A 54,266-nucleotide genomic window follows, 5' to 3' on the forward strand; every position below is an offset into this window, starting at 1 on the left:
AACGACCCTACTTTCCGACGGTTCTTGGAACCCAACACGAAACGGTCCGAATCCTTCCGTCGTGACTGGGGTGGCTGCCCCGGTCACGACCGTTCATGTCTAGCCAAAATGAACACACAAACCATGAGACAAGCACGGAAAACACAGACATTCGGCGAAGCCGGATTCTATGGGTCGCCTCCAAATGCATGCGTTTCTCATGCATTCTTTTCCGTGTTTTCCGTGCTTTCCGTGGTTAAAAACCTAACCCTCCACCTCATTGGCGGTCAGACGCGCCAGGGCGCAGACAAACAAGGCCCAGATCAGCGAATTCTGTGACAGGATGAAGCTTTCCGACATGATCAGGAAGGTGAAAAGAAGCAGGATCAGCACGGAAAAGAAGCCGTCCTTGACGCGCGCGAAGCGGAACAGGGCGCAGAAATAACCGACCGCCAGCGTGGCGCCGAACAGGATCACGCCCAGCCAGCCGATCTGGATCAGCAGGTCCAGCCAGCCATTGTGCGCCGACGGCACGTCCCAGCCGGTTTCTTTGCGCACCACGGCGGCGGGGATTGAGGTCGGCGTCCAGAACGCCTTATAGCCATAGCCGAGCCAGGGATGCTTGTCAGACAGGCGCATCAGCGACGCCCAGATTTCGGTGCGGCCCGTCAGGGTCGGATCCTTGCCCAGCGCCTTGAAGATCAGGTCAGGCGCGGCATAGAACAGCGTCCCGCCGATCAGGGCGACGGTCGCCGCCAGCCAGACGAAAACGATGGACAGCACCCCGCCGCGTTGCAGGGCCAGCAGCACCGGATAGGCGCCCGCCGCCAGCAGGCAACAGAGCAGCGAGGTCTTGGACTTCGACATCACCACCAGCCCGAAAATGGCGATGGCCAGTCCGATCCAGTAGCGGCGACGCTCCGGCGCGATATAGGCCGAGGCGCACGACGCGATGAAGCCCAGCGTCATGATGGCGGCCATCTGGTTCTTTTCGTACCATAACCCCTTCCAGTCCCCGGCGTTAATGTCGTGATGCACGCCCAGAGAAGGGACGCAGATGCAGACCAGATAGGAGCCAAAGGTCAGCAGGGCGAAGGCGAGGGCGATAATCTGCACGAGGTCGCGGCCCTTCCAGCGCGCGCCCAGATAGAGACCGAATATCGTCGTCATGACGACGGCGATGGTGCGGCGGATGGTGGTGGCGGAGTCAATCGACCAGAAGTGTGAGGCGAAGCACAGGCCGACCAGAAGACCCGTCATGAACAGGGCCGGAATGACGCGCAGAAAGGCGGTGACGCGAAAGCCCGCCAGCAACAGGGTCATCGCATAGACCGGCGGCCAGACCAGCCGCAGAATGGCCGAGTTCTCCTCCGCCGCGGCCAGATCGGCGGTCTGCGGCGCGAATAACGGGCCGATCAGCGCATTGGAGAATAACAGGATGCACAGCAGGGTCAGCCCGACCTCGGCGCGGAAAATCCATGCGGCCAGTCTTTCGGATGTCATGGACGGGCTGGCGGTGGCGGCGGGCATGGATGGCGAAGGCGGCGCCCTGTGCGGGCTGGGATGACCGCCACCTTACGCGGGAAATCTCAAAATATGGTCAAGAGACGCGCTGGCCGTCGGCGTCGATCATCAGACCGCCATCCTCTTTGAAGAACGGCCCCTGCGGCCATGTATCGAGCAGGTCGAGAACGACCTCGCTGGGGCGGCACAGTTTGACGCCCTTATCGGTGACGACGAAGGGGCGGTTGACCAGAATCGGCGTCGTCAGCATGGCGGCGAAGATGGCGGCGTCGCTGACGCCGTCCTCTAACAGGCCCATCTCTCTGGCGGGGGATTTGCTTTGCCGCAGCGCCTGACGCGGCGTCAGCCCGGCGGCGCCCAGCAGGCCCTGCAAGAGCTCGCGCGTCCAGCCGGTCTTCAGATATTCGACGACCTGCGGCCTATAGCCTGCCGCCTCAATGACGGCCAGGACGTTGCGCGAGGTGCCGCAGTCGGGATTGTGATAGATGGTCGGGGTCATATAACGGCCTCTTGCGGTTTGAGCAGCCAGTCGCAGAAGACGAGCGCAAGCAAGGCCCCGACGATTTGCGCGGTGATAAAGATGGGCGCGTCGGCGGGACGGATGCCGGAAAAGGTGTCGGTCAGGCTGCGCGCCACCGTTACGGCGGGATTGGCGAACGAGGTCGAGGCGGTGAACCAGTAGGCGGCGGTGATGTAGAGGCCGACCGCAACCGGGACGAAGTCGCGGCGCGCCTGATGGGTGGCGAAAATCGTCAGGATCAGGCCGAAGGTGGCGACGCCTTCGGACAGGGCCTGCGCCGGGCCGGAGCGCAGCTTGTGCGAGACCTGTATGATCGCCTCGCCGAACATGGCGTGGGCCAGCCACACGCCGACGACAGCGCCGATCACCTGCGCGGCGACATAGGCGATCCCCTCCACAGGCGATAATTGCCGTTTGATCACGAACAGCAGGCTCACTGCCGGGTTGAAATGCGCGCCGGACAGCGGCGCCAGCATGGTGATCAGCACGACCAGCATGGCGCCGGTCGCCAAGGTGTTGCCGAGCAGGGCGATGGCGACATTGCCGCCCGCCAGCCTTTCGGCCATAATGCCGGAGCCGACCACTGTGGCCAGCAGCACCAGGGTTCCGGCCGTTTCCGCTGCAAGGCGTCGGATCAGCATGCGCATGATAGCCGCTCGAAGACCGGTTGGCATAGGTCCGGGTGTCCGCCGCAACAATCCTGCATCAGGTAAAGCACCAGCGCCTGAATCGCGCTGTAGTCGGCGGCGTAGCGGATCACCCGTCCTTCGCGCTGACCTTTGATCAATCCGGCCTGAGCCAGCGCCTTGAGATGCACGGACATGGTGTTCTGGCGCACGTCGAGCCGCTCGCCGATCTCTCCGGCGGGCAGGCCGTCCGCGCCCGCCTGCACCAGCAGGCGCAGGGCGTCGAGCCGGGTGGATTGGCTCAGGGCGTCAAAGGCGATCAGGGCGCGTTCTTTATCCATATATCATGATGTATTGATATTCAGGAGGTGAGTCAAGCCGGACGCGCGCGGTCCGGCCTTCTCCTCAGAACGGCGAAAACTTCTCCATCAGCGCCTGCGAGGCGGGCGGCTTCTGCATATTGGTCATGTCGCCGCGACCGCCATAGGAGATGCGCGCTTCGGCCAGTTGCGAGGAGTTGATGGTATTGGTGGCGGTGATGTCTTCAGGGCGGGCGATGCCGGAGACGGTCAGGACGCGCACCTCGCGGTCGGTGCGCACCTCCTGCGTGCCCTGCACGATCAGATTGCCATTGGGCAGCACGCCCTGCACGATGGCGGCCATGGTGATCGAGATTTTTTCCGAACGCTTGATGGCGCCGGCGCCGGAATCTGTGGCTGATGAGGTATTGCCCAGAGCCTTGGTTGGGTCGTAGCCGCTGGGCAGGATTTTCCCAAGGCTCGATTCCAGCCCGAAGAAGGTCGGGGTTGCGGCGCTGTAGCTGTTGCTGCGTGAACCGCTGGTCGTGTTGCTGGTCTGGGCGCTGTCGTCGATGGTGACCTGGACGGTCAGAATGTCGCCCACCGTGCGGGCGCGCTGGTCATTGAAGAAGGCGCGGGCGCCGACGCGCCACAGCGAGTTTGGCGAGGCGGGGGTCGGCGTGGGCGTCGGGTTCAGAATCGCCTGCTGCTGCGGCACCAGCGCCGCCGGATACCCCATGGGCGACATTTCCGGGCCGTTAATGGCTTCGTGAACCGAGGCGCAACCGCCCAAAGCGGCGGCGAAGGCGGCGGCCAGGATCAGGGCGGGCGCGATACGGGCGGGCAGGATACGGGACATGCGGGAGCTTTCTCTTTAACGCGAGGACAGCAGCATTTGCGAACGGTAACGGTCGGCGGCGGGACCGGCGACGGCTGTGCCGGGACCGGTGATGACGGCGGCGATCATCTGTTTGGAGGACGGGTTCATGATCTCGATCTGCTCTCCAAGAGCGGCGTCCTTCTGCGCCTGACCGTTGAGCGTCAGGCTGAGGCCGCCGGACCGCCAGGTGACGGCGACCATGTCGTCACGCTTGACGATGACCGGGCCTGAAGCGGCGGCGTAGGCGGGCCAGCCTATCGGCGTCGGCGCACTGGCGATATTGGCGCTTTGCGGCGCAGAGCCGTCGCCGTCCGGTCCTTGCGTGACAATGATGCGGCGCAGGCCGCGCGGATTATCCCAGTACAGTCCGGCGCGCGCCGCCAGCGACTGCACGATGGCGGCGTCCAGCACGGCGGACGGGCCGGAGCGCGTGCCGACCTGTACATTGGCGGCGGCCCCGGCATTGACGAACAGGTCGCCCAGCGTGATGCGCCCGTCGGCGTCGGTCGTGACGGCGCGTAAGGCGGCGGTTCCCTGCGCGCAGGCGGCGGCGGGGATCAGCAGCAGAGCGGCGGCAAGAAGGGTGGATTTCATGGCCATCCGCCTTATCCGCGCGCCAGTTGGCTGGTGGTCTGCAGCATGGAATCGGCGGTGGTGATCACCTTGGAGTTCATCTCATAGGCGCGCTGCGCCACGATCAGGGCGGTGATTTCCGACACGGCGTCCACGTTTGAGGATTCTGTGTAGTGCTGCAACAAAGTGCCGGAGCCATCGACGCCGGGCGTAGAGACATTGGGCGCGCCCGACGCGGCGCTTTCCAGAAACAGATTGTCGCCTTGCGCGTCGAGCCCCGCCTCATTGGCGAAGGTCGCGATCTGGAGCTGGCCGACATTGGTGGTCTGGGTGCTGCCCTGAGTCGTGACCTGCACCTGTCCGTCCTTGGAGATGGTCACGCTGGTCGTGCCCTGCGGGATGGAGATCTGCGGCTGGACCAGATAGCCGTCCTGGGTGACCAGGCGGCCCTGATCATCGACCGAGAAATTGCCGGCGCGCGTATAGGCGGTCTCGCCGGACGGCAGCAGCACCTGAAAATAGCCCTTGCCCTGAATGTCGAGATCGTAGTCGTTGCCGGTCAGGGTGGCGCTGCCCTGCTCCATGATGCGATAGACGCTGCCGGTCTTCACACCCGAACCGATCTGGATGCCGGTCGGCACGACGGTGCCGGAATCGGAGGACTGGGCGCCCATGCGTTCGACATTCTGATAGACCAAATCCTGAAACTCGGCCCGCTGTTTCTTGAAGCCGATCGTGTTCATGTTGGCGATGTTGTTCGAGATGACCTCGACATTCATCTGCTGGGCGGCCATGCCGGTGGTGGCGGTGCGCAAGGCTCTCATGACGGCTTACTCCTACGCCACCTTGCCCAGCCGCTGGATGGCGGACTGCGACAGGGAGGCGTTCTGTTCGATGATATTGGCCAGGTTCTGATAGGCGCGGTTGATCTGGATCAGGTGGGTGACCTCCTTCATCGGATTGACGTTGGAGGCTTCGACAAAGCCCTGTTCGATCTGGGCGTCGGTCGCGGGCACCGGCTGGGCGTTGCTGGTCAGCGAATAGGTGCCGTCGCCGTTCTTTTTCAGATCGCTCATATTGGCGATGCGCATCAGATTGATCTTGCCGACGCGCTGCGCCTGACCGTTGACCATCTGGGTGACGATGCCGTCCTTGGAGATGACCGGCTCGCCGTATTTGGGGTCCAGCACGATCGGGCCGCCGTCGCCCTGCAAGGCGTCGCCATTCTGATCGACGATCGTTCCCGACGCATCGAGCGTAAAGGCGCCGTTGCGCGTATAGACATTTCCGGACGCTGTCGCGACCTGAAAAAAAGCGCCTTCGCCATTGATGGCCAGGTCGAGCGGCGCGCCGGTCTGGTTCATCGCGCCTTGCGAAAAGTCGCGACCCACGCCGTTGTCATAGGCAAAATTGGCCGGGGTGCGGATCGGGGAATCATAGGCGGGCGCGCCGGGCGTGGCGCTGACCAGCAGTTCCTCGAACTTGTAGCCGGTGGTGTTCATATTCGCCAGGTTGTTGGCGGAAATGTCCAGCTCGCGTTGCAGCGTAATCTGGCGCGACAGGGCGATATAGCTGGTATTGTCCATGCCGGGCTCCTTTCCGATCTGCGGCGTTAACCATGTTGCCTGTGAGGATGCAAAGCCCGTGCCAGACAGGGTTAATGAACGCAAAGCCCTGCGCTCTAAGGAAAAGATGGCGGAGCTTTGCGAATCTGCTCAAATCTGAAGGCGGCAAAAACTGCCGCGCGCAACACGACGTCCCAACGGATCGTTAACCATGTTGGGCGATGATGGCGTCAGGAACGGCGAACGCCGTTTTAAGGTTTGTTTAAGCTTCGGGTTCAGGATGCCGTCCTGAACGATTTTCAGGCGGTGAGCGCATTGGCCAAGAAGGAAAAAACGAAGGACGCCGAAGCGCCCCCCGTGGACGGCGAAGGCGCGGAGGGCGGCGAAGAGACGCCCAAGAAGAAGTTCCCGATGCTGATCGTCATCATCGCGGCGGTCGCGGTGCTGGTCCTGGGTGGCGGCGGAGCGGCGGCCTATTTTCTGTTTCTGGCGCCCAAGCATCCGCCTGCGGCTGACGCCGCCAAGGACGCGCACGGCAAGAAGTCTGAAAAAAAGGACGATAAGAAGGGCGGTCACGGCGCCAAGAAGGAAGGCGGCGACGCCAAGGTTGATCCCAAGACCCAGCCGACCCAGTCCGAAGGGCCGAACGGCACGATCTACTACACCTTGCCCGACACCATCGCCAATATCCAGTCGCCGAACGGCAATCCGGCCTATCTGCAGCTCAAGTTGACCTTCGAATGCCCGGATCAGGACACTGCGGACACGCTGGACGCCAATCTGCCGCGCATCAACGACCTGTTGCAGGGCTTCATGCGCGAACTTCGCCCTGAAGACCTGGCCGGATCCGAAGGCAATATCGAGCTGCGCCAGGAAATCCTGCGTCGCGTCAATCTCGTGCTGGCGCCGCAGAAGATCAACGCTGTGCTGATTGAAAAAATGGTGGTGACCTGATGGCTGGAGACGTCGATCAGGAAGCCATGATGGCCGCCTGGGAGGCGGAGCTGGCTGCGGAGGCGGAGGCCGCGACAGGCGCGCCTGCGGCGGGCGGCGGCGGCGCAGGCGGCGACGACACCGGCGATCTGGCCGCCGAATGGGAGGCCATGGTCGGCGGCGCGGCGGGCGGCGAGCGCTTCAACATGGCGGCGGGCGCCGAGCGCATCCTCAATCAGGATGAAATCGACAGCCTGCTCGGCTTCGACCTGTCCGACGACGACTATAATGAGCGTTCCGGCATCCGGGCGATCATCAATTCGGCCATGGTGTCCTATGAACGCCTGCCGATGCTGGAAATCGTCTTCGACCGGCTGGTGCGCCTGATGACGACAAGCTTGCGCAACTTCACCTCCGATAACGTCGAAGTGTCGCTGGACAACATCTCGTCGATCCGTTTCGGCGACTATCTGAATTCGATCCCTCTGCCCGCGATTCTGGCCGTATTCCGCGCTGAGGAGCTGGACAATTACGGCCTGCTGACCGTCGATTCCAACCTGATCTATTCGATCGTCGATGTGCTGCTGGGCGGGCGTCGCGGCACAGCGGCGCTGCGCATCGAAGGCCGTCCCTACACCACGATCGAGCGCGTGCTGGTGCAACGCATGGTCGAGGTGGTGCTGAACGATGCGCGTCAAGCCTTCGAGCCGCTGACGGCGGTGAATTTCAACCTCGACCGGCTGGAGACCAATCCGCGCTTCGCCGCGATTGCGCGCCCGGCCAACGCCGCCATTCTCGTCAAGCTGCGCATCGACATGGAGGATCGCGGCGGGCGCATCGAGCTATTGCTGCCCTACGCCACGCTGGAGCCGATCCGCAAGATGCTGCTGCAGCAGTTCATGGGCGAGAAGTTCGGCCGCGACAATATCTGGGAAAGCCACCTGGCCACCGAGCTTTGGACCACGCAGATGGAGGTGCGCGCCGTGCTGGATGAGCAGCAATTGCCGCTGTCGCAGGTGCTGAATCTCAAGCTTGGCGAAACGATTGTGCTGAACGCGACCGGCGATTCTGCGGTACAGTTGCGTTGCGGGGCGATTCCCCTGACCACAGGACGCATGGGACGCAAGGGTCACAATATCGCTGTCCGGGTCGATGCGCCGCTGGCCTCATCGACCAAGCGGCGGCTGACCCAGTTGCAGAAGAAGTAGAGGGTTGACGGCGCGTGAACATGGCCAACGCCATTATGGACCTGATCTTGATGGGGCTGCTGCTGGCCGCCCTTGGGTTCGGCGTGCGTCTCGACAAGCGGTTAAAGGCCCTGCGCGCCGGTCAGGAGGCCTTCGCTCAGGCCGTGCGCGATCTCGATGACGCGGCGATCCGCGCCCACGCCAGCCTGAAAGAGCTGCGCGCCGACGCCGACGAGACGCAGGACCTGCTGCATGGCCGCGTCATCGCCGCGCGCGAGGCGCTGAACAAGCTGGAAAGCCAGATTGCGCGCGCCGAACGCGCCGGGAGCGATATCGATAAGAGCCTGGCCAATTGGGAAACCGCCAGCGCGTTGCGCGCGGCGCCGCCCAGGCCGCAACCGACGCTCGCGTCCGCCGCAGAGCCGGAGACGCCGCGCGCCTTCCGCCGCGACGTGGTCAGACCCGCCGCCCCCGTCATGCCGACGCCGCGTCGCTCGCAACTCCCGCCGGTCGCCAGGCCCGACGACAGCGACATGCTCGACAAGGTGCAGATGTCCGAACTGGTGGTCGCCAATCTCAACGAGATGATCCGCACCTTAAGCCATCCGTCCGCGCAAAGACGGCGGATGCCGACAGCGCTCGACGACGACCTGTTCGGCGAAAGTGAAAAGAGATAAGCCGCTATGGCGAATTTGCCGCGTTTCCTGCCCCTCGTCTTTGTCGCCATTGGCGGTGTGGTCGCCATGAAGGCGATCACCAGCCTTGATCTGGCGCCCAACGCTTTTCACGCCGCCGAGGCCTTCGCTGCGGACGTGACGAAAAAGGCGCCGGTGAAAAAGCCCGCGCCCAAAGCGGCGAAGGCTGCTGGCGTTGAAACCAACAGCGGCGACGACCCGACCGAAAGCTATGCGGTCAGCCCGGCCCTGATGGCGGCGGACGCCAATTCGGCGGCCAGCGACGCGGCGGCGGTGGCGCCGACCGCGCCGATCTGCGCCACCTCGATCGACGATCTGGCCAAACAGGCGGGCATGTCGCCCAATGAGTTGCAGATTTTGCAAAATCTCGGTCAGCGCCGCCAGCAGCTCGATCAGCGCGAACAGTCGCTCAATTCGCGTCAGGCCCTGATCGACGCCGCCGACTCCAAGCTCGATTCGCGCATCAAGCAGCTTTCCGACCTCAAGACGCAGATTCAGGCCTTGCTCGATCAGGCCAATAAGACGCAGGACGACGACACCAACCGCCTTGTCGCCGTCTATACGGCGATGAAGCCCAAGGATGCGGCGGTGGTGATGGCCTCTATGAAAGATGAGGTGCGCCTGCCTATCGCCGCCAAGATGAAGGACCGTGCTTTGGCGGCGATTCTCGGCGCCATGGACCCGGCTTCAGCGCGCGAACTGACCGAAAAACTGGCGACGCGCATGCAGAGCGCCAACGGCCTGCAACAACAACTCGATAAGGCGACGGCAGGCGGCGCGGCGTCCGGCGGAGCCGGGGCTAAGACGGCGGCGCAACCGAAGAAGAGTTAGTCGCGCCCGCATTCGACGCCGCAAGGGCGTCGGCGAGTTCGCCATAGGCGTCCTGAGCTTCGGCGCGCGTCAACACCGGCGCCGCCGTCTCGACAGGGGCGTTAGGGTCGTAAACCTCATCATACGCCGTCGGCGTCACCGGCAGCACAGTGTAATCGGGCGCGTAGGGCTCGACATACACCGGCGGCGTTGGCGCGATGTCGATATCGGCGGGCGATGCGGCGACACTGGCCAGCACCACCATAGGCTTGGCGGCAGCGACCCTGACGGGCGCGGGCTGCACGATCTGCGGCTCGAACAGGGTGTCGATATTCGGCAGGTCCGAGATGTGGGAGACAATCACCGCGCCGCTGATCAGGCAGGTGACAAACGCCGCCGCCAGGCTGAGGCTCAAGACGCCCGGACGCCAGCCGCCCGGATCGCGCGCTTCGCCGTAACGCGTATAGATCAGGGGATCGGCGGCCATATCGGACATGGTGGAGTCTCCTCAACGCGGACGCCGCACTGTGGCAGGCGCGGCGCAAAGGCGCAGCATGGGGTTTCGCCTGCGTCATAAAGGCGCGATAGGCGCGATTCCTTACCGGCTATTAACTTCGATGAAACGCCCGTCAGGCGAAATTAAGCGGCAATGATTCGTGCGCCAACGCCTTCGCCTGACGAAGCGCCTGACGACGCCGCCGACAAGGCCGCGCGTCAGGACGAGATTGCGCGCCTCAAATTTCAGCTACAGCCCAGGCCGGTCGTGAAGGCGAAAAACCCGTGGCGCACGACGGCTCTGGTTATGGCCACGGTCGGGCTGGGCATGGCGCACATGGCGCTGGGCGATTCCATGGCCCTGCCGCAGATCGCCTCGCGCGCCGACATCGACATCCGCGTCGGGCGCAATCAGCAATCGGGCCGCATTGAAATCTACGGCGCCATCGGATCGCGCGCCTCGGTGCGCCGCGATCAGGATCAGGTCGTCATTCGTCTGCCGGGCCAGCAAAAGCCCGATCTTGGCGATATCCGCTCCAATCCGCCGCTCGGCGTCGCCGCAGTGGACGTCAAGGCGGACGCGCGCGCCAATGAGCTGTGGCTGAAGGTCAAGCCCGGCTATGACGCCCATTTCGGTCGCGCCGACGGCGCCGTTTTCGTACAGATCGACCCGAAGGCCGAGGACAAGGAAAACGCCGTCGCCGATAATGGTAAGGACGGCAAGCCGCTGGCCGTCAATCTGCAGAATCTGCTGGCGCCCAGGACCGCCGCGCCTGCGTCCGGCGCCGAGCATGTCAATCGCGCCGCCAAGGTTCCCGTCGTCGCGGTGCAGGTCGATGACGCCAATGGCGGTCGGCAGATATCCTTCCCGTTCGACGGTCCCGCGGCGGCGGCGGTCTTCCGCCGCGGCGATTCGGTATGGATCGTCTTCGATCAGGAGGTCGATCTGCGCCTGCCGCCCGACCTCAAGGACGGTCTGATCGTGCAGGACGCGCAATGGACGCGCAATGACGGCTTTACGGCGCTCAGGTTGAGAGCGCCCACGGCGGGCAGTCTGTCGGCAGTCAATGACGGTCTGGTGTGGCGCGTGCAGCTCGGCGGCCAGCCTGCCGATAACAAAGCGGCGCGTATCGGTCTGGTGCGCGACGATTCCAGCGGCGTCCCGGCCCTGAATATCAATCTGGCGGGCGCCAGCAAGGTCGCCTGGATTCGCGACCCTTCCGTCGGGGACCGCATGGCGGTGATCCCGGCGCGCGGCCCGATCAAGAACCTGCCTGCGGCGCGCACCCTGGTGGAGGCCACCATCGCCTCGACCGCGCAAGGCGCCGTGGTCATGCACATGACGCCAGACGTCAAGGTCGCGGTCGATGGCGACCTGATTTCGGTGTCGCGCCCCGACGGGCTGACCCTGTCCAATATCGACCCCAACGCCAATACCAGCGATGCGCGGCTCGACTATAAGAACGGTCTTTACCCCAGCCTGCCCAATCCAGACTGGTCCGCCGCCCCAACCGAGGGCTTTCTAGCGCGTTACAACGCCTTGCAGGCCGCCGCCGCTGACGAAGGGGCGGGCGGTCCTACGGGGCCGACTAAGGCGCGCCTGTCGCTGGCGCGCTTTCTGGTCGGGCAGGGGCTGGCTTTTGAGGCGCAGGGCGCGCTCGACCTGCTGGCCAAACAGAATCCGCACGCTCTGGACGATCCGCAGGTGCGCGGCCTGCGCGTGGCGGCCAAGATGCTGTCGGGCCGCTACGGCGACGCCATGGGCGACCTGTCCGCAGGGGTCTTGGCCTCCGATCCGGCCTCGCGTCTGTGGGAAGGCTACGCCGAGGCCAAGGCCGGTCACTATGCCGACGCGGTTAAGGACTTCAAGGCGGGCTTGAAGGCGCTAGACCAGTTTCCGGTGGCGTGGCGCATGAAGATCGGCGCCGCCTACGCCTACGCCGCTTTGCAGACCCAGGATCTCACCACCGCGCAGGCCATGATTGGCTACGCGGTTTCGCAGGACGGAACGCCGCTCGACAAGCTGGGCGCCTATCTGATTGACGCGCAGATTATCGAGGCGACGGGCGACAAGGCGCGCGCCCTGGCCGTCTATACCGCCTGCGCCAAGGCGTCGGACGATTCCATCGCCACGCCGGCCCTGATGCACGTCGCCATCCTGCGCAACCAGCTTGGCAAGGCCAATATCGACCAGACCCTGAAGGCGCTCGATCAGCTACGCTACCGCTGGCGCGGCGACGACACCGAGCTGCAACTGATCAGCTATATGGGCCAGACCTATCTCAACGCCGGACGTTACCGCGAAGCGCTCGACATTCTCAGAAGCGGCGGCCAGTCCTTCCTCAACGATCCGCGCGAGGCGCAGATTCAGACCACGCTGACCCAGGCGTTCCGCAGCCTGTTCCTTGGCGGCATGGCCGACGGGCTGCAGCCGGTCGAGGCTTTGGGTCTGTTCAACGATTTCCGCGACCTGACGCCGATCGGCGCCGACGGCGACGAAATGGTGCGCCGCATTGTGCGCCGCCTCGTCGATGTCGATCTGCTCGATCAGGCCGCCAGCCTTTTGCAGTACCAAATTGACAATCGCCTGCAGGGCCCGGCCAAGTCGTCGGTGGCCGCCGACCTGGCCGCCATCTACCTGATGGATCACGATCCGCAGAAGGCGCTGCAAGCCTTGTGGGATACGCGCACCACCCTGTTGCCGAAAGCCGTTTTGTCCGAACGGCGGGTGCTGGAGGCGCGCGCGCTCAACGAACTGAACGAACCGGACAAGGCGCTGGACGCCCTGGGCGGCGATACGTCGCCTGACGCCGATGACGCGCGCGCCGACGCCTATTGGCGCCAGCAGGACTGGGCCAGGGCCGCCGCTGTGCTGGAGCGCCGTCTCGGCGATCGCTGGAAGTCGGACAAGCCGCTCGATCAGGGCGACGAAAGCCGGGTGATCCGCGCCGGCGTCGCCTACAGCCTGCTCAAGGACCAGAAGGCCCTGACCCGCCTGTCCGACCGCTTTGGCAAGTTCGAGGCGAATGCGTCCTCGCCCGACGCCATGCGCGTGGCGCTGGCGCCGCTCGACGGCGGCGATATTTCCGTGCGCGACTTCGCCACCGCCGCCGCCGACACCGACGCCTTTGCGGGCTGGGTCACGGATATGAAAAAGAAGTTCCGCGCCCGTGACGATGCGACCTCTCAGAACGGGGCGAAGCCGGCTGAGCAGACCGCCGACGCGGCCAAAGGCGGCGGCAAGGCGTAATCTTCGCTGCGGTAACATCGGCGTGATCTCTGTCCGGTTTTGCTTTTCCGCCATTTCGCAAGCGCGTAATATAGCGACGTTCGCAGATGAGGCTGTTCCAAGTCGTTGCGAATGGAAAACAAAGGCTATGAAAGCTTAAAGACAAGAAAAACCATAACCGCGCTGTTTAAAGACCGCGGCGTCACGGATCGCAAAATCTTAGATTTGGTCCGTATTCGGCTTATGCCGGGGGATATAAACCCACCCATAGGCAAATTCCGAAAAATCTGACGTCAAGATCCGCTTCAATACAGGAGCGGCGGCGCATTGACATGCTCTCAACTTCAAAAAAATCAGAGGAAAGGTTGCTGATCTGCGGTTCTGAATAGGTAATATAAGACCGCATACGCAAGATAAGTCATGATGACACCCCCCAAATTTTCCACATCAGGCCGCACCATGCTGCTGCTGACAACGGGCGCCGTCGCGCTTTTGCTGCTCGGCGGTCTGGTCTCCTGCGGTCAGACGGTGCAGCCCGGCAATGTCGGGGTCAAGATCCGCACGCTCGGCCCCAATGCCGGTGTGGACGCCGCCCCCGTGACGTCCGGCTGGCATCTGAATCTGCTGGGCGAGCGCATCGTCGAATTCCCGGTGATTCAGCGCACCTACACCTATACCCGCGAAGCCGATGAACGCGGGCCGGAGAATGAGGAGATCACCTTCTCGGACAACAACGCCCTGCCGATGACGGCGGATGTGCAACTGGTCATGCGCATCGACCCGTCCAAGGCGCCTGCGCTCTATAAGCGCTATCGCCTGAGCTTCGATCAGATTTTCGAAGGCCCGCTGCGCAACGACGTGCGCTCGGCCATCGCGGCGGAGACCGAACTGGTCAGCGTCGAATATCTGTACAAGGGCGGCCGTCAGCGGGTGATCCAGCAGGCGCTCAACCGCGTCAACCACAAATGGGCGGCGCAGGGCGTCGAGGTCAGCCAGCTCGACTGGATCGGGACCATCCGCTACCCGCAGGTGATCCTCGACTCGATCCAGGCCAAGACCAAGGCCGACGCGGACGCCGCCGCCGCTCAGGCGCAGGTGGCGGTCGCCAAGGCGCAGGCTGACGCCCAGATCGAACAGGCGCGCGGTCAGGCCGAATCGAACCGCCTGCTGGCCATGTCGATCGCCTCGAACCCGGAGGTGGTGCAGCTACGCGCCATCGAAAAGTGGGACGGCCATCTGCCGACCACGACCGGCGGCGCTGTGCCCTTCATCAATGTGAAGTAGGCGCTGCGGGGTCTGACTCGCGCCGGGGGGCGCTTGAGTCGCCGCCTGCGGACGAAAGGTCAGGGGGGTATTCGTCCGCAATCCGGGCGGAGGAGGGCGGTCGTATCGGGGGATGCGGTCGCCCTCAAAGTTTATCCGCTTCCGCCGGTCAGGGCTGGATGGAAACTCTGCACCAGCGATCCGGCGACCAGATGCCAGCCATCGACCAGCACGAAGAAGATCAACTTGAACGGCAAACTGACCACAGCGGGCGGCAGCATCATCATGCCCATGCTCATCAGCACGCTGGCGACGACAAGGTCGATGACCAGAAACGGCACGAACAGCATGAAGCCGATCTCGAAGGACTTTTTCAACTCGGAGATCATGAAGGCGGGCGTCACGACGCGCACCGGCAGGTCCATCTTGTCCTTGGGCATGTCAAGCTTGGACAGGCCGACGAACAATTTGAGGTCGCTGGCGTCCACCTGGGCCAGCATGAAACCCTTGAGCGGCTGGGATGCGGCGTCGAACGCTTGCGACATCTCGATCTGCTGATCCATCAGCGGCTTGATGCCGTCCGTATAGGCCGCCTCCCAGGTCGGCGCCATGACCACGGCGGACAGGAACAGGGCCAGCGAAATCAGCACCGCATTGGGCGGGCTTTGCTGCAAGCCCATGGCCGTGCGCAGCAGGGACAGCACCACGATGATGCGCACGAACGAGGTGGTCATGATGACGATGGACGGCGCCAGAGACAGCACGGTCATCAGCGCGATCAACTGGATCACGCGCGCGCTCAGCGTGCCGCCCTTGCCCAGATCGACATTCACCGACTGCGCCAGCGCATGATAGGGCAGGATCATCAGGGCGAAGGCGAGGATGAAGACGCCGAGGATGATGAGGTTCATCATCCTCGGACTGAGGCGACGTTTCGATGCTGACGCTGCGGGCATATCAGAACAACTCATCGGCGGGGTCCGTCCTGACAGGTTTTACGGGCGCCGCGTCGGGTGCGCCCAGCTCGCGGCCTTCGCCGAGCAGCAAAAGGCGCTCCTCGCTATCGACGCGCACCAATACCAGCCGCCTTGCGGGATCGAGCACCAGCGTCTCGACCACCGACAGGCGCTTCTTGCCGCGCTGCGCGGTCATCTGCGCCATAAATTGCGGTCCGTAGCGCCGCAACAGGGCGGCCAGGCCCAGGATCAGGCCCAGCACAATCGCCAGCGCGAACACCGCCTTGAGAGTCTGAGTCCAGTCCATATCCGCTCTTGCGCCTACCCTTCATCCATATGGCCTGCATGGTTAACGCGGCGTTTACTTAAAGGCTTCGTTAACCAAAAGATGGGCATTCTTTGCCTAACACTCCGATGCGCCGATTCCCGGCTTAGATCGAGTCGCGCGCAAACAGAAAGGCGGATGGGCAGATGAGCGACCAGATGGCCAGCCAGGGCATTTCCTTCCTGTCGGCGCTGCAAAACCGCATGGGTTGGCTGAGCGACCGTCAGAAGGTGGTGGCGGAAAACGTCGCCAACGCCTCGACGCCGGGATTCAAGCCCAGAGATCTCAAGGCGCAGGACTTTACGGCTATGGTGCAGGGGCAGGCGCCCGAAGGCGGCGGTCTGGCTTTGAGCGAAACCAACGCCATGCATATGGACCTGCCCAATGCCGGTCCGACTCATGCGCAGGATGTCGTCAGCCCCGATTCGGAAACCACGCTCGACGGCAACAGCGTCGTGCTGGAGGAGCAGATGCTCAAAATGTCGGACAGCCGCATGCAGTTTCAGGCGGCGGTCGGCTTCTACGAAAAGTCGCTGGCCATGATCAAGATGGCCGCCAAGCAGCCGGGTAAGTAAGGCTTAGACGATGTTGAAACCCCTGAATTCCGATCAGACCATGGCCGTCGCCGCCAGCGCGCTCAAGGCGCAGCAGGCGCGCATGCGCATCATCGCTGAAAACATCGCCAACGCCGATTCGACCGGCCGCACGCCGGGCTCCGACCCGTATCGCCGCCAGATCCCGGTGTTCAGCTCGTCCAATGTGGACGGCGCCACCGGCGTCGAGCTGGCGCGCGTCGCCCAGGACACGTCGGACTTCACGCAGGAATACGACCCGTCCAATCCCGCCGCCAACGCCAAGGGCTATGTCAAGAAGCCGAATGTCGATCCGCTGATCGAGACCATGGATATGCGCGAGGCGCAGCGCGCCTACGAGGCGAACATGAACGTCATCGAGACGGCGCGCGATATGAACAGCCGCATCCTCGACATTCTGCAAAAATAGGAGCTGAGCCATGACCCCTCTGGTCGCCGCCCGCGCCTATGGCGCCGCGCTGAAACAGGCGCAAAACCTGACAGGTAAAGACGACGCCGACGGTCCGGCCAAGCCCGATTTCGGGCATATGGTGCAGACCGCGCTGCAAAGCACGATCCAGAGCACGCAGAACGCCGAGCATATGATGATCCAGCAACAGGCGGGCAAGGCCGAGCTGATCGACGCCGTCACCGCCGTCGCCAATGCCGAAACCAGCCTGCAAAGCGTCATCGCTATCCGCGATCAGGTGATCAGCGCGTATCAGCAGATTATGAGTATGCCCATTTAAGCAATTTTAGGGGGAGGAAGAAGTGGAGGCTTGGGCAACAGTTTTATCCGCAATTATTGCCGCTATCAGTCTTTTAGCGGGGTGGGCTCGATGGAGAGAGGCTCAGTTGCGGCGAGAGGACGTGCTGAATTGGTCAAATCGCGCCATTAGAGCTTTGCAAACAACGCAATTAATATGCTTTTTTTCGAAATACCATAGTGGCCGTCTCACACCAGAAAAGGAGGCGGATGAAATGCTAAAACTTGCATTTGAGACTTCAATTTTGGTTGAGCAAGGGCGTCTATTTTTTAAAAACAAAATTGTAGATGATTATGGCAGCAAAAAGCCAGAAGCCTATAGAGGCTATAGAGCGAGAATATTAGACTATATAGTTGTATGCCATCAAATTGCTTGCGAATGGGGTGAGGCAAGTGATGAGGATAAGGGAATTATGCACAAAATTTCTGAGGCATGTGAACGTCAGTTCGTCTCACTCGTCCAAAAGGAAGTTGGACGAGGGCAAACAGCATCAGTGGTAACTAAACAGGCGGGTGATGGCGTACATCTGCAAACGCTGATTAATGAAGCAAGGCGAGGTCACTTAGATTTAGGGTGATATGTAATCATTCTTGACGTGAAAGGCTGGCAAGGGCAGACGAGGCGTAAACAGGAGCCGCATCATGATTTTTGAACTCGCCCGCCTGACGATCGACCCGGCCAGGGCCGCCGATTTCGAGGCCGCCGTCGCCAAGGCCGCGCCCTTCTTCCAGTCCGCCGAAGGCTGTCACGGTATGGCGCTGGAGCGCATCATCGAAACGCCGGGCGATTATCTGCTGCGCGTGACCTGGGAAAGCGTCGAGCACCATATGGTCACCTTCCGCAATTCTGACAACTTCCAGTCATGGCGCGCCCTGGCCGGGCCGTTCTTCCTTAGCCCGCCGCAGGTCACGCACTCGGAAACCACGACCTATTTCTGATTGGAAATCGCGTCCAGAGTGGTCGCGGGCGTAATCGCCTGCGGATCGAGGAAACAGTGCAGGATGGTGGGTTTGTTTGACGCTCGCGCGCGCTCAAACGCAGGCAAAAAATCCGCCGTCGTGCGCACCGTCTCGCCATGCCCGCCAAAGGCGCGCGCATAGGCCGCGAAATCGGGATTCTTCAGATCGGTGCCGACGACGCGGCGCGGATAATTGCGCTCCTGGTGCATGCGGATGGTGCCATACATGCTATTGTCGATGACGATGACAATCACCGGAATATCGTACTGCACGGCGGTAGCGAACTCATTGCCGTGCATCAGGAAGCAGCCGTCGCCAGCAAACACCACCACGGTTTTATCCGGGCATTGCCGCTTGGCCATCACCCCTGCCGGGACGGAATAGCCGACGCTGCCGGAGGTCGGCGCCAGTTGCGTGCGCGGCAGACGGTGACGCCAGTAGCGATGCACCCAGATGGCGTAATTGCCCGCGCCATTGCAGATGATCGCATCGGCGGGCAGCAGGTTGCGCAGGCTCACCATCGCCTCGCCGTACTGGAACTCACCCGGTATAATGGCGGGCTGGCCGGTCCAGGCCAGATAGTCCATATGGGCGTTTTCGGTCGCCTCCGCCCACGGGAGGTCGAACGGCGCCTTCAGCCAGCTCAGTGAACGCGCAAACGCATCGGGCGCGCACACGACGCCCAGCGCCGGCTGATAGACCTTGCCGATCTCGGCAGCGTCCGGGAAGACCTGGATGAGGGTCTGTTGCGGCGTCGGGATGTCGATCAGCGTATAGCTGCTCGACGGAACCTCGGCCATGCGCGCGCCGATCAGGATCAACAGGTCGGCGTCCCTGACGCGCTGGCTGAGTTTCGGATTCTGGCCGAAGCCGAGATCGCCCGCATAGGACGGATGCAGCGCGTCGAACAGCCCCGCGCGGCGAAACTCGGTCGCCACCGGCAGCTTCCAGCGCGCGGCGAAGTCCTGCATCGCCGCCACGCCGTCATCGCTCCAGCACGAACCGCCAAGGATGATCAGAGGGCGTTTGGCGGTCTTCAGATGCGCCTCGACCTGCTGGAACATCTCCATCGACAATTCCGGCCTGGCGGGCGCGACATAAGGCGCGTCCGCGACCTCTGCCAGATCGGTCAGCACGTCTTCGGGCAGGGACACGACGACCGGACCGGGGCGGCCCTGCATGGCTTCGCGAAAGGCGCGCGCCACGATTTCCGGGATGCGGCGGACGTCGTCGATCTCGACCACCCACTTGGCGACCGAGCCGAACACGGCCTCGTACTCCATTTCCTGAAAGGCGCCGCGCCCGCGCATGGCGCGTTCGACCTGACCGATGAACAGAATCATCGGCGTGGAATCATGCTGCGCAATATGCACGCCGTGCGCGGCGTTCATCGCGCCGGGGCCGCGCGTGACGAAACAGACGCCGGGCCGGTTCGTCAGCTTGCCATAAGCCTCGGCCATCATCGCCGCGCCGCCCTCATGGCGGCAGATCAGTACGTCGATGTCGGCGTCGTACATCGCATCCAGCGCCGCCAGATAGCTCTCCCCCGGCACACAGGTCACGCGCTCGACGCCCTGCGCCCGCAATTGATCGACAAGAATCTGTCCGCCTGTTCTCATATCTTTTCCTCCCCTGCGATAGCGGGGGAGGGGGACACCGAAGGGGTGGAGGGGGCATTCCACGCCGCTATTCCACTGCCCAACATAGGCGAAGGCCCTTCCGCCGCCATGCGCTGGCCATTGATCACGATGGGCGAGGCGACGCCCGCCACCTTTGAGCCGTCCGGCGCAGTCAGGTCCAGCTTCAGGCCGCGATGCACGATCTGAGGATCGTTGAACACGTCCTCGATGCGGTTGATCGGCCCGGCGGGCACGCCCGCCTGCTCCAGCATGGCCAGCAATTCCTTGCGGCCATAGCGTTCGAGATAGGGCTCCAGTTGCGCCTGCAACTGCGCGCGCGTAGCGACGCGATCGGCATTGCTGGCATAGTCGGCCTTGCAGGCGACCTCATCCGCGCCGATGGCGTTGCAGAACTTGTGAAACTGCGCGTCATTGCCGACGGCGACGATGACGTGGCCGTCCTTAACCGGAAAAACCTGATAAGGCGCGATGTTCGGATGCGCATTGCCAAGTCGTGACGGCGATTGACCCGACGCCAGATAATTGCCCGCCTGATTGGCCAGCATGGCGGTGGCCGTGTCGAACAAAGACATGTCGATATGGCAGCCTTCGTGCGTCCGCTCGCGCCCATGCAGCGCCGCCAGCACCGCCGTCGCCGTATAGACGCCGGTGAACAGATCGACCACGGCGACCCCGACCTTTTGCGGCTCGCGCTCCGGCTCGCCGGTAATCTCCATCAGGCCGCTCATGCCCTGAATGATGTAGTCGTAACCGGCGCGCTGCGCATAGGGTCCGTCCTGGCCGAAACCGGTGATCGAGGCGTAGATCAGGCGCGGATTGATCGTTTTCAGGCTGGCGTAATCGAGGCCGTACTTGCTCAGCCCGCCGACCTTGAAATTCTCGATCAGCACATCGGCCTCGGCGGCCAGTGCGCGGATGGCGGCCTGACCTTCACTCGAATCAATATTGACTGCCACCGACGCCTTGCCGCGATTGCAGGCGTGAAAATAGGCCGCGCCCCAGCTTTGACCGTCCCTGTCTTTAACAAACGGCGGCCCCCATTGCCGCGTATCATCGCCGACGCCGGGCCGCTCGATCTTGATCACCTCAGCGCCCAGATCGGCCAGCAACTGCCCGCACCACGGCCCGGCGAGGATGCGCGCCAGTTCGAGGACTTTGAGACCGGAAAGGGGTTTGGACATATCATCCTCCCCCGTTTACGGGGGAGGGGGACCGCGAAGCGGTGGAGGGGGGATGAACGTCAGGCTTCCCCCTTCCGTCTTTCGACGGACCTTGCCCGCCGAAATCCACCTTCACCGTAAACAGGGAAGGATGTGGTAGTCGCATTGTCGTCTCTACCTGCATCAAAAAAACGCCTGCAAGCCGGTCTGCGCGCGCCCAAGGATCAGCGCATGCACATCATGCGTGCCCTCATAGGTGTTGACGGTCTCCAGATTCTGCGCGTGACGCATGACATGGTATTCCTCGTGGATGCCGTTGCCGCCGTGCATGTCGCGGGCGTGGCGCGCGATCTCCAGCGCCTTACCGCAATTGTTGCGCTTGATCAGGCTGATCATTTCCGGCTGCATCTGTCCGGCGTCGAACAATTGCCCGACGCGCAGGGCCGCTTGCAGGCCCAGCGCGATCTCGGTCTGCATGTCGGCCAGCTTCTTCTGGAATAGCTGCATCTGCGCTAACGGCTTGCCAAATTGCTTGCGGTCAAGGCCATATTGCCGCGCGCGATGCCAGCAATCTTCCGCCGCGCCCATCACGCCCCAGGCGATGCCGTAGCGCGCGCGGTTCAGACAGCCGAACGGACCCTTGAGCCCTTTGACATTGGGCAACAGATGATCCTCACTGACCTCGACCCCGTCCATGACGATCTCGCCGGTGATCGAGGCGCGCAAGGACAGCTTGCCGTGAATCTTGGGCGCGGAAAGACCCTTCATGCCTTTTTCCAGCACAAAGCCCCGGATCTCGCCGTCCAGCTTGGCCCAAACCACGAAGACGTCGGCGATGGGAGAATTGGAAATCCACATCTTGGTGCCGGTCAGGCGATAGCCGCCATCCAACCGCTCGGCGCGCGTCGTCATCGAACCGGGATCGGAGCCGGCGTCCGGTTCGGTCAGGCCGAAACAGCCGACCCATTCGCCGCTCGCCAGTTTCGGCAGGTATTTCATCCGCTGCGCTTCGGAGCCGTAGGCGTGAATCGGATACATGACCAGAGACGACTGCACGCTCATCATGGAGCGATAGCCGGAATCGACGCGCTCGACCTCGCGCGCGATCAGGCCGTAGGCGACGTAGCTTGCGCCCGCGCCGCCATATGGCTCCGGCAGGGTCGCGCCGAGCAGGCCAAGGCTGCCCATCTCGTTGAAGATGGCGCGGTCGGTCTGCTCGTTGGCGTAGGCGCTCAACACGCGCGGCATCAGCGAACCCTGCGCATAGTCGCGTGCGGCCTCCATGATCATCCGCTCATCGTCGGAAAGCTGCTCGGTGAGCAGCAGGGGATCGGCCCAATCAAACATCGAATTTTACGCCCTGGGCCAGCGGCAGGGCGCTGCCGTAGTTGAGGGTGTTGGTGGCGCGGCGCATATAGGCCTTCCAGGCGTCCGAGCCCGATTCGCGCCCGCCGCCGGTTTCCTTTTCGCCGCCGAACGCGCCGCCGATTTCTGCGCCGGAGGTGCCGATATTGACATTGGCGATGCCGCAATCCGAGCCCGCCGCTGACAGGAACAGCTCGGCCTCGCGCATGTCATTGGTGAAGATCGAGGAGGACAGGCCCGCGCCGACCGCGTTCTGCATGGCGATGGCGTCCTTGAGATCGCTGTAGCGCAGCACATAAAGGATCGGCGCAAAGGTTTCGCGCAAAGTCGGCCCTTCGTGCTTATTCATTTCGACGATGGCAGGACGCACATAATAGCTATTGTCGCCTGAAACCATGACGCGCTCGCCGCCGGTGATCTTGCCGCCCGCCGTCTTGGCGTCGGCCAGCGCCTTTTGGTGGCCGTCAAACGCCGCCTTGTCGATCAGCGGCCCGACCAGGGTACCGTCTTCGGTCGGATCGCCGACCTTGACCGAGGCGTAGGCGCTCTTGAGGCGCGCGACAAAGCCGTCATAGAGGCTGTCATGCACGAACAGACGGCGCAGCGTGGTGCAGCGCTGGCCCGCCGTGCCCATGGCCGAAAAGGCGACGCCGCGTAAGGTCAGGTCGAGATCGGCGGTCGGGGCGACAATGGCCGCATTGTTGCCGCCCAGTTCGAGGATCGAGCGCGCGAACCGCGCCGCCAGCTTCGGACCGACGACACGGCCCATGGCGGTCGAACCCGTCGCCGAGACCAGCGCCACCTTGTCGTGATCGACCAGAATCTCGCCGGTCTCTTTCGCGCCGATGATCAGGGCCGACAGGCCTTCGGGCGCATCATAACCGTCATTGACGTAGCGCTTCAGCGCGCGCTCGAAAATGGCGTGGGTGGCCAAGGCGGTCAGGGGCGACTTTTCCGACGGCTTCCAGACAATGGCGTCGCCGCAGACCAGGGCCAGGGCCGCATTCCACGCCCAGACGGCGACCGGGAAGTTAAAGGCCGAGATGATCCCGACCACGCCGAGCGGATGCCAGGTCTCCATCATGCGGTGCTGGCTGCGTTCGGTGGCGATGGTCAGGCCGTACAATTGCCGCGACAGGCCGACCGCGAAGTCGCAGATGTCGATCATTTCCTGCACTTCGCCAAGGCCCTCGGAGGTCACCTTGCCGACTTCGAGCGAGACCAGCTTGCCCAGCTCCGCCTTGTGCGAGCGCAGCTCCTCGCCGAACAGGCGCACCAGTTCGCCGCGCTTGGGGGCGGGGATGACGCGCCATTGCAAAAACGCCGCGTGCGCCCTGTCGATGGCGGCCTTCGCCTCGACGGCGGGCGTCTCCACGACCTGCGCGATCAGATCGCCCGTATTGGGCGAATGCACGGCGAGGCCGCCGCCCGTGTACGCGGCTTCCGTGACGCCGAGCGCCTTGAGCAGATGCGCCACATCCGTGGCCGTGCGGGTGGTTTCGGTGATCATGAGCGGTCTCCTTAAAACCTCGCGCCTGCGAGGTGGGCGGCTTGCGCCCCGATCTCGTAAAAAGCTTCTTTAAATGGACGCAAAGCGGCTTCGCGCGCATCCGTGACGGGCAGAGGCAGGTCGGCCTCAGTCATCTCGCCCGCGACCAGTTGCGCCAGCGTGCGGCCCATCACGGTTCCGGGCGCAATGCCGCGACCATTATAACCGCTGATCCCGATCACGCCGTCTGCAAACTTGTGAAAGCGCGGCAGATTGTCGTCGGTCATGCCGATCTGGCCGTACCATTCGGCTTCGAACGCGATATCGCCCAGTTGCGGGAACAGACGATGCAGCGCGCGGCGCGCCCAGCCCTTGTGGATGATTTCGCCCGCGCCCGACAAGGCCCCGACGCTGCCAAAGATCAGTCGCCCCATGCGATCCATGCGGAAGGAGGACAGCACCTCCTTTGTGTCCCAGCAGCCTTCACGACCGGGCAGAATGCTGGCGCGGACATTGTCGCTCAAGGGACGGGTGGCGAAGTTGAAATAGGGCAGGTGAACCTGTTCGCGACGGATGATCTCCCACGGCCCCTGCGTATAGGCGTCGGTGGCCATTATGACCGTATCGGCGGTCACAGAACCTTCGGGCGTTGCGACGCGCCAGCCGCCCGAAGTCTTTTCGACGCTCAGGGCCGGACTGTCGGTATGGATTGTTGCGCCTTCGCGGATCGCCGCCGCCGCCAGACCGCGCACATAGGCCAGCGGCTGAATCGTTCCGGCGCGCAGGTCGAGCAGCGCGCCCTCATAGGCGTCCGAGCCGATTTTTTGCGCCGTCTCTTCGCGCGATAACAGCCGCACCGGCGCGCCGCGTCTGCGCCACTGATCTTCGCGCTGTTGCAGCTCCGCAAGCCCCGCTGCGCCGACCGCGCAATGCAGGGTGCCTTCGGTCTGAAGCTGGCAGTCAATGTCGTAGGTCTTGACGATCTCGAACACGGCGGACGGCGCATCGCCAAGCAGGTTCAAAAGCCGCTCGCCATACACCTCGCCCAGCACGTTCGGCAGCTCGTCCGGCATGACCCACATGCCCGCATTGACCAGACCGACATTACGCCCCGCCCCGCCGAAGCCTATGGATTTCGCCTCCAGCACGGTGGCGCTGATCCCGCGTTTGGCCAGATGCAGGGCGGCGGAATTGCCCGTATAGCCGCCGCCGACGATCACGACCTCGCTGCGCGTTTCGCCGCGCAGCATGACGGTATCCGGCGCGGGCGGCGCGCTGGTTTCCCACAGGCCATGAGTCTTGCGAGGATCGGGCGACATATCATTCCGAATGCGTATGGACATAACCCCTATACGCGCTAATATGGCCGCCTTCCATCGCTGTTTGCGCATCATATTATGCGCATTAAGAATGACCTGATGCTGTCGCCGCGCCGCTTTCTGCCCTCCCTGTCGCATCTTCAGGCCTTCGAGGCCGCCGCGCGCTCCGGCAGCATCACCCTGGCCGCCAGGGAGCTGAACCTGACCCAGAGCGCGGTCAGCCGCCAGATCAAGGCGCTGGAGGAACAGTTGGAGGTCGAGCTGTTCCACCGCGAGCGCCAGACCATCCGGCTAACCACGGGCGGCGAGACCTATGCGCGCGAGATTCGCGACGCGCTGAAACGCATCTCGACCGCCTCGCTGAACCTGCGCGCCAATCCGCTGGGCGGCACGTTGAACCTCGCCATCCTGCCGACCTTCGGCGCGCGCTGGCTGGCGCCGCGCCTGCCCGCCTTTTTGCAGGCCCATCCCGGTATTACGCTCAACCTGATGACACGGCTGACCGTGTTCGATTTTCGCGCCGAAGCGATGGACGCCGCCATCCATCATGGACGCGGCGAATGGCAGGGCGCCCGCACGCAATTGCTGCGCGAAGAATATGTCATGCCCGCCTGCAGCCCGACCCTGAAGGCGCAATATAATTTCCAGCAACCCGGCGATCTGCGCCGCGCCCCTTTGCTGCACCTGACCACGCGGCCCGACGCCTGGGAGCGCTGGCTGGCGCGCTACGGGGCGCTCAGCGAGCATGTGCAGGGCATGCTGTTCGACCAGTTCGCCACGGTGGCGCAGGTGACGCGCGCAGGCCTTGGCGTGGCCTTGCTGCCGACCTTCCTGATTGAGGAGGAACTGGCCAGTGGGCAACTGGTTCCCGCCATCGACCTGCCAGACAAGGGCGTGATGAAGAACGCCGAAGCCTATTATCTGGCCTGGCCGGAGGAGCGCGCCGACCATCCGCCGCTGATCGCTTTTCGCGACTGGTTGCTGCGCGAAACCGCCGACGATCTGCGCGCTCATGGGAGCCCATCATGAAGTCCTATTCCGCCGCCGACATTATCCGCCTGCTGACCTACGACCTGATGGCGCGCGAACTGCCCAAACGCCTGGCCCAGGCGGTCGCAACGCCGCCGCGACATGTGCATACGCTGGCGCAGGACGGCGAACCGGACGCTTCGCTGCTGCTGATGCCCGCCTGGGGGCGTGAGATCGGCGGGGTCAAGATCGTCAATGTCACGCCCGGCAACGCCAAACGTCGCCTGCCCGCCGTGACGGCCAGCTATCTTTTGTTCGATGCGCTGACCGGCGAACATCTGGCCCTGCTCGACGGCGGCGAGCTGACAGCGCGGCGCACGGCGGCGGTGGCGGCGATGGCGGCGGACCGGCTGGCGCCGGACGGCGCGCGCCGTCTGTTGCTGATCGGCTCCGGGCGCATCGCCTCGGAGCTGGCTTTCGCCTACCGCGCCGTGCGGTCGATCGACAGCGTGCGCGTCTTCAGTCCCACCCACGCCAATGCCGAAAAGCTGGCGCGCGCCCTGAGCGCGGGCGGTTTCGACGCCGCGGCGACGGAGGATCTGGCGGCGTCGCAGGACTGGGCCGACATCATCGCCTGCGCGACCCTGAGCCGCGAGCCATGGGTGCGCGGCGCGGGTCTGAGGCCCGGTCAGCACGTCGCCCTGATCGGCGGCTATCTGCCCGATATGCGCGAAGGCGACGATCTGGTCATGCGCCGCGGGCAGGTCTGGGTCGATACCCGCGCCGCGCTTGGCGAAGCGGGCGATCTGAGCGGCCCGATTGCGTCCGGCGCGCTCCGTCCCGACGCCCTTTGCGGCGATCTCGCCGATCTGTGCGCTCAGGGGAAACAGCCGGGACGCGAGGGCGCCATCACCGTATTCAAAAGCGTCGGCGAAGCGGCGCAGGATCTGGCCGCCGCCGGTCTGGTCATGAATCGCTGATCACCACGGCAATTCGCCGTCCTGCGGCGGAATGTTCATCTCGTGCAGCATGTGCGCGACATGATTGCCGTCATGGCCCTTGCGGCCATTGATCACGGCGCGTCGGCCTTCCGGTTCACGCAGACCCGCTTCGCGCAGCACGGTTTCGATGCGCGTGTTGAATTCCCCATGCAAGGCCGTCTTATCGACCGCGATTCCGGCGCGCAGCAGGGCGTGATCGACCTCGTCCATCACGAACAGCTCATCAACGAAATGCCACATATAGCCGAGGCTCTTGACCAGCCGCTTGTGGCTCAGGCAGTCGCCATCGCCCAGCCGCACCATCCAGTCGGCGGCGAACTCGACATGGTAGCTGAGGTCCGGCGCGCAACGGGCGGCGATATCGGCGATGTCCTTGTCGGACGATCCCATCAGCGCCTCCATCAGCAGCGACTGCCAGGTCGAGAACAGAAATTGCCGCGCCAGGGTCTGGGCGAAGTCGCCATTGGGCTGTTCGACCAGCAGGCAGTTGTGAAAATCCTTAGCGTCGCGCTCAAAAGCCAGCGCGTCGGCGCTGCGGCCTTGCGGATCGTGCTTCGCCGCCAGGGCCAGCCAGTCGGTCGCCTGACCAACCAGATCGAGCGCCAGACTGGACAGGCCCAGATCGACCTCCAGGCTGGGGGCGTGACCGCACCAGGCGCTCAGGCGCTGGCCAAGGATCAGGGCGTCGTCGCCCATACGCAGAGCGTATTCGAAATATGCCGATGACATGGGGTTTCCTCGTTCAGGCGTCGTTTGCGCCCTGTTTTTATGAAAGGAGGCTAAGGCTATGCTGCGGCGGTTCAGGGCGCAGCATTATGATCGTGGCTATGCCGCGAACCGGTCACACGCCGCCCGTTTTCGGGACGGCGCAGGGTTACGCAAAGGGCGGCGAAGGCGGCCATTAATAAATTCTGCCGTTAATTCTTATCGTTATCGGGACTCTAGCCAAAAGCGCTGAAGGCGTCAATTTTAAAACTGACGTTTATGTCAATTTTATATTTCTTATCGTCCCGCGCAATCGTCTCCTGATGGCGGCGTCATAATTCGGAAAATTTGCTGCACATGGTTGCGCTATTTCGCATATGCGTTTTTTTGCAGAGACTCATAAACGGCGTCGAGCAGGCTGTCAGGCGCGGGCGCGTCGCGGGTGATCTCCCAGATCATGACGCCGGCGCCGATCCGTCGCGCCATATCGGCCTTCAGCCGGATCGTGGGGCGGCCATTATAGGTGATGTAATCGCAGCCCGCGCAGGCCTGTCCGATGACATCGCTCTCCGCGGCGGTTTCGCCATAGGCGGCGACAATATCCTTGTAGTCGTGACCGCCTGCATAGGCGCCGAAACCGTGGCCGTAAAACGGGACGCCGAGCGCGAGCTGATCCGGTCGCGCGCCGCGCGCCAGCCAGGTCATGAGATCGGCCTTCGCCATATCGAGCGTGGCGTGTTCCTCGCCCGGCGTTCCCCAATCCGGCCCAACGCCGTCATAGGACATGATCCCGATCACATCGAAGGCCGGAATCGACGCCTTGGGGATCATGCCGCCAGTCTGCGAAGCGGTGGCGCAGGTCAGCGCCTTGCCGTCGCGATGCAGAGCGCGGCTCAAGTCCTGCGCGAACGGCGTGTAATCGCCCGCCTGATCGACACCCTCCAGCACCTGCCATTCGAGGTCGATATCAAGGCCGTCCAGATCGAAATCGCGCACGAAGGCCAGCAGATTGGCCTCCACCACGGGCCGCATGGCGGGCGAAAGCAGATCGCGCCAGTCGCCCGCGCAGGTCGGAATCACGCCACCGCCTAGCGACGCCACCACCTTGACGCCCGCCGCATGGGCGCGACTGACCACGGCGCGCAGATCGTCGAGCGTCGCCGCAGAGCCGGTCACCGGCTTAACCTCGCAGGCCAGGGCGCCGTCGCGCACGATTGCGCCGTCCGGCGCCGGATTGACAAAGGCAATGTCGATCTGACTGAGCTTACTGAGATCGACCGTGTCGAGATGCGCCGCCATCGGTCCTTTGAACGTAGGCAGGTAGCCGATGATCACCGGCTTCGCCTGCGTCGCGACGGGCGACAACAGCGTCATCAGCAGGACGGCGAGCAGGATTTTCATGGCGTCTCCCTTTTTCCTTCCAGCCTGACAGCGGCGGGCCCGCCTGGCAATAAGACCAATCCGATTTTCCTGACCGCTCTTGAGCGCAGGCGCCGGACTTGATATTTAGGGCGCGATCCCGGACGAGGGACGTCGTACCCGGTCAAGACAAGACGACGTCGCTGTAAGCCTTATCGCCGCCGGAGTCGTCCCATGCGCATCAATCCCCGTCTGTTGCCGGTTCTCGCCGTGCTATGCTCGATCCTGTCGGTGCAGGCGGGCGCCTCGTTCAGCAAACACCTGTTCCCGATTCTGGGCCCCGAAGGCGTGACCGCCCTGCGCCAGCTCTATTCGACCCTGTTGCTGCTGCTGGTCTTCCGGCCATGGAAGGGCGGACCTGAGCGCAAGGACTGGGGCGTTGTCATGCTGTATGGCGGCCTGCTTGGCGTGATGAATCTGACCTTCTATCTGGCGATTGCGCGCCTGCCGTTAGGGATAGGCGTGGCGCTGGAGTTTCTGGGGCCGCTCGCCGTCGCCATCCTGTCGTCGCGGCAGGCGCGCGATTTCGTCTGGGTCGCCTGCGCCGTGGCAGGACTGGCCCTGCTGATTCCGTGGGGCGGGCATACAGGCGCGCTCGATCCGGTTGGCGTGATGTGGGCGCTGGTCGCGGCCCTGTGCTGGGGGTTGTATATCATCGTCGGACAGAAGGTGTCGGACAGGGTGCATGGCGGCAAGGCGGTGGCGCTCGGCATGGCGTTTTCGCTGCTGCTCACCCTGCCGGTCGGTGTGATCCATTCCGGCGCCGCCCTGTGGTCGCCGTCGGTGCTGCCGTGGGCCGTTGCGGTTGCGGTGCTGTCGAGCGCCATCCCCTATTCGCTGGAGATGATGGCGCTCAAACATATCCCGGCCAAGACCTTCGGCCTGATGATGAGCCTTGAGCCTGCGACGGGCGCTTTGCTGGGCTTTCTGATTATCGGCGAGCAGTTAAGCCTGACGCAGTGCGTGGCGATTGCGCTGGTCGTCATCGCCTCGGCGGGCTCCAGCCTGACAGCGCGCCGAGCCGTGGACGAAGCGCTGCCCTAAACGGTGACGATAAAACCGTCTTCGATGCGCACGGGCCATGAGGTGAGGCTCTTGCCCGCGCAGGGGCCGCCGACGCACAGGCCGTCATGGATGCGAAACAGCGCGCCGTGCCATGAACATGAGATCAGATCGGTCTGCGGCGTCAGATAGTCATCGAGAACCTGCGCCAGCGGCAGGCCGGTGTGCGGGCAGCGATCGACATAGCCGCTGACCGCGCCGTCCTTATGCACGACGAAGCCATGAAAAAAGGCGTCGCCGATTTGCAGCACAAAGTTGCGCGCCGTATCGGGCGCAATCAGGTCGAGCGGGCCGAGTTTTACCCCGGCGGGGGTCGCGAAGATGCGCCTGTGCTGCGGCTGATCGTTCAAGAGTCGACCTGATCGGCGTCGGGTTGGTGGATCGGATGGGCGCGCACAAAGGCCGGATGTTCGTCGCACCGTTCGTTGACCGCGCGCAGAGCCGGATAGGGGCGCAGATCGACGCCAAAACGCTGCGCCGAAAAAATCTGCGGAATCAGGAAGCAGTCCGCCAGGGTCGGCGTATCGCCAAAGCAAAAGCCCTGGCCGTGCTTTTCCACCAGAACCTCCAGCGCCGTAAAGCCCTCGGCGATCCATCCGCGCGCCCACAGGTCGAGCCTGGAAGCATCGGCGCCGAATTCTGTCTTCAGTTCGCGCAGGACGCGTAGATTGTTGAGCGGATGGATGTCGCAGGCGATCAGGTCGCACATGCTGCGCACAATCGCGCGCGATGACGGCGTCGACGGCAACAGGGCAGGTTCGGGGTGTGTCTCCTCCAGCCACTCCAGAATCGCCGGACTTTGCGTCAGCACGGCGTCGCCGGTGTCGAGCGCGGGCACCAGATGCTGCGGATTGAGCGCGCGGTAGCCGGGTTCGAGATGCGCGTTCTGGCGCAGATCGTGCGTGACCTGCGCAAACTCCAGCCCTTTAAGGCTGAGGGCGATGCGAACGCGATAGGCGGCGGACGAGCGCCAGTAGCTGTGAAGGGTTAGCATGGACGGGCCTCTCAGACAGCGGGCAGGATACGCCCGACGCACGGCCCGAATCCGATGGAGGCATAGCCTTCGGCGCAGGCGCGCGCGCTCAGGATAAGCGTATCCTGATCCTGAAGAAAGGCGCGCGTCTCGCCATTGGGCAGGCTCACGGGCTTTTTACCGCCCATGCTCAATTCCAGAAGACTGCCCTGAGATCCGTCTTCGGGGCCGGAAATCGTGCCGGTGCCGAGAAGGTCGCCGGGTCGCAGATTGCAGCCATTGCTGGCGTGGTGCGCGACCAGTTGCGCGGGCGTCCAGTAGAGATGCCGCGCCTCGCTGCGGCTCAGGACATGCGGCGCCAGTCCCGCCGCCCGCATGGCTTCGGTCTGGATCGCCACCGTCAGGTCGAGTTTCAGCGCGCCGGACGCCTGATCGGTCTCGTCCCACAGATAGGGCAGGGGGGCGGGATCGCCGTCCGGGCGCGGCGCCTGCGCCAGCCGGAACGGCGCCAGCGCTTCGGGCGTGACGATCCACGGCGATATTGTGGTGGCGAAATTCTTGGCCAGAAACGGGCCGAGCGGCTGGTACTCCCAGGCTTGCAGATCGCGCGCCGACCAGTCGTTGAGCAGGCAGTAGCCGCCGATATGTTGCGCAGCATTTGCGATCGGAATCGGTTGACCCATTGCATTGCCGGGGCCGATCCATACGCCCAACTCCAGCTCGAAATCGAGCCGCTGCGACGGGCCGAAAACGGGCGTCTCGGCGTCCAACGCCTTCAACTGACCGCATGGGCGCACAATGTCCGCGCCGGACGCGACAATCGACGAGGCGCGGCCATGATAGCCGATGGGAACGTATTTATAGTTGGGCAGCAGCGGATTGTCGGGCCGGAACAGCTTGCCGACCGCAACGGCGTGATGAATGCCTGCATAGAAGTCGGAGTAGTCGCCAATCCTGACAGGTACATGCAAAGCGCAATCCGCGGCGGCGTGCAGGTAAGGCTCGGCGGCAGGGCGATAGCGGTCATCGCCAAGCAGTTGGAACATCTGGCGGCGCAACGATTGCCGCAAGGGCTGAGTCGCCAGCACGACGGCAAGATCGGCCGGAACCTGCTGCGCAAGACCGGCGGCGACCAGCGCCGTCAGTTCGATGATGGCATCGCCGATCGCGACGCCCGGACGCGGGCCCTCATTGGGCGGGCTGAACAGGCCGAAAGGTAAATTCTGGATCGGAAAGTCGGGATGGCCTTCGGCGCCCGGAACCCAGCAGGCGGCGTCGGCGGCGTGTGTCGCGTCGATCACGGCAGTTTCGCTTTCTCAAAGCCTGCCCAGCAGGCGTCATAATCGGTTTGCCGCCATGCGGCGTCCATCGCGGCCTCGGTGGCCTGCAAAGGATGGCGCGTCTCCCACATAAAGGCCATCGTCCCCTCGATCCTGTGCGGCTTAAGTTCGGCGGCGACAGCGGCGTCATGCGAGGCGCGATCGGGGCCGTGCGCGCTCATCATGGTGTGCAGCGAAGCCCCGCCGGGCGTAAAGCCGTCCGCCTTGGCGTCATAGGCGCCTTCGATCAACCCCATGAATTCGCTCATGATATTACGGTGGAACCAGGGCGGGCGGAAGCTGTGTTCGGCCACCATCCAGCGCGGCGGAAAGATGACAAAGTCGCAATTGGCCACGCCTGGCGTCTCGGACGGCGAGGTCAAGACGGTGAAGATCGACGGATCGGGATGGTCGAAACTGACAGTATTGATCGCATTGAAGCGGCGCAGATCGTAGCGGTAAGGCGCGTAATCGCCATGCCAGGCCACGACATCGAGCGGCGAATATTGCAAGGTCGTGCGCCAGAAACGCCCGCAATATTTTTGCAGCAATTCGGTCGCGGTGTCGCGGTCTTCGAAGGCGGCGACAGGGGTTTCAAAATCGCGCGCATTGGCCAGTCCATTGGCGCCAATGGGACCGAGATCGGGCAGGCGGAACGGCGCGCCGTAATTTTCCAGACAATAGCCACGCGCCGTCCCATCAAGCGCGACGCGAAAGCGCACGCCGCGCGGAATCACCGCGATGGACAGGGGCGCGATGTGGAGCCATCCCATCTCTGTGAAGATGTCGAGCGCCCCCTGCTGCGGGATGATCATCATCTCCGCGTCGGCGTTAAAGAAGACGCGGCTCATGCTCTGGTTGGCGGCATAGACGTAGGCGCATATGCCGGTTTGTTGCGCCGGATCGCCATTGCCAGCCAGCGCGAACAGGCCGTCGATGAAGTCCGTCGGCGTGTCGGGCGCGGGCGGCGGCGACCAGCGCAGCCGATTGGGCGTCGGCGGTGCAAAATTCGGCTGTGCGCGCTCGACAGGCGTAAACGGCGCATGACCCGCCGAGGGCCGCAGACGATAGAGCCAGGCGCGCAGATTGTGCGCGCGCGGCGCGGTGAAGGCCGTGCCTGACAGTTGCTCGGCATAGAGGCCGAATGGCGTACGCTGCGGCGAATTCTGCCCCTGCGGCAATGCGCCGGGAACCGCCTCGGTGGCGAAATGGTTGCTGAAACCGGTCATATACATGACGGCCTCTCCCTTGGATCTACACCTTGATCACGCCGCGGCGGATCTGGTCCAGTTCGATGGATTCGAACAGCGCCTGGAAATTGCCGTTGCCGAAGCCGTCATTGCCCTTGCGCTGGATGATCTCGAAAAAGATCGGCCCGAAGGTGTTTTCGGTGAAAATCTGCAACAAAATCCCGTCCTTTTCCACATCGCCGTCGATCAGGATGCGGTTTTTGCGCATACGCTCCAGATCCTCGCCGTGACCCGGCACGCGCTGATCGACCAGATCGTAATAGGTCGCGATCGTGTCCTGCAAGGCCACGCCGCGCGCGCGCAGGGCTTCGACCGTGGCGTAAATGTCGTCGGTCGTCAGGGCGATGTGCTGGATGCCTTCGCCCTTATAGGCCCTGAGGAATTCCTCAATCTGGCTGTTCTCGTCCTGCGATTCGTTGAGCGGGATGCGGATCGCCGCGTCGGGGGCGATCATGGCCTGCGAAAACAAGCCGGTCGCCTGACCTTTGATGTCGAAATATTTTTGCTCGGCAAAGCCGAAGACGCGGCTATAGAAGTCCGACCAGCGGCGCATCTGGCCGCGTTGCACATTGTGCGTCAGATGGTCGATCAGCTTAAAGCCGACGCCATTGTCCTGCGCGCCCGGCAGGCGCGGCCAGGCGTCGAACAGATGGTCCTCAACCAGATAGAGCAGCGAGCCGCCAATGCCCTGCAAAGCGTGCGGGAACAGGCCGCCGTCAACCGCCATGCCGCCGCGCTTCACCGCCTCAGCCAGAGCCTTCGCCGCATCGGCGACGATAAAGCCCATACTGTTGGCGGAGGGGCCATGTTGCGCAGCAAAGTCGCGCGCCTGCTGTGTCGCCGCGTGGTTGATCAGGAAGCAGGCCTCGCCCTGACGATAGAGGACAACGTCATGATTCGGATGATGCGCGACCGCGCTGAAACCCAGCTTTTCCAGTTCCCTGGCCATGGCCGATGTGTCGGGGCCGGTGAATTCGACGAAGGCGAAACCGTTGAGACCTATAGGATTAAGCTCCGATGTGGCGTCCGTCATGGCGATATCTCCGGCATAATGTATCTATTGAAACTATATCGGGATAATTGCATTGGCAACTGTTTTTGCGCCGTCAGGAGTCAAGACTGCGTGAAGCGACGTCTTGTTTTCACGGACAAAAACTTGCTGCGCTGATTTTTTACGCACAAAGCCTGAAAAGCGCTTGCCAGACTCGCCTTTCGAGCGCATGTTAGCGGTAACGGCCCAATATAGAGGCCGGTATAAAGCCAGGTCGAGAAGATTTACCGGATGAAGATACCGCATACAAAGCTGGCGGCTTCGGCCGCCGCCCTATTCTTCGTACTGACGGCGCCGTGTCACGCGGCGCCGTCAGGCTTTGATATCGCCATCACCGTCGATGACCTGCCTGCTCACGGCAGCCTGCCCAAGGACATGACGCGCGCTCAGATCGCCGACATGATCCTCGCCGCGCTCAAGGCGCATGGCGTCCCGCAGGCCTATGGTTTCGTCAACGCCGTGCGCATTGAGCAGGAGCCGGACTCCGCCGGTGTGCTGGACATCTGGCGTCAGGCCGGATTTCCGCTCGGCAATCATACCTGGAGCCATCCCAATGTCCGCCAGATCGGCGCCGACGCCTTCCTGGCCGACCTCGAAAAAGGCGAACCGGTTGTTGCGCAGCATATGCAGGGGCCAAACCTTACGGAAAAGGACTGGAAGTGGCTGCGTTTTCCGTTCCTGAGCGCGGGCGATGGCGCCACGCATCAAAAGGTTATGGATTATCTGCATGCGCATGACTACCGCATCGCCGACGTGTCGATGAGCTTTTCCGACTGGGCCTATACCGAGGCCTATAATCACTGCCTCGCCAAGGGCGACATGGCGGCCATAGACGGGCTGAAGGCGCGCTATATGGACGGCGTGCGCACCGAACTGAAGCGGATGCCGGTCCTGTCGCAGACCGTCTATGGACGGCAGATCCCCATTGTCCTGCTCACCCATATCGGCGGGTTCAGCGCCGTTATGCTGCCGCAGGTGCTGGATGAACTCGACAAGGCGGGCGCGCATTATGTCACCCTGCAACAGGCCGAGAGCGATCCGGCCTATGCCGAGGACGACGCGCATGCCGGCGACGGTTCGCTGATGGAGCGAACAGCGATGGAGAAGGGGATCGACCTGTCGCATGTCCCGCCGGGCGCCTCGCTCGACGGCATCGACAAGGTCTGCCAGTAGGTTCTGGTCAGGCGATAAGGCCCCGCATGGGCTTGGCGCTCGCCGAATCTGGAAAGACCTGCTCTGACAGAACGCTTTCGGGAAGATCATAAAATTCAGTCAACAGGCCCTTGGCGACCGAGCGCAGGTCCGTGGTCGGCGCCAGGTCGCGGTTCTGATAAAGCTGCGCCGGTTTCAGGCCCGGCCAGTCCGAGACCACGCGCCCGCCCTTGACCGCGCCACCGGTCAAAAGCGCCACTGTCGCCGTGCCGTGATCGGTGCCGTTCGTGCCATTGACCGCAGCGGTGCGACCGAACTCGGTCACGGTCAATATGGCCGTATCCTTCCATACCGGCCCCAGCGCCGTCTCGAACGCCGCATAGGCGGCGTCGAGGCCCTGAAGTTGCCGCGCCAGCCGCTGCGGCTCGGTGGCGTGGGTGTCCCAGCCCTCGAAGGCCAAGGCGGCGAGGCGCGGCCCGTCATCCTGCGTCAGCAGCTTGGCGGCGCCCTGCGCCATGGCCTCCATCGTCTTGGGATCGCCTGGCCCGCCATAGGAACCGGCCATGCTGTTCGGCCCGATGATCCGCCCGGTGTCGATGGCCTCTTTCAGTGTTTCCGCCAGCATGGGATCGCTTTCGCCGTAAAGCATTTGCAGCCGTCCGGGCAGATCGGCGTCGGCGGGTTTCAGGCTGGACGGCGCCCAGCCCAGCACAGGCGCCTGACCGCGAATGATCAGGGGCGTGACGCCGCCGACGCCTAAGCCTTTCGGATTGGCCTTCTGCGCGCCGGGCAGGGCCTGAAGCGCGCGGTTGAGCCAGCCCGATTCGGTGTGGCCCGGCGCGGTCATGCCCGATTCCAGCACGTCCTGGCCGTCGAAATGCGAGCGGTCGCGATAGGGCGAGGCGACGGCGTGGACGACCAGCGCCTGACCGGCCTGATACTGCCGCGCGAAATTCGCCAGCGACGGATGCAGCGAGAAGGTCGAATCGAGCTTCACGTCCCCGTCCTGCGGAAAGGCGCCGCGTAGAGACGCAAAATCAGGATCGCCCACGGGCGGGACCGCGCTCATCCCGTCCATCGCGCCGCGCAGTACGATGACGACCAGACGCGGATCGCGCGCGCCCGACGCGCGGGCGAGGGTGGGGATGGCGCCGCCAAATGCGGCTGTTGCGCCGAGGCTGGCGAGCAGATGACGACGATTCAACATATCAGCGCCTCATGAATTCCGGTGACATGAACAGCAAGGCTAATCCTTGCGACTGCGTTTCGGCGCGCGCCACAGCCTGGGCGGTGGCGTCGCTCAGTTGCGAGCCGAACAGGCTTTGCGCCAGAGCGCGCGCGTCGGCGTTCGCTCGTCGGCGCGCCAGCATGTCGGCGAAGCTGTTGGCGACATCCATGCGCGTGGCCATGCCTTCGGGCGAGTTCCACGCCGCCACCGTGTCGGGAAAGCCGTTCGGACCGGCGGGCTGCCACAGGGGCTGCCCCATGGCGTTGAGCGCGGCTTCGATGGCCTGCGGTTTGGGACTGACGCCGGTTGCGCGGATCAGGGCGCAGCAATATTCGAGCGGCGAGCGCATCTTGACCCGCTGCGGCGACCAGCTTTCCGGCGCTTCGATCAGGGCGCGCGACATCTCGGCAAGATCGCCGTCCGTGCTGATGAAAGTCTCGCGCAGATGCGTCACCAGTTCGGGCGGCGGATCGTCGGCGATAAAATAACGCGCCAGCTTGGTCGCGATATGCTGCGCGGTCGCTGGGTGACGGGCCAGGTCCAGCAGCACGGCCTTGCCCTGCTCCATGCCGCCCTCGGCATAGCGTTTGCCAAGGAGGGTCTGGGCGCCAGGTTCGTGCGCATAGGCGTGGAAGACAAAGGTTCCGGGCGATGCGTTGCGGTCATTGTCGCGCGCCACGCTCCAGCCGGTGATGACCTTGGCGAAGGTGGTCACATCGGTCTGGGTGTAGCCGGAGCCGACGCCCAGCGTGTGCAGCTCCATGATCTCCCGCGCCAGGTTCTCGTTGAGGCCGCGTTTGGCGCCGCCCTTGCCTTTACGCGCCGCGGGCGAGTCCGGCCCGATCGAGGTCTGATTGTCGAGATAGAGCAGCATGGCCGGATGGGTTTCGACCGCCAGCAACAGGTCGGAAAACCTGCCGAAGACGTGTGGCCGGATCGCCTCGCGCTCAAACGCGCCCGCTATCGCCGCCAGTTCCTGACTTTTCTTGGTCGAGACGGCGAAATGGTTGGCCCAGAACTGCGTCATGCGCTCATTAAAGCCGATGACCGGGCTTGTCACGGTTCCGTCAAAGCGCGCCTTCATCTCGGCCAGCAGGGCGGGACGGACGGGGTTATCGTCGCGGTCAGGCTTTTTCGGCCCATTGGCGTCGCCAGCGTTCGCCGCCTGCCGCGCCATGCGTTTGGCCTTCTGATAGGCGAACACCTGCGTCAGCAGATCGGGCGTCGCCGCCAATCCCTGCAGTTGCGGCGGCCCCTGCGCGATCTCGGACAGGAGAACCGCGTGCGCGTCGCCTGTGGCGTCGACGCCCTGCGGCGTGGCTCCAAGGCCGAACCGCGACACGGCTATGGCAGGATCGTAAACGGGTTGCGCCATGATCAGTCTCCGCGCCTACCGGCAGGCTCGCCAACTTTAACGGCGAATATAGGGCGCTCCGTCGCGACGAAATTCAGAAGGCTTCGGAGACGATCTCGCCGTCGCCGCTGAACCAGGCGCGTTTCATGCCCTGCGAACGAAACGGGACGCAGACCTCGCCCCTGGCGTTGACCGCGATCAGCCCGCCTTCGCCGCCCATGCCCGCAATCCGCGCCAGCACGGCGTCCGAGGCCGCGCTCAGCGCCTCGCCCGTCGCATGACGAAAAGCGACCTGCGCGGCGGCGTTGACGCGGATGAAATATTCGCCCTGGCCGGTGCAGGAGACGGCGGCGTTAGCATCCGCCCAGGTGCCTGCGCCGATCAGCGGCGTATCGCCGACGCGGCCCGGCAGCTTGCCGAACACGCCCGCCGTCGAGGTGGCGGCGGCCAGCCGCCCTTGCGCATCGAGGCACACGCAACCGACCGTGCCGTGCGCCAGCGTCCCCGGCGGATGGTTGGACTCAAAACGGCCCGCGCGCGTAAAATAATGGTCGGGATCGCTCACCGCCTCAAACCCCTGCTCGGCAGCGAACAGGCTCGCCCCATCGCCCGCCAGCAGGACATGCGGCGTGCGCTCCATGACCGCGCGCGCCACGCGGACCGGGCTCGGATAGTCCATCAGCGCCGCCACTGCGCCGCATTGCTGATCGTGGCCGGTCATCAGCGCGGCGTCGAGTTCGTAATGACCAGCGGCGTTGGGCGAGGCGCCCTTGCCCGCGACATAGAGACCCGACGCTTCCAGCGCGGCCACGACATCGGTGACGACGTCCAGCGCCGCCGCCCCGACGCGCAGGGCGGCGCGCGCCTGCGCGGCGACCTCGGCCATGTGCTCGATCTCAGTCGTATAGTCGCGACCGGCCTTGGCGCCGGCGCCGCCATGCAGGGCAAGCGCGATCATGGGAAACTCCGTCACAGAGGAATGTTTCAGGGGAAACCTGCTTTAGGCGCGCGGACGGCGCCGCGCAAGCCTAGCTTCTGTTTAGCTTCTGGCCAGCAGCATGAAGTTGCGCATAGCATGGGTGCGCGCGTCCCGCGGCCAGTCGAGCGACCGCAGGGTGTCGGCCAGGTCCGGCTGTTCGATATTGTCGAGCTGAACGAAGACATGCGCCTGACCCTCGACGACGCTGACCTGCATCGACAGCCAGTGCAGATCGTCGTCAAGCGCGGCTTCGCGCACAAAATCCTGCACCATGCCGAACAGGCGATAAGGCACGGGCGCCGCCTCACCTGAGCTGGCCTCGCGCAGATAGGGCCCGGTGATGGCCAACCACGGTCCGTCCGCGCGCTTCCACACATCGCGCGCCACCAGACCAGGATTGTGTCGCTCCCAGAAGGCGCTTAAGAAAACGCGCAAAGGCCCATCGCTGAACGCCATAAGGCCGCCCTGCGCCGCAAAGCGCTCACGGATGACCCGCCCGTCATAGAGAGTCAGCTCGACGCATAGCGCCCCCTGATCGCGATGGGCGCGCAGGGCCGGAAAGGCCTCGTCGATCAGCAGCCAGTCGCCGCGCCTCTGCGGGTCCAGCCGCTCGGCGCGCAGCAGATCGGCCAGCCTGTCGCGTAAGGCGCTGTCATCGGGCGAAATCTCGGTCATCACGTTCTTCACATGGCTCACGGCAAGGTTATCCGCAATCCCGGCATGCGTCGAATCCGCTCTTTTCTTTCACGAAAAATCGCTCTATAGCTGTCGTTCAATCCCCGCGCCCGGCTGCAAAAGCCGGGCGTAGCCATTTCTGGACGACGCCGGACGCCCTGTCAGGTCCGTCCATCAGAGAGGTCGAACACCATGTCCATCCTTATGCCCAAGGCCACGGCGGTCTGGCTGGTTGACAACACATCGCTGAGCTTCGAACAGATCGCCGACTTCTGCGGCCTGCACCTGCTTGAGGTCAAGGGCATCGCCGACGGCGAGGTCGCGCGCGACATCCGCGGCGCCGATCCCATCGCCAACGGCCAGTTGACGCGCGAAGAACTCGACAAGGCCGAAAAGAACGCCGCCTATCGCATGAAGGCTCTGGTGTCGCGCCACGCCGAACTGCTGAAGCCCAGCAAGAAGGCGCCGCGCTATACGCCGGTGTCGCGCCGTCAGGACCGCCCGGACGCGATCAAATGGTTCGTCAAGAATCACCCGGAAATCACCGACGCGCAGATTTCCAAACTTCTGGGCACCACCAAATCGACCATCGAGCAGGTGCGCAACAACACCCACTGGAACAGCGCCAATATCAAGCCGGTCGATCCGGTGACGCTGGGCCTGGTCTCGCAGATCGAACTCGACGCCGTGGTGCGCAAGGCCGCCGAGGCGCGTCGCAAGCACGCCGAGAAGATGGGCATCCCGCTCGAAGACCCGGCGCTGCAACCGGCTCAGACCGTTCAGCCCGCCTTCGACGAGGAAGAGGACAGCCCCTACCGCAAGGCCGACCTGTCGGTCGAAGACGTGTTCGGCGCTGGTTCCAACACCCGCAAGTCCGACGAGGACGAAGACGACGCCTACTGAGTTACAAGCGCAGGAAAATAAAGGCCCGCCGGTCATCTGGCGGGCCTTTTTTGTTTTTTACCCCTCTCCCCGCATGCGGGGAGAGGACGAGAGCCAAGCGCAGCGAAGGCGATCGGGTGAGGGGCTGTCTGACGACTGGGCGCAGGCGTCTGACAGCCCCTCACCCGAGGATCGGCGGCTTCGCCTTGCTCCTCGTCCTCTCCCCCTCATGGAGGGGGAGAGGGGGATAGTATCCGCTGTGTCGACCGGTTACGCGCCGCCGCATAAAACGAGAGCGCCGATCGCTCGGCGCTCCAAGGCGGGGCAGGGGGAGGAAACAGGTTACGCTTTCACATCAAGCAGGCGACCGGTCATCTGATCGGCGGTCTTAATCACGCTGACGCTGGCCTGAAAGGCGGCCTGCGCCTGAATCTGCTGGACGAAGTCGCTGATCAGATCGCCATTGCCGCCGATCCCATTGGGCGAAGGCGTAGATGACGGGGCTGAGTCGCGCACGGTCCGGGCGGCAGCCTGATCGAAACTGCGTATGGCCGAAACGGCGGCGTTTGAACCTATCGAGAGCGCGTCCATAACGGCATTATGCGCCCTGTTTGCTAAGGGAGTCTGTAAAGACGCGGTTAAGCGGGGTTAACTGTAGTTTAGTTGGCCAGAAGCATCCACAATATCAAAGTCGCCAGACGTCATCCATAATAGCCTCTAATTCCTTTTTGAGTATTGACGCGCCTTCGACGCGATTGAGTGCAAATTGCGCGAATGCAATAGCTTCGTCATGATGGCCAGCTAAGAGCCTCATTAGCGCAATCGTGTAGGCCTGTAATGGCTCTGAAAAACAAAGCCCCGACAAATCTATGCCGTGTGATTTATATTCGGCACTGGTTATGGTCTTGAGGGGCGCATCTGGCGCTGTGTGCTTATCAAAAATGTTACGTCCTACAGCTTCGAAGAGACACACAGCATCTCCCATAGCCATTTCAAGACTGGTCTGATCGGAATATGTCCACCATTTGTCTGCGCCATCCGAACTGAGACGGCGTCTGAACACGCAGTCGTACTCAGACATTTTTTTAAGGTCGATAGCTTTGCGACTTGGAACGACACCTGCCAAAGCCAGAGGATGTAGGCCCAAATTGATCGCGAACTGCCCGCCGTATCGGCTGCCTTGAACATTTACGATGCAGACGAAATCGTTTGCAACACGGCGAAAGGTGCGGCCAGAACCGCGAAATCCCTCAGCGCGCAGGACGGGCGCCAGTATTTTCCTGATGCTAGCCTCTACAGACACAGTTTGCGTCATAACGTCAGCAGCCTCGGCAGGTTCACCAATTCTTATATTCGCTTTATAGTTTGATCGACGGCAACATAGACCACCTCTATCTTGCCAATATCACCCTCGCAAAGCCGCCCCGGCCTTTTGCGCGGCGGCGATGATCTTGCCGCTCAGCGCTTCGATCTCCGGTTCGGTCAGGGTCTTGTCCGTTGGCGTGATCGTCACCTCGATGGCCAGCGACACCTGGCCTTCGGGGACGCCCGCGCCGGTATAGACGTCGAAAACGCGCGCATCGGAAATCAGCGCCTTGTCCGCGCCCCTGATCGCGCGGATCAGGTCGCCGGACGGCGTTTTGGCGTCGATCAGGAAGGCGAAATCGCGCGATAAAGGCATCAGGTTGGACAGGCTGAGCGCGCCTTTGGATTTGCCCCCCTTGCCCTTCGGCGCGGGCAGAGTCTCCAGCACGATCTCAAAGCCGACATAAGATCCGTCAAGGTCCATCGCCTTCAGGACCGCCGGATGCAGCTCGCCGAATTCCGCAATCACCGTCTTCGGGCCGAGTTGCAGCCGCGCCGAACGGCCCGGATGCCACCAGTTATTGTTCGCGCCCTGAACCAGTTGCAGCGAGGCGACCGGCGCCCCCATATCCTCAAGCACGCTTATCAGGTCGCTTTTCAGCGCGAACAGGGCGTCCTCAGCCTTGCCCTGCCAGCCGCGCGAGCGGTCCGGCGCGCGCACGGCGGCGATGACGGTCTTCTGGTCGTTCGGCTCCAGACCGGCATAAACCGGCCCGATCTCGAACAGTTGCGCGCCTGCAAAGCCGCGCGCCGCATTGCGCCCGCAGGCTTCGAGCAGGTTGGGCAGGGCGCTGGGACGCATGCAGTTCAGCTCGGACGCAATCGGATTGGCCAGCGCCAGCGCCGCATCGCCGCCGCCGAACAGGGTGGCCCAGTCTTGACGCATGAACGACCATGTGACGGCCTCGCTGTAACCATAGGCGGCCAGCGCCCGGCGTGCGATGCGGGCTTTGGCCTGACGCGCCGTCAGCACGCCGCCCGCTTGCGGGGCGATAACCGGCAGCGGTTCGGTCGGCAGATTGTCGAAGCCGTGGATGCGCGCGACCTCTTCAACGAGGTCCGCCTTGCCTTCCACATCGCGCCGCCAGGACGGCAGGGCGACGCTCCAGTTGTCAGAGACGGTGAAGCCCAGCGCCGTCAGGATGCCGCGCGTCGTCTCGGGCGCGATCTCCATGCCGGTCAGTTTCGTGACATAGGCGGGGTCGAAGACCACGTCGGGCTTGCGCGCCAGCGGCTCGCCTGCGACCACCACGTCGGACGCTTCGCCGCCGCAGAGGTCAAGGATTAGTTGCGTGGCCAGTTCCAGCCCCGGCAGGGTCGATTCCGGATCGACGCCGCGCGCGAAACGATACTGCGCATCGGACGTGATGCCCGTTGTCCGGCCCGTCTGCGCCGTGCGGATCGGGTCGAACCACGCGCTTTCGAGGAAGACGGCGGTGGTGCTGTCATCGACGCCGGTGCTGACGCCGCCCATAATGCCGCCGAGGCCGATCACGCCCGACGCATCGAGGATCGCGCACATTTCCGAATTTACCGAATAATTTTTCCCGTCGAGAGCGATAAATTCCGATTCTTCGGAAGGATTCCGCGCGCTAAGGGAATTTCCGCTCAGTTTCGCGACATCATAGACATGCAGCGGTCGCGCGCGGTCATAGGACAGATAGTTGGTGATATCCACCAGCGTGCTGATAGGCTTCAAACCGATCGCGGTCAGCTTCTGTTGCAGCCAGGCGGGCGAGGGGCCGTTCCTGACGCCGCGAATGACGCGGCCTGTGAAATGACGGCAGGCCTCGCCATCGACGCTGACTGTGATCGGACACGGGAAGGCGCCCGCAACCGGCGTGATCACCTTGTCCTTGAACACGCCCAATCCAGCGGCGGCCAGATCGCGGGCAATGCCGTTGACGCCCAGCCAGTCGGGACGGTTCGGCGTAACCTCGAAGTCGATCACCGGCTCCGCGCCGAACACCTCGGCGGCGGCCATGCCGACGGGCAGATCATCGCTCAGATCGAGAATGCCGTCGCTCTCATCGGACAGTTGCAGCTCGGCGGCGGAACACATCATGCCGTTCGACACCACGCCGCGCACCGGCTTTTCGACCAGGGTGACGTCGAGGCCGGGAACATAAGCGCCGATCGGAGCGTAGATGGTGGTCATACCCGCGCGGGCGTTCGGCGCGCCGCAGACAATCTCCTTGCGCCCGTCGATCGTATCGACCTGCAAGACCTGAAGCTTGTCGGCGTTCGGGTGTTTGGCAGCTTCGATCACCCTGGCGACCGAAAACGGCTTCAGCAGCTTGGCCGGATCGTGAATGTCCTCGACCTCCAGCCCCGCGCGCGTCATGGCGGCGGCGACCGCGTCAATATCGGCCTCGGTGTCGAGATAGTCTTTCAGCCAGGAGAGGGAGAATTTCATTGTTGTGAACTCTGCGTTCGAAAAGTGCGTCTTGTCAGATCCCCCTTCCGTCATTTGCTTCGCAAATGCCACCTTCCCCGTAAACGGGGCAGGAGGGGGCTTATTTATCCCTCCCCGTTTACGGGGAGGGGGGACCACGAAGTGGTGGGAGGGGGAAGCATCAGCTCAATCCGCTGGCCGGGTTCGGCGCGACAAAGCCTGAGAAGCCATAGTGCGCCAGCCAGCGCGTATCGGCGGCGAACATGTCGCGCAGGTCCGGCACGCCGTATTTGAGCATGGCCAGACGATCGACGCCCATGCCCCAGGCAAAGCCCTGATATTCGTCCGGGTCGATGCCGCAGGCCTTCAGCACGTTCGGATGCACCATGCCGCAGCCGAGGATTTCCAGCCAGGACTCGCCGGTTCCGACTTTCAGTTCGCCCTTTTCCCATGAACAGCGCACATCCATTTCGGCGGATGGCTCGGTGAATGGGAAGTGATGCGGGCGGAACTGGGTGGTGACGCTGTCGGTTTCGAAGAAGCGCGAAATAAAGGTCTCCAGCACCCATTTAAGCTGGCCCATATGCGCGCCCTTGTCGATGACCAGGCCCTCGACCTGATGGAACATCGGCGTGTGCGTCTGGTCGGAATCGCAGCGGAACACCCGGCCCGGCGCGATCAGCCGGAAGGGTGGCTTTCCCGCTACCATCGTCCTGATCTGCACCGGCGAGGTATGGGTGCGCAGCAGCTTCCTCACCCCATTCTCATCGGGGTTAAAAAAGAAGGTGTCGTGCATCTCGCGCGCCGGGTGCTTTTCCGGGAAGTTGAGCGCGGTGAAATTGTGGAAATCGTCCTCGATGTCCGGGCCTTCGGCGACCGCAAAGCCCATCTCGGCGAAGATAGCGACGATCTCATCCATAACCTGCATGGTCGGATGTACGCCGCCGCGCGGACGACGGGCGGCGGGCAGGGACAGGTCCACGCGCTCCTTCTCCAGACGCTGCGCCAGATGCGCGGCCTCCAGCTCGGCCTTGCGCGCTTCCAGGACGGTGGTGACCGCATCGCGCACGGCGTTGATCGCCGCGCCGGTGCTTTTGCGCTCCTCCGGCGGCAGGCTGCCGAGCGTCTTCAAAAGCCCGGAAATGCGCCCGGTCTTGCCAAGCGCCGAAACGCGCACGGCGTCCAGCGCGGAAAGGTCCGCAGCGGCCTTGATCTCGGCTTCGATCTCGTGTTGCAGGTCGGTATAGGCGGTCATGATTGTCGTCTGTAGATAAGGGATGCGTGTGTTTAGGCGAAAGCGTCTGCGGAAGCAATTGATAGGAAGAAAGATACCCCACCACCACGCCCTGCGGACGCGCTCCCCTCTCCAGTAAACTGGGGAGGTATGATCGTATCTTATGCCTCCCCATCTGTGATGGGGAGGGGGACCATTGGCGCAGCCAATGGTGGTGGGGTATCTTTCTTTTCTGCGCAAAAAGAAAAACCCCGCCACCGTCTCCGGCGCGGGGTTCTTCAAAGCATGTAAGCCGTCAGGCTTTAAGCCGCCAGAGCCGTGCGCACCTTGTCCGCAATGGCCTTGAAACCGGCTTCGTCATTCATCGCGACGTCGGACAGAACCTTGCGGTCCATGTCGATGCCGGCGACGTTCAGGCCGTGGATGAATTGCGAATAGGTGAAGCCTTCCATGCGCGCAGCCGCGTTGATGCGCTGGATCCACAGGCTGCGGAAGTTGCGCTTCTTGTTGCGGCGGTCGCGATAGGCGTATTGGCCAGCCTTATCGACGGCCGCCTTCGCGGTGCGGATGGTGTTCTTGCGACGGCCATAGAAACCCTTGGCGAGCTTCAGAACCTTCTTGTGTTTGGCGTGGGACGTGACGCCTCTTTTAACGCGAGCCATGTTTCACTGCTCCTCTTAGGCGTACGGCATGTAGGATTTGATCTTCGTCGCGTCGGCGTCCGACATGACCGCGGTGCCGCGGTTCTGACGGATGTACTTCGCGTTGTGCGAGATCAAACGGTGACGCTTACCGGCGACGCCGGCCTTCACCTTGCCAGAGGCAGTAAAGCGGAAGCGCTTCTTGGCGCCCGACTTGGTCTTCAGCTTGGGCATTTTCTGTACGACCGGATTAGGGCCGCCCTCTATCTTGACTCGCCAAGGCATGCCTTTTTGGCCCGGCGGGTCGGTTGGAACCGGGGGCAATACAGGAAAAGGGCTGACGAGGCAAGCCTAAAGCGACTCTTGTCAAGGCGTGGTATCCGGAGCATGGTTGGCGGTATGAAGCCTGTTCGTCTGCTGGTTCTTCCGCTTCTGTTGGCGTTGAGCGCTGTTCTGGTGGGGTGCGTATCCCTCCCGAAAATCCTTTACGACACGCCGCAGACCGAAGCCCTGTCCGTCACACTCAAGGATGGCTCGGTTCAGCGCTATATCCGCTACATGCCCGCCCACGCCGATCTTAGCAAACGCCTGCCGCTGATCGTCTTCCTGCATGGCTCCGGCGAGGCGGGCGACGACGCCTACGCCGTGCTGGCCAACGGACCATGGCATTATGCGGATACGCATCCCGACTTTCCCTTCATCATCCTGGCCCCGCAGGAGGATCATGACGACGAATGGTCGCCAAAGCGCCTCGACGAATGGCTGACGAAGGCGGAAAAGGGCCTGCCCATCGACCGGCGCCGCGTCTATCTGACCGGTCTGTCGCGCGGCGGGCAGGGGACATGGGACTTCGCCATGACCTATCCGCACCTGTTCGCCGCCATCGCGCCGGTGTCGGGCTACAGCGACGTCAAGCAGCCGTGTCGGCTGAAATCCGTGCCGGTCTGGGCCTTTCACGGCGCCGATGACGGCATTGTGCCCATTAAGCAAGAACAGTCCCTCGTCGACAGCGCCAAGGCGTGCGGCGTCAATATTCACTACACCGTCTATCCGGGCGTCGGGCATTTCGTCTGGGAGCGCACCTATAACGACCCGGACCTCTATAGCTGGTTCCTGCGCTACCGCCGCCCGCTGATCAGCCTGCCGGTTCTGGACCGCATGCCGCGTTTCAAAGGGTTCAGCCGCCCGAAATCAGGCGGTTGATCGCGTCTGCGCAGGGCTTGGACACCTCAAAGCGCACGCCCTGCATCTGTTTCGGGTTGAATTTCAGATAGCCGCCCGCGCCGGAAACCGGCAGCCAGCCATAATAGCGCGACACGAGGTCGATCAGCGCCTGCGGCGTCGGCTGCGAAACATCGACGCCGGAACCGTAAGGATAGAAGATCGCGCCATCCGAAGCGCGCATCCACAATACGTCCCAGATGTCCTGATGATAGGTCTGGATCAGCAGGCGGTTGAAGGCGTTTTCACGCCACTCCACCTTCGCGGTCCACACCGTATAGCTGAGATTGTCGGTGGCCGAGAAGAACTGCCAGCCCGCCTGCATAGCGTAGCGCTTCTTGATGCGGTTCATGCGCGCGCGCGATTTCGCGTCCTGATTGGGCGACTGCACCAGAACCAGCCAGCACTCGGCGTCCTCGCCCAGAGTCGCGGTTCCCATCGTATTGTAACGCTCGATCAGCGCGCGGAACTCGGCGCGATTGGCGACGGCGGCGCGATTGTGGGGCAGCAGGTGAAAGCGCGTCCCGTTCCAGTTGTCGGCGTGGCGCAGCATGTGGCCGAGCGGGAACCGTCCCGGATGAAAACGCCGCCAATCGGTCTCGAAATAGTCGATTTGGATAGAGGAGGTTGGGCTCATCGCTTCTGCACCTTGCCGACCTGCAACGCCAGCAGCGCCGCCGGAATCGCCATGGCCGCGTCGAGCCACAGGGGCGCTTCGGGGCCGAATTGCGAAAATAGAAAACCCGCCACCATCGGGCCGACAATGCGCGCCACCGCGCCGGTGGACATGTTCAGGCCCAGCATGGCGCCCTGCCGTTCCGGCGGGGTGGCCATCGAGATGATCGCGCAGATGGTGGCGAAGATCACCGCCTGACCCGCCGTGCCGAGCATCAATAACGGCACGATCAGCCATGAGACATGGTTGACGCTCTGAAAGATGAAGCTGACCCCGAAGACGAACAGACCGGCGGCCAACACCTTGGACTCGCCCCAGCGCCGCACCAGCGGGCGCATGACCACCATCTGCATGATGGCGGCGGTGGCGCCGATAAACAGGAAGACCGCGCCGATCTGCGCCGCATGCCAGTTGTAGCGCACCTCGACCCACAGGCCGAAGGTCGCCTCCAGACCGGCAAAGGCCATCATGTAGCACAGGGTCGCCAGAATGACGCGCACGATGACGCGGCTTTTCAACGCCTCCTGCGCGGTCTTCAGCATATTGTCGGGCGGCGCGCTGTGCTGGGTGCGCTGACGGCTTTCGCGCACGAACAGGATGACGCCCAAAGTCGCCGCCGCCGACAGACCCGCCGCCGCGAACAGGGGCAGACGGAAGGCGTTGCCGCCGAAATGCTCATGCGTCAGCAGTCCGCCGATCACCGGGCCGATGATAAAGCCGAGCGAAAAGGCGGCGCCGATCAGGCTCATGCGGCTGGCGCGCTGTTCCGGCTTGGAAAAATCCGACACATAGCCCTGAATGGTCGAGATATTGCCCGAGGCCAGACCGCACAGGAAACGCACCAGAATCGCCGCCCATATGTTCGGCGAAAAGGCCAGCAGCACGTAGAAGATCACCGACAGGCCGGTGGTGATCATCAGGATCGGCTTGCGCCCGATGCGATCGGACAGGCGGCCGCAGAACGGTTCGGCGAAGAACTGGCCCAGACTGTAGGCGGTGAACATCCACGTCACCTGCCAGGCCTGGGCATGCAGGCTCTGGGCGAAGAACGGGATCAGCGGCACGACGATGCCGAAACCGACCAGATTGACGAACACCACGGCGAACATCGCCGCCAGCGGGCCATTGTCGTCAAAGAAGGCGTGCAGCTTGCGCAGCAGCGGACCGCGATGGAAGGTGCGCTCGTTCAGGGCTTCCGATGAGTCTTCCGGCCTGTCGTCGCGCGCCGGGACGCTGGCGCTCGTCTCGTCTGTTTCCTGTTCGGAATCAGCGTCTTGTAATGACGCGGACCGGGTATTCAAATTCGGCATGCGCGGTTTATAACCGATTTGTGTTGCATTGCGAATTTTATCTTTGTCGCAGGTCATCCGCCTGCGCGCACAGTAATCTGCGTATGCGCAATCGCCTGATCGCGGATCTGCGCCGTCGCGTCCTGGGCCGAAGCCGTCGCGGGCAGTAGCAAGGCGGGCGTTTTCAACGCCCAGACCGTGATGACATAGCGATGATCTTCGCCCGCCGGGGGGCAGGGACCGCCATAGCCGTCGTCGCCGTAATCGTTCTGCGCCTGGGTCGCGCTGCGCGGCAGGCGCGGCGGCGAGTCGGAGGCGTTGTCGGGCAGGTCGTTCACTGTGGCGGGCAGGTTGAAAATCACCCAGTGCCAGAAGCCGCCATGATCGGTCTTCGCGTCAGGGTCAAACATGGTGACCGCGAAGCTTTGCGTGTCCTTCGGCGCGCCCGCCCAGTCCAGGTGCGGGCTTTCATTGGCGCCGGTGCAGCCGCCCGTGCTGGCGAACTGTGGCTGGTGAAAGCGCCCGTTGGAGGCGCTATCCGTCGTGACGGTGAAACGATGCTGGCCGCAGCCTGAAAGCAAGGCAAGCGCAAGGCAAGAGATGGCGAAGGCGGATGACCGCATGGGAACAGCTCCTGTTGAACGCCTATTGTCGGGCATCTGAATCAAAAAGCAATGAGGGTCGCCGACGGCGGGCGCTTGACGCAGGCAAATGTTCACTTTATGTTCTCAGTATGGCCGACGATGTGACAGATGGCGGGCTGAACTGGCTGTATCTCGACATGAACAGCTATTTCGCCAGTTGCGAGCAGCAGGACGATGCACGTCTGCGCGGGCGGCCTGTCATTGTCGTGCCGGTGATGAGCGACTACACCAGCGCCATCGCCGCCAGTCAGGAGGCCAAGGCGCTGGGCGTCAAGACCGGGACGAAGGTGGCGGACGCGAAGGAACGCATCCCCGGCCTGATCATCCGCGAAGCGCGCCCCGACCGTTATGTCGAGCTGCACGATCAGATTCTGGTTCAGGTCGATCAGGTGCTGCCGGTGGATAGGGTCTATTCGATCGACGAGGTCGCCTGCCGCCTTCTGGGGGCGCAGCGCGACGAACGCGCGGCGCGGGCGCTCGGGCATCGCATTCAGCGCCGCCTCCTTGAGCATGTCGGCGAATGCCTGACCGCCTCGATCGGCATCGCGCCGTCGCGCCTGCTGGCCAAGACCGCCGCCGATATGAAGAAGCCGCTGGGCCTGACCGTGCTGCGTCAGGACCATCTGCCGGGCGATCTTCTGAGTCTCAAACTCGACGATTTCGCCGGGATCGGCGCTTCGATGCTGAAACGGCTGAACGCGGCGCGCATCTATGATGTAAGGGCCTTGTGGGCGACCTCGCCGTCGCGTCTGCGTCAGATCTGGGGCGGCGTGATGGGCGAAAACTTCTGGTACGCCCTGCACGGCGTCGATCCGCCGGAGATCGCCACACAGCGCTCGTCCATCAGCCATTCGCACGTCTTACCCGCTGAATTGCGTCCCTTGGCGCAGGCGCGGCTGGTGGCGCGGCGACTCACCGCCAAATGCGGCTCGCGCCTGCGCCGCATGGGCTATAAATGCACCGGGCTCTATCTGTCGATCAGCGGCGCGAACAAGAATCGCGCGGGCGCCGAGGCCCGCTTTGAACTGACCTCGGACAGCTTCATCCTGTTACGCGGCCTCGAAGGCGCCTGGGCCGAGGCGTCCGCGCGTTTGAGCGACGATCGCGCGCGCAAGGTGTCGGTGGTGTGCCTGGGCCTGCACAGCGCCGAGGCGCCGCCCGACCTGTTCGGCTGGACCCCCGAAGCGCAGGAGAACGCGAAACACATGAAGCTGCTCGGCGCGCTCGACCGCCTGAACCAGAAGTTCGGCAAGGACGCCATCACCATCGGCCCGCGCACCAAATTGCACAGCTTTGTTGGCGCGAAAATCGCCTTCAACCGCATCCCGCAGAAACAGGAGTTCTGGGAGTAGGCGTTGGCTTGTTAAAAAGGGGGAACCACAGATTACGCAGATTTACGCAGATTTTTTTGGTGTTCAATCGGCAGAATGTGCAGAGAGCCTTATTAAAGAACCGGCGCTTCGCGCCCTTCGTGACTCGTGGTCAGACAGAAGGCCTCCAGGACACTGATAATCTGTGTAAATCTGCGTAATCTGTGGTTTCCTTTCTACCGCAAGATCACCACAAATGTCTTCAGCACCGGCTCCACCACCCGCCATACGCCCTGATAGCCGGGTCGGAAGATGAAATGGTCGCCCGCCCGCAATTCGACTGGCGCATGGCCGTCCTCGGTGACGACGGCGTGGCCCTCGACCAGGGTGCAATATTCCCATTCGTCATAGGCGACCCGCCAGCTTCCCGGCGTCGCGGCCCAGTAGCCCGCGAACGTATTTGGCGCCGTCTGGTCCAGCGTCCATGAGGTGAAGCGCGGATCGCCGTCGATCACCTTGTCGGGCGCAGGCGCGCCAGATTCCGGTTCGGGCAGGGCGTCGCGATCGAATTTGAGAAAGTTCATCAAAAAGGCTCCCATCATGCGAAAACCCTCCGACAGGTCGGAGGGTTTTGCAAAACGCATAGACGTGATCGCAGCCTATTTCGGCGCCAAAATCATGATCATCTGCTTGCCTTCCATGCGCGGCTCGTATTCGACGCGCGTGGTCGGCTCGAAATCGGCCTTGACCTGATTGAGCAGCTTCATACCCAGTTCCGGGTGCGCCATTTCGCGGCCACGGAAACGCAGGGTCACCTTGACCTTGTCGCCGTCCTCGAAGAAGCGGTGCATCGCCTTGGCCTTCACCTCGTAATCGTGCTTGTCGATATTGGGGCGAAGCTTGATTTCCTTGATCTCGACGATCTTCTGCTTCTTGCGCGCCTCGGCCTTCTTCTTCTGCTCCTGGAAGCGGAACTTGCCGTAGTCGAGAATCTTGCAGACGGGGGGATCGGCGGTCGGAGAGACCTCCACCAGATCCATGCCTGCTTCCTCGGCGGCTTCGAGGGCGGCGGAAGTCGGCATAATGCCTTGCTTTTCGCCGTTTTGGTCGATCAGAAGGACACGCGGAACCTTGATCTCGTTATTGATGCGGGGGCCGTCTTTGGGAGGCGGGGCTTGAATCGGGCGACGAATAGGTCGTTCTCCTGAGGCTGTTCATGGGGTCGGTTAAAACGCGAAAGATTATGGCTTTCCTTGCGCTTCGGATCAATCCCCAATGCGCGCGAAAGGTTAAAATTTCGGGATTTGCACGAAGGTTGCGAACAGGGTGTGTCCGCCTTGCGCCGTTTACATAAGCAATTGACGATAAACATCAAGGGTGCGCGCGCACATGACCTCAAGGCTGAACAGGTCTTTGACGCGCGCCCGCCCCGCCAGCCCCATGGCGAATCGCGCTTCCGGGTCAAGCTGCATCGCCGCGCGCATCGCCTCGGCCCAGGCGTCGGCGTCGCCGGGCGTCACCAGCCAGCCGGTCTCGCCCGGAACCACCGTCTCCACCGTCGCGCCATGTTTTGAGGCCAGCGGCGGGCGCAACATGGCCTGCGGCTCGACGGCGGTGCGTCCGAAGGCTTCCGGCTCCAGTGACGGCGCCAGCGCGTAATGGCAGAGCTGATAGGCTGTCGGCATATCGGCGCAATGGCCGACCAGCCTGACGTGATCCTCAAGGCTGTGCGCCGCAATCGCCGCCTTCAGTTCAGCGCTGTAGCCGCTGCGCCCCTGATCGTCGCCCGCCAGCAGGATGACAAAATCCTCACAGCCCGAAGCGCGCAGTTTCGCCGCCGCCTCGACGATCAGCGCCTGCCCCTTCCAGCGCGTCAGCCGCGCCGCCAGCAGAAAGCGGATACGCGTCTCCGGCGCGCCGGGATCGCCCGCATGCGGCAGCCCCCAGGCGGCCTCCAGCTTCATCACCCGGCGCACATCGAAGCCTTCCGGGTCGAACCGTTTAAGATCGACGCCGCGCGGTATGCTGACCACCTTTTCCGGCGCTACGCCCGGATAGGCGGCCAGGATGTGATCGCGCGTATAGTCCGAATTGGCGATGGTCAGATCGGCGCGCGTCATCTGGCTGTTGTACCAGCGCTTGAGCGCCGACTTCGCGTTATAAATGCCGTGATAGGTGGCGACGGACCGGATCTTTTCCGCCCGCGCCGCCGCGATGGACGCCAAGGCCGGGGCGCGCGAGCGCACATGGACAATATCGACCCGCTCAACGCGAATGATGCGGCGCAGGGCTGCGTACATACGCCCTTGCACAAACGGATTCTTGCTGTGGACCGGCAGGTT

The 54,266-nt window shown here is 63.3% G+C and carries 57 protein-coding genes and 1 riboswitch (1 of these 58 running past the window's edge); of the genes, 18 read left to right on the forward strand and 39 right to left on the reverse strand.

All coding sequences use genetic code 11. From position 1 onward, the window contains the following. Positions 1–243: 243 nt before the first annotated feature. The 8 genes from ACTHLA_RS03390 to flgF form a co-directional block, all read right to left on the reverse strand. A complete protein-coding gene (locus tag ACTHLA_RS03390) occupies positions 244–1,482 on the reverse strand; it encodes an O-antigen ligase family protein (RefSeq protein ID WP_440185479.1) in 1,239 nt (412 codons plus the stop codon). A gap of 97 nt (positions 1,483–1,579) precedes the next feature. After that, on the reverse strand, positions 1,580–2,002 hold the full coding sequence (arsC, locus tag ACTHLA_RS03395; protein ID WP_440185481.1) for an arsenate reductase (glutaredoxin): 423 nt from the start codon (positions 2,000–2,002) through the stop codon (positions 1,580–1,582). Then, the gene (locus ACTHLA_RS03400) at positions 1,999–2,670 is read right to left on the reverse strand and encodes an MIP/aquaporin family protein (protein ID WP_440185483.1); all 672 of its coding nucleotides are present in this window, start codon (positions 2,668–2,670) and stop codon (positions 1,999–2,001) included. Before ACTHLA_RS03400 ends, arsC begins: the two co-directional genes overlap by 4 nt. After that, positions 2,658–2,990 carry an ArsR/SmtB family transcription factor gene (locus tag ACTHLA_RS03405; RefSeq protein WP_440185485.1) on the reverse strand — a complete coding sequence of 111 codons (333 nt, stop codon included), beginning with the start codon at positions 2,988–2,990 and terminating at the stop codon, positions 2,658–2,660. The genes ACTHLA_RS03400 and ACTHLA_RS03405 overlap by 13 nt, the downstream gene beginning before the upstream one ends. Before the next feature lie 64 nt (positions 2,991–3,054). Then, positions 3,055–3,807, reverse strand: coding sequence for a flagellar basal body L-ring protein FlgH (gene flgH / locus ACTHLA_RS03410; protein WP_440185487.1), 753 nt, complete (start codon positions 3,805–3,807; stop codon positions 3,055–3,057). A 15-nt stretch (positions 3,808–3,822) separates the two neighbouring features. Next, on the reverse strand, positions 3,823–4,422 hold the full coding sequence (flgA, locus tag ACTHLA_RS03415; RefSeq protein WP_440185489.1) for a flagellar basal body P-ring formation chaperone FlgA: 600 nt from the start codon (positions 4,420–4,422) through the stop codon (positions 3,823–3,825). A gap of 11 nt (positions 4,423–4,433) precedes the next feature. Next, complete coding sequence (gene flgG / locus ACTHLA_RS03420) at positions 4,434–5,225, reverse strand: flagellar basal-body rod protein FlgG (protein WP_440185491.1); 792 nt, start codon at positions 5,223–5,225, stop codon at positions 4,434–4,436. Between the two features lie 12 nt (positions 5,226–5,237). Beyond that, complete coding sequence (gene flgF, locus ACTHLA_RS03425) at positions 5,238–5,987, reverse strand: flagellar basal-body rod protein FlgF (RefSeq protein WP_440185493.1); 750 nt, start codon at positions 5,985–5,987, stop codon at positions 5,238–5,240. A gap of 285 nt (positions 5,988–6,272) precedes the next feature. Here flgF and ACTHLA_RS03430 point away from each other — a divergent pair, with 285 nt between their 5' ends. The 4 genes from ACTHLA_RS03430 to ACTHLA_RS03445 are packed head-to-tail and all read left to right on the forward strand — an operon-like array spanning position 6,273 to position 9,612. Beyond that, positions 6,273–6,920 carry a flagellar basal body-associated FliL family protein gene (locus ACTHLA_RS03430; protein WP_440185495.1) on the forward strand — a complete coding sequence of 216 codons (648 nt, stop codon included), beginning with the start codon at positions 6,273–6,275 and terminating at the stop codon, positions 6,918–6,920. Continuing rightward, positions 6,920–8,107, forward strand: coding sequence for a flagellar motor switch protein FliM (gene fliM, locus ACTHLA_RS03435; protein WP_440185497.1), 1,188 nt, complete (start codon positions 6,920–6,922; stop codon positions 8,105–8,107). The genes ACTHLA_RS03430 and fliM overlap by 1 nt, the downstream gene beginning before the upstream one ends. Before the next feature lie 20 nt (positions 8,108–8,127). Next, positions 8,128–8,763, forward strand: a complete 636-nt coding sequence (locus ACTHLA_RS03440; RefSeq protein ID WP_440185499.1) for a DUF6468 domain-containing protein — start codon at positions 8,128–8,130, stop codon at positions 8,761–8,763. 6 nt (positions 8,764–8,769) lie between these two features. Further along, positions 8,770–9,612, forward strand: coding sequence for a MotE family protein (locus ACTHLA_RS03445; protein ID WP_440185501.1), 843 nt, complete (start codon positions 8,770–8,772; stop codon positions 9,610–9,612). Here the strand turns inward: ACTHLA_RS03445 and ACTHLA_RS03450 are convergent. Continuing rightward, positions 9,581–10,087, reverse strand: a complete 507-nt coding sequence (locus tag ACTHLA_RS03450; RefSeq protein WP_440185503.1) for a hypothetical protein — start codon at positions 10,085–10,087, stop codon at positions 9,581–9,583. The genes ACTHLA_RS03445 and ACTHLA_RS03450 overlap by 32 nt on opposite strands. Before the next feature lie 153 nt (positions 10,088–10,240). On the opposite strand from ACTHLA_RS03450, the gene ACTHLA_RS03455 reads away from it, so the two are divergent. Then, positions 10,241–13,336 carry a tetratricopeptide repeat protein gene (locus ACTHLA_RS03455; protein ID WP_440185505.1) on the forward strand — a complete coding sequence of 1,032 codons (3,096 nt, stop codon included), beginning with the start codon at positions 10,241–10,243 and terminating at the stop codon, positions 13,334–13,336. 399 nt (positions 13,337–13,735) lie between these two features. Next, positions 13,736–14,599: an SPFH domain-containing protein gene (locus ACTHLA_RS03460; protein WP_440185507.1), complete on the forward strand. Its 864-nt coding sequence runs from the start codon at positions 13,736–13,738 to the stop codon at positions 14,597–14,599. Between the two features lie 131 nt (positions 14,600–14,730). Here the strand turns inward: ACTHLA_RS03460 and fliP are convergent, their stop codons facing one another. Together fliP and ACTHLA_RS03470 are read right to left on the reverse strand one after the other, a co-directional pair. Continuing rightward, positions 14,731–15,492, reverse strand: coding sequence for a flagellar type III secretion system pore protein FliP (gene fliP / locus ACTHLA_RS03465; protein ID WP_440185508.1), 762 nt, complete (start codon positions 15,490–15,492; stop codon positions 14,731–14,733). Positions 15,493–15,535: 43 nt separating this feature from the next. Continuing rightward, positions 15,536–15,841, reverse strand: coding sequence for a flagellar biosynthetic protein FliO (locus ACTHLA_RS03470; protein WP_440185510.1), 306 nt, complete (start codon positions 15,839–15,841; stop codon positions 15,536–15,538). Positions 15,842–16,005: 164 nt separating this feature from the next. On the opposite strand from ACTHLA_RS03470, the gene flgB reads away from it, so the two are divergent. The 5 genes from flgB (at position 16,006) to ACTHLA_RS03495 (ending at position 18,136) form a co-directional block, all read left to right on the forward strand. Beyond that, a complete protein-coding gene (flgB, locus tag ACTHLA_RS03475; protein ID WP_440185512.1) occupies positions 16,006–16,434 on the forward strand; it encodes a flagellar basal body rod protein FlgB in 429 nt (142 codons plus the stop codon). Positions 16,435–16,474: 40 nt separating this feature from the next. Beyond that, positions 16,475–16,861: a flagellar basal body rod protein FlgC gene (gene flgC / locus ACTHLA_RS03480; protein WP_440185779.1), complete on the forward strand. Its 387-nt coding sequence runs from the start codon at positions 16,475–16,477 to the stop codon at positions 16,859–16,861. A 10-nt stretch (positions 16,862–16,871) separates the two neighbouring features. Continuing rightward, positions 16,872–17,180, forward strand: a complete 309-nt coding sequence (locus ACTHLA_RS03485; RefSeq protein ID WP_440185514.1) for a flagellar hook-basal body complex protein FliE — start codon at positions 16,872–16,874, stop codon at positions 17,178–17,180. A 121-nt stretch (positions 17,181–17,301) separates the two neighbouring features. Continuing rightward, complete coding sequence (locus ACTHLA_RS03490) at positions 17,302–17,775, forward strand: hypothetical protein (RefSeq protein WP_440185516.1); 474 nt, start codon at positions 17,302–17,304, stop codon at positions 17,773–17,775. Positions 17,776–17,839: 64 nt separating this feature from the next. Then, positions 17,840–18,136 carry an antibiotic biosynthesis monooxygenase family protein gene (locus ACTHLA_RS03495; protein WP_440185518.1) on the forward strand — a complete coding sequence of 99 codons (297 nt, stop codon included), beginning with the start codon at positions 17,840–17,842 and terminating at the stop codon, positions 18,134–18,136. Here ACTHLA_RS03495 and ACTHLA_RS03500 read toward each other — a convergent pair. The 5 genes from ACTHLA_RS03500 to ACTHLA_RS03520 all read right to left on the reverse strand — a co-directional run bounded on the left by ACTHLA_RS03500 (position 18,127) and on the right by ACTHLA_RS03520 (position 25,130). Continuing rightward, on the reverse strand, positions 18,127–19,776 hold the full coding sequence (locus tag ACTHLA_RS03500; RefSeq protein ID WP_440185520.1) for a thiamine pyrophosphate-binding protein: 1,650 nt from the start codon (positions 19,774–19,776) through the stop codon (positions 18,127–18,129). The genes ACTHLA_RS03495 and ACTHLA_RS03500 overlap by 10 nt on opposite strands. Further along, positions 19,773–20,978, reverse strand: a complete 1,206-nt coding sequence (locus tag ACTHLA_RS03505) for a CaiB/BaiF CoA transferase family protein (RefSeq protein WP_440185522.1) — start codon at positions 20,976–20,978, stop codon at positions 19,773–19,775. The genes ACTHLA_RS03500 and ACTHLA_RS03505 overlap by 4 nt, the downstream gene beginning before the upstream one ends. A 162-nt stretch (positions 20,979–21,140) precedes the next feature. Further along, positions 21,141–22,304, reverse strand: coding sequence for an acyl-CoA dehydrogenase (locus ACTHLA_RS03510; protein ID WP_440185524.1), 1,164 nt, complete (start codon positions 22,302–22,304; stop codon positions 21,141–21,143). Then, the gene (gene amaB, locus ACTHLA_RS03515) at positions 22,297–23,832 is read right to left on the reverse strand and encodes an L-piperidine-6-carboxylate dehydrogenase (protein WP_440185526.1); all 1,536 of its coding nucleotides are present in this window, start codon (positions 23,830–23,832) and stop codon (positions 22,297–22,299) included. The genes ACTHLA_RS03510 and amaB overlap by 8 nt, the downstream gene beginning before the upstream one ends. Before the next feature lie 11 nt (positions 23,833–23,843). Next, positions 23,844–25,130, reverse strand: a complete 1,287-nt coding sequence (locus ACTHLA_RS03520; protein ID WP_440185528.1) for an NAD(P)/FAD-dependent oxidoreductase — start codon at positions 25,128–25,130, stop codon at positions 23,844–23,846. 78 nt (positions 25,131–25,208) lie between these two features. Between ACTHLA_RS03520 and ACTHLA_RS03525 the strand changes: the two genes are divergently transcribed. After that, entirely contained in the window at positions 25,209–26,159 is a 951-nt protein-coding gene (locus ACTHLA_RS03525; RefSeq protein ID WP_440185530.1) for a LysR substrate-binding domain-containing protein, read from the forward strand. Further along, positions 26,156–27,079, forward strand: a complete 924-nt coding sequence (locus tag ACTHLA_RS03530) for an ornithine cyclodeaminase family protein (protein WP_440185532.1) — start codon at positions 26,156–26,158, stop codon at positions 27,077–27,079. Before ACTHLA_RS03525 ends, ACTHLA_RS03530 begins: the two co-directional genes overlap by 4 nt. Here the strand turns inward: ACTHLA_RS03530 and paaC are convergent, their stop codons facing one another. Both paaC and ACTHLA_RS03540 read right to left on the reverse strand, forming a co-directional pair. Beyond that, positions 27,080–27,829 (reverse strand): 1,2-phenylacetyl-CoA epoxidase subunit PaaC, encoded by a 750-nt coding sequence (paaC, locus tag ACTHLA_RS03535; RefSeq protein ID WP_440185534.1) that lies wholly within the window; start codon positions 27,827–27,829, stop codon positions 27,080–27,082. Between the two features lie 342 nt (positions 27,830–28,171). Next, positions 28,172–29,206 (reverse strand): glycosyl hydrolase family 18 protein, encoded by a 1,035-nt coding sequence (locus tag ACTHLA_RS03540; RefSeq protein WP_440185536.1) that lies wholly within the window; start codon positions 29,204–29,206, stop codon positions 28,172–28,174. Positions 29,207–29,311: 105 nt separating this feature from the next. Further along, a riboswitch (guanidine-III (ykkC-III) riboswitch) is annotated at positions 29,312–29,368 on the forward strand. 30 nt (positions 29,369–29,398) lie between these two features. On the opposite strand from ACTHLA_RS03540, the gene ACTHLA_RS03545 reads away from it, so the two are divergent. Beyond that, on the forward strand, positions 29,399–30,268 hold the full coding sequence (locus ACTHLA_RS03545; protein ID WP_440185537.1) for an EamA family transporter: 870 nt from the start codon (positions 29,399–29,401) through the stop codon (positions 30,266–30,268). Here ACTHLA_RS03545 and ACTHLA_RS03550 read toward each other — a convergent pair. Genes ACTHLA_RS03550 through hppD form a run of 5 tightly spaced genes read right to left on the reverse strand, consistent with a single transcriptional unit; the run spans position 30,265 to position 34,861 of the window. Next, on the reverse strand, positions 30,265–30,636 hold the full coding sequence (locus ACTHLA_RS03550) for a Rieske (2Fe-2S) protein (RefSeq protein ID WP_440185539.1): 372 nt from the start codon (positions 30,634–30,636) through the stop codon (positions 30,265–30,267). The two genes, ACTHLA_RS03545 and ACTHLA_RS03550, sit on opposite strands and share 4 nt — an antisense overlap. Next, positions 30,633–31,280: a maleylacetoacetate isomerase gene (gene maiA / locus ACTHLA_RS03555; RefSeq protein ID WP_440185541.1), complete on the reverse strand. Its 648-nt coding sequence runs from the start codon at positions 31,278–31,280 to the stop codon at positions 30,633–30,635. The genes ACTHLA_RS03550 and maiA overlap by 4 nt, the downstream gene beginning before the upstream one ends. Before the next feature lie 11 nt (positions 31,281–31,291). Next, a complete protein-coding gene (gene fahA, locus ACTHLA_RS03560) occupies positions 31,292–32,560 on the reverse strand; it encodes a fumarylacetoacetase (protein ID WP_440185543.1) in 1,269 nt (422 codons plus the stop codon). Beyond that, positions 32,557–33,813: a homogentisate 1,2-dioxygenase gene (gene hmgA / locus ACTHLA_RS03565; protein ID WP_440185545.1), complete on the reverse strand. Its 1,257-nt coding sequence runs from the start codon at positions 33,811–33,813 to the stop codon at positions 32,557–32,559. The genes fahA and hmgA overlap by 4 nt, the downstream gene beginning before the upstream one ends. A gap of 19 nt (positions 33,814–33,832) precedes the next feature. Then, positions 33,833–34,861, reverse strand: a complete 1,029-nt coding sequence (gene hppD / locus ACTHLA_RS03570) for a 4-hydroxyphenylpyruvate dioxygenase (RefSeq protein ID WP_440185547.1) — start codon at positions 34,859–34,861, stop codon at positions 33,833–33,835. Positions 34,862–35,110: 249 nt separating this feature from the next. On the opposite strand from hppD, the gene ACTHLA_RS03575 reads away from it, so the two are divergent. Then, positions 35,111–36,052: a polysaccharide deacetylase family protein gene (locus ACTHLA_RS03575; RefSeq protein ID WP_440185549.1), complete on the forward strand. Its 942-nt coding sequence runs from the start codon at positions 35,111–35,113 to the stop codon at positions 36,050–36,052. 7 nt (positions 36,053–36,059) lie between these two features. Here ACTHLA_RS03575 and ACTHLA_RS03580 read toward each other — a convergent pair whose 3' ends face one another. The 4 genes from ACTHLA_RS03580 to ACTHLA_RS03595 all read right to left on the reverse strand — a co-directional run bounded on the left by ACTHLA_RS03580 (position 36,060) and on the right by ACTHLA_RS03595 (position 40,288). After that, positions 36,060–37,238, reverse strand: a complete 1,179-nt coding sequence (locus ACTHLA_RS03580; protein WP_440185551.1) for a DUF1501 domain-containing protein — start codon at positions 37,236–37,238, stop codon at positions 36,060–36,062. A gap of 1 nt (position 37,239) precedes the next feature. Continuing rightward, a complete protein-coding gene (locus tag ACTHLA_RS03585) occupies positions 37,240–38,634 on the reverse strand; it encodes a DUF1800 domain-containing protein (RefSeq protein WP_440185553.1) in 1,395 nt (464 codons plus the stop codon). 73 nt (positions 38,635–38,707) lie between these two features. Next, entirely contained in the window at positions 38,708–39,571 is an 864-nt protein-coding gene (locus ACTHLA_RS03590; RefSeq protein ID WP_440185555.1) for an isoaspartyl peptidase/L-asparaginase family protein, read from the reverse strand. An 81-nt stretch (positions 39,572–39,652) separates the two neighbouring features. Further along, positions 39,653–40,288: a DUF6348 family protein gene (locus ACTHLA_RS03595; RefSeq protein ID WP_440185557.1), complete on the reverse strand. Its 636-nt coding sequence runs from the start codon at positions 40,286–40,288 to the stop codon at positions 39,653–39,655. Positions 40,289–40,459: 171 nt separating this feature from the next. Between ACTHLA_RS03595 and ACTHLA_RS03600 the strand changes: the two genes are divergently transcribed. Then, the gene (locus ACTHLA_RS03600) at positions 40,460–41,170 is read left to right on the forward strand and encodes a DUF1013 domain-containing protein (protein ID WP_440185559.1); all 711 of its coding nucleotides are present in this window, start codon (positions 40,460–40,462) and stop codon (positions 41,168–41,170) included. Between the two features lie 321 nt (positions 41,171–41,491). On the opposite strand, the gene ACTHLA_RS03605 is transcribed toward ACTHLA_RS03600, so the two are convergent. From ACTHLA_RS03605 to rpmI, 6 genes are all read right to left on the reverse strand, one after another. Continuing rightward, positions 41,492–41,740 (reverse strand): flagellar basal body rod C-terminal domain-containing protein, encoded by a 249-nt coding sequence (locus tag ACTHLA_RS03605; RefSeq protein WP_440185560.1) that lies wholly within the window; start codon positions 41,738–41,740, stop codon positions 41,492–41,494. Between the two features lie 94 nt (positions 41,741–41,834). Beyond that, positions 41,835–42,464, reverse strand: coding sequence for a DUF4304 domain-containing protein (locus ACTHLA_RS03610; protein WP_440185562.1), 630 nt, complete (start codon positions 42,462–42,464; stop codon positions 41,835–41,837). Between the two features lie 90 nt (positions 42,465–42,554). Continuing rightward, positions 42,555–44,930, reverse strand: coding sequence for a phenylalanine--tRNA ligase subunit beta (gene pheT / locus ACTHLA_RS03615; RefSeq protein WP_440185564.1), 2,376 nt, complete (start codon positions 44,928–44,930; stop codon positions 42,555–42,557). Between the two features lie 160 nt (positions 44,931–45,090). Continuing rightward, positions 45,091–46,164 carry a phenylalanine--tRNA ligase subunit alpha gene (pheS, locus tag ACTHLA_RS03620; RefSeq protein ID WP_440185566.1) on the reverse strand — a complete coding sequence of 358 codons (1,074 nt, stop codon included), beginning with the start codon at positions 46,162–46,164 and terminating at the stop codon, positions 45,091–45,093. A 281-nt stretch (positions 46,165–46,445) separates the two neighbouring features. Further along, positions 46,446–46,805: a 50S ribosomal protein L20 gene (rplT, locus tag ACTHLA_RS03625; protein ID WP_440185568.1), complete on the reverse strand. Its 360-nt coding sequence runs from the start codon at positions 46,803–46,805 to the stop codon at positions 46,446–46,448. 15 nt (positions 46,806–46,820) lie between these two features. Next, positions 46,821–47,018: a 50S ribosomal protein L35 gene (gene rpmI, locus ACTHLA_RS03630; protein WP_440185570.1), complete on the reverse strand. Its 198-nt coding sequence runs from the start codon at positions 47,016–47,018 to the stop codon at positions 46,821–46,823. A gap of 165 nt (positions 47,019–47,183) precedes the next feature. Between rpmI and ACTHLA_RS03635 the strand changes: the two genes are divergently transcribed. Next, positions 47,184–47,987: a dienelactone hydrolase family protein gene (locus tag ACTHLA_RS03635; RefSeq protein ID WP_440185572.1), complete on the forward strand. Its 804-nt coding sequence runs from the start codon at positions 47,184–47,186 to the stop codon at positions 47,985–47,987. Here ACTHLA_RS03635 and ACTHLA_RS03640 read toward each other — a convergent pair. The 3 genes from ACTHLA_RS03640 to ACTHLA_RS03650 are packed head-to-tail and all read right to left on the reverse strand — an operon-like array spanning position 47,962 to position 50,593. Beyond that, entirely contained in the window at positions 47,962–48,642 is a 681-nt protein-coding gene (locus ACTHLA_RS03640) for a DUF3885 domain-containing protein (protein WP_440185574.1), read from the reverse strand. The two genes, ACTHLA_RS03635 and ACTHLA_RS03640, sit on opposite strands and share 26 nt — an antisense overlap. Next, entirely contained in the window at positions 48,639–49,991 is a 1,353-nt protein-coding gene (locus ACTHLA_RS03645; protein ID WP_440185576.1) for an MFS transporter, read from the reverse strand. Before ACTHLA_RS03645 ends, ACTHLA_RS03640 begins: the two co-directional genes overlap by 4 nt. Positions 49,992–50,044: 53 nt before the next feature. Further along, on the reverse strand, positions 50,045–50,593 hold the full coding sequence (locus tag ACTHLA_RS03650) for a YbhB/YbcL family Raf kinase inhibitor-like protein (protein WP_440185578.1): 549 nt from the start codon (positions 50,591–50,593) through the stop codon (positions 50,045–50,047). A gap of 110 nt (positions 50,594–50,703) precedes the next feature. Between ACTHLA_RS03650 and ACTHLA_RS03655 the strand changes: the two genes are divergently transcribed. After that, positions 50,704–51,966 carry a Y-family DNA polymerase gene (locus ACTHLA_RS03655; protein WP_440185580.1) on the forward strand — a complete coding sequence of 421 codons (1,263 nt, stop codon included), beginning with the start codon at positions 50,704–50,706 and terminating at the stop codon, positions 51,964–51,966. 194 nt (positions 51,967–52,160) lie between these two features. On the opposite strand, the gene ACTHLA_RS03660 is transcribed toward ACTHLA_RS03655, so the two are convergent. The 3 genes from ACTHLA_RS03660 to ACTHLA_RS03670 all read right to left on the reverse strand — a co-directional run. Further along, the gene (locus ACTHLA_RS03660) at positions 52,161–52,508 is read right to left on the reverse strand and encodes a cupin domain-containing protein (protein WP_440185582.1); all 348 of its coding nucleotides are present in this window, start codon (positions 52,506–52,508) and stop codon (positions 52,161–52,163) included. A 75-nt stretch (positions 52,509–52,583) separates the two neighbouring features. Continuing rightward, a complete protein-coding gene (gene infC, locus ACTHLA_RS03665; RefSeq protein WP_440185781.1) occupies positions 52,584–53,105 on the reverse strand; it encodes a translation initiation factor IF-3 in 522 nt (173 codons plus the stop codon). A gap of 165 nt (positions 53,106–53,270) precedes the next feature. Next, positions 53,271–54,266, reverse strand: partial view of a glycosyltransferase family 4 protein gene (locus ACTHLA_RS03670; RefSeq protein ID WP_440185584.1) — the 3' portion only. 183 nt of this gene lie beyond the right edge of the window; only the last 996 of its 1,179 coding nucleotides appear in the window; its start codon lies off the right edge, out of view — the gene reads right to left on this strand; the stop codon is at positions 53,271–53,273.

The organism is Asticcacaulis sp. (genome assembly GCF_051956075.1).
Taxonomy (GTDB): domain Bacteria; phylum Pseudomonadota; class Alphaproteobacteria; order Caulobacterales; family Caulobacteraceae; genus Asticcacaulis.

Bases quoted from the DNA above. Each gene is read 5' to 3' on its own strand.
- ACTHLA_RS03605 (WP_440185560.1), bottom strand. From the start codon at position 41,740: ATGGACGCGCTCTCGATAGGTTCAAACGCCGCCGTTTCGGCCATACGC.
- fliP (WP_440185508.1), bottom strand. From the start codon at position 15,492: ATGATGAACCTCATCATCCTCGGCGTCTTCATCCTCGCCTTCGCCCTG.
- ACTHLA_RS03580 (WP_440185551.1), bottom strand. From the start codon at position 37,238: ATGTTGAATCGTCGTCATCTGCTCGCCAGCCTCGGCGCAACAGCCGCA.
- pheS (WP_440185566.1), bottom strand. From the start codon at position 46,164: ATGACCGCCTATACCGACCTGCAACACGAGATCGAAGCCGAGATCAAG.
- flgH (WP_440185487.1), bottom strand. From the start codon at position 3,807: ATGTCCCGTATCCTGCCCGCCCGTATCGCGCCCGCCCTGATCCTGGCC.
- ACTHLA_RS03540 (WP_440185536.1), bottom strand. From the start codon at position 29,206: ATGAAAATCCTGCTCGCCGTCCTGCTGATGACGCTGTTGTCGCCCGTC.
- ACTHLA_RS03610 (WP_440185562.1), bottom strand. From the start codon at position 42,464: ATGACGCAAACTGTGTCTGTAGAGGCTAGCATCAGGAAAATACTGGCG.
- ACTHLA_RS03405 (WP_440185485.1), bottom strand. From the start codon at position 2,990: ATGGATAAAGAACGCGCCCTGATCGCCTTTGACGCCCTGAGCCAATCC.
- ACTHLA_RS03510 (WP_440185524.1), bottom strand. From the start codon at position 22,304: ATGTTTGATTGGGCCGATCCCCTGCTGCTCACCGAGCAGCTTTCCGAC.
- ACTHLA_RS03495 (WP_440185518.1), top strand. From the start codon at position 17,840: ATGATTTTTGAACTCGCCCGCCTGACGATCGACCCGGCCAGGGCCGCC.
- ACTHLA_RS03545 (WP_440185537.1), top strand. From the start codon at position 29,399: ATGCGCATCAATCCCCGTCTGTTGCCGGTTCTCGCCGTGCTATGCTCG.
- hmgA (WP_440185545.1), bottom strand. From the start codon at position 33,813: ATGTATATGACCGGTTTCAGCAACCATTTCGCCACCGAGGCGGTTCCC.
- ACTHLA_RS03445 (WP_440185501.1), top strand. From the start codon at position 8,770: ATGGCGAATTTGCCGCGTTTCCTGCCCCTCGTCTTTGTCGCCATTGGC.
- ACTHLA_RS03470 (WP_440185510.1), bottom strand. From the start codon at position 15,841: ATGGACTGGACTCAGACTCTCAAGGCGGTGTTCGCGCTGGCGATTGTG.
- amaB (WP_440185526.1), bottom strand. From the start codon at position 23,832: ATGATCACCGAAACCACCCGCACGGCCACGGATGTGGCGCATCTGCTC.
- ACTHLA_RS03440 (WP_440185499.1), top strand. From the start codon at position 8,128: ATGGCCAACGCCATTATGGACCTGATCTTGATGGGGCTGCTGCTGGCC.
- ACTHLA_RS03645 (WP_440185576.1), bottom strand. From the start codon at position 49,991: ATGCCGAATTTGAATACCCGGTCCGCGTCATTACAAGACGCTGATTCC.
- hppD (WP_440185547.1), bottom strand. From the start codon at position 34,861: ATGACGGACGCCACATCGGAGCTTAATCCTATAGGTCTCAACGGTTTC.
- flgG (WP_440185491.1), bottom strand. From the start codon at position 5,225: ATGAGAGCCTTGCGCACCGCCACCACCGGCATGGCCGCCCAGCAGATG.
- ACTHLA_RS03390 (WP_440185479.1), bottom strand. From the start codon at position 1,482: ATGACATCCGAAAGACTGGCCGCATGGATTTTCCGCGCCGAGGTCGGG.
- ACTHLA_RS03590 (WP_440185555.1), bottom strand. From the start codon at position 39,571: ATGATCGCGCTTGCCCTGCATGGCGGCGCCGGCGCCAAGGCCGGTCGC.
- ACTHLA_RS03600 (WP_440185559.1), top strand. From the start codon at position 40,460: ATGTCCATCCTTATGCCCAAGGCCACGGCGGTCTGGCTGGTTGACAAC.
- ACTHLA_RS03660 (WP_440185582.1), bottom strand. From the start codon at position 52,508: ATGAACTTTCTCAAATTCGATCGCGACGCCCTGCCCGAACCGGAATCT.
- ACTHLA_RS03450 (WP_440185503.1), bottom strand. From the start codon at position 10,087: ATGTCCGATATGGCCGCCGATCCCCTGATCTATACGCGTTACGGCGAA.
- rplT (WP_440185568.1), bottom strand. From the start codon at position 46,805: ATGGCTCGCGTTAAAAGAGGCGTCACGTCCCACGCCAAACACAAGAAG.
- flgB (WP_440185512.1), top strand. From the start codon at position 16,006: ATGAGCGACCAGATGGCCAGCCAGGGCATTTCCTTCCTGTCGGCGCTG.
- ACTHLA_RS03520 (WP_440185528.1), bottom strand. From the start codon at position 25,130: ATGTCGCCCGATCCTCGCAAGACTCATGGCCTGTGGGAAACCAGCGCG.
- ACTHLA_RS03525 (WP_440185530.1), top strand. From the start codon at position 25,209: ATGCGCATTAAGAATGACCTGATGCTGTCGCCGCGCCGCTTTCTGCCC.
- ACTHLA_RS03640 (WP_440185574.1), bottom strand. From the start codon at position 48,642: ATGAGCCCAACCTCCTCTATCCAAATCGACTATTTCGAGACCGATTGG.
- pheT (WP_440185564.1), bottom strand. From the start codon at position 44,930: ATGAAATTCTCCCTCTCCTGGCTGAAAGACTATCTCGACACCGAGGCC.
- arsC (WP_440185481.1), bottom strand. From the start codon at position 2,002: ATGACCCCGACCATCTATCACAATCCCGACTGCGGCACCTCGCGCAAC.
- ACTHLA_RS03500 (WP_440185520.1), bottom strand. From the start codon at position 19,776: ATGAGAACAGGCGGACAGATTCTTGTCGATCAATTGCGGGCGCAGGGC.
- flgA (WP_440185489.1), bottom strand. From the start codon at position 4,422: ATGAAATCCACCCTTCTTGCCGCCGCTCTGCTGCTGATCCCCGCCGCC.
- ACTHLA_RS03455 (WP_440185505.1), top strand. From the start codon at position 10,241: ATGATTCGTGCGCCAACGCCTTCGCCTGACGAAGCGCCTGACGACGCC.
- ACTHLA_RS03400 (WP_440185483.1), bottom strand. From the start codon at position 2,670: ATGCGCATGCTGATCCGACGCCTTGCAGCGGAAACGGCCGGAACCCTG.
- ACTHLA_RS03650 (WP_440185578.1), bottom strand. From the start codon at position 50,593: ATGCGGTCATCCGCCTTCGCCATCTCTTGCCTTGCGCTTGCCTTGCTT.
- ACTHLA_RS03485 (WP_440185514.1), top strand. From the start codon at position 16,872: ATGACCCCTCTGGTCGCCGCCCGCGCCTATGGCGCCGCGCTGAAACAG.
- ACTHLA_RS03635 (WP_440185572.1), top strand. From the start codon at position 47,184: ATGAAGCCTGTTCGTCTGCTGGTTCTTCCGCTTCTGTTGGCGTTGAGC.
- flgC (WP_440185779.1), top strand. From the start codon at position 16,475: ATGGCCGTCGCCGCCAGCGCGCTCAAGGCGCAGCAGGCGCGCATGCGC.
- ACTHLA_RS03460 (WP_440185507.1), top strand. From the start codon at position 13,736: ATGATGACACCCCCCAAATTTTCCACATCAGGCCGCACCATGCTGCTG.
- rpmI (WP_440185570.1), bottom strand. From the start codon at position 47,018: ATGCCCAAGCTGAAGACCAAGTCGGGCGCCAAGAAGCGCTTCCGCTTT.
- ACTHLA_RS03655 (WP_440185580.1), top strand. From the start codon at position 50,704: ATGGCCGACGATGTGACAGATGGCGGGCTGAACTGGCTGTATCTCGAC.
- ACTHLA_RS03575 (WP_440185549.1), top strand. From the start codon at position 35,111: ATGAAGATACCGCATACAAAGCTGGCGGCTTCGGCCGCCGCCCTATTC.
- maiA (WP_440185541.1), bottom strand. From the start codon at position 31,280: ATGCTAACCCTTCACAGCTACTGGCGCTCGTCCGCCGCCTATCGCGTT.
- flgF (WP_440185493.1), bottom strand. From the start codon at position 5,987: ATGGACAATACCAGCTATATCGCCCTGTCGCGCCAGATTACGCTGCAA.
- ACTHLA_RS03585 (WP_440185553.1), bottom strand. From the start codon at position 38,634: ATGGCGCAACCCGTTTACGATCCTGCCATAGCCGTGTCGCGGTTCGGC.
- ACTHLA_RS03530 (WP_440185532.1), top strand. From the start codon at position 26,156: ATGAAGTCCTATTCCGCCGCCGACATTATCCGCCTGCTGACCTACGAC.
- fliM (WP_440185497.1), top strand. From the start codon at position 6,920: ATGGCTGGAGACGTCGATCAGGAAGCCATGATGGCCGCCTGGGAGGCG.
- paaC (WP_440185534.1), bottom strand. From the start codon at position 27,829: ATGTCATCGGCATATTTCGAATACGCTCTGCGTATGGGCGACGACGCC.
- ACTHLA_RS03505 (WP_440185522.1), bottom strand. From the start codon at position 20,978: ATGTCCAAACCCCTTTCCGGTCTCAAAGTCCTCGAACTGGCGCGCATC.